Genomic DNA, 54345 nt, shown 5'->3' on the forward strand with positions numbered 1-54345 from the left:
AAGCGGATACCGGCGACGAAGCGGGCTTCGTCGTTGTCCTCACCTTCCTCGCGGGCGAAGTCGGCGGTGTTGCCGTAATTGCGGTTCCAGGTGACGCCTATGTAAGGCGCGAACTCGCGGACGATCTCGTAGCGCAGGCGCAGGCCCACCTCGGTGTTGCCCAGCCCTGAACCCACCCCGCGCTCGTGGTCGTTGCGGCCGTAGAGGTTCACTTCCGCCGTGGGCTGCAGGATCAGTCGGTTGGTCAGCAGGATGTCGTAGTCGCCTTCCAGGCGCAGGGCGCTCTGGCCGTTCTCGCCGAGAAAGGCGGTGGCCTCGGTCTCCAGGCCGTACAAGGGCATGCCCTGCACGCCAAAGGCCGCCCAGGTCTGCGGCGTGCCGGGTTTGAAGTCCTGGCGCACGCCGCCCACCACTTCCCACCAGGGGCTGATGGCGCGGCCATAGAGCGCCTGCACTTCGGCTTTCTCGGTCCTGCCGTTGGCGCGTTCGCCTTCCGAGCGGAACCAGAAACGGTTGACGTCGCCGCCGATCCAGCCCGAAGCATCCCAATTCAGCACGCTGGCGTCGTCGGCGTCCTGGTACTCCAGCTTGTCCATCAGGAACAGGCTGTTGATGCCGCCGGTGTGCATGTGGTGAGGCGGCAGCTGCGGGAAGGCGGCGGCGCGGTCGGCCTCGGTCGGCGCCGGGATGGGGGTGCGGCTGCCGTAGCCGGGTGGCTGGGCCTGTTCGTTTTCGTCATGAACCATCTGGCCATGGTTCATCTGGCTGTGATCCATGGAGCCATGATCCATGGTTTCCGCCGCCCTTGTGCCTCCTGCCGCGGCAAGGGCCACGGCCAGCGCGAGCAGGGCAGGGCGCTTGAGACTACTGGTCATCTTTGCGATCCGTCCTGGGCTTGCCGTCGTGGCCCTGTTGCATGGCGCTGTGGTCCATCTTGCTGTGGTCCATGCCCTGCATCTTGCTGTGGTCCATGTTCTGCATCTGGCTGTGATCCATCTGCCCGTCCTTCATCTGGCCATGGTTCATCGGTTGCGCGTCGGCGGCCTTGGCCTTCTGGTCGTCACCGGCCCAGGCGGCGGGCGCCAGCAGGGCAAAGGCCAGGGCGGCGGCGGTGAGGGTCTGCATGCTTTTGCTCATCGGTTTCTCCTTCATTCGTCCACACGGACTTCGCGGAACATGCCCATTTCCATGTGGAAGAGCAGGTGACAGTGGTAGGCCCAGCGGCCCAGGACATCGGCCGTGACGCGATAGCTGCGTTTCGAGCCGGGCGGTATATCGATGGTGTGCTTGCGCACCAGGAAGTTGCCCGCCTCGTCTTCCAGGTCGCTCCACATGCCGTGGAGGTGGATGGGGTGGGTCATCATGGTGTCGTTGACCAGGGTGATGCGCAGGCGCTCGCCGTACTTCAGAAGCAGCGGTTCCGCATCGGCGAAAGGGATGCCGTTGAAGGACCAGGAGAAGCGTTCCATGTGCCCCGTGAGGTGCAACTCGATGGTACGGCCCGGCTCGCGGCCGTCCGGGTCGGGGAAGGTGCTGCGCAGGTCGGAGTAGGTGAGCACGCGGCGGCCGTTGTCACGCAGGCCGATGCCCGGATCGTCCAGCTTGGGCGCCGTGGTCATGGCCTGCATGTCCACCAGCGGGTTGCCGGTTTCCGACGCGGGGTGGGCCTGCATCTGGCCACCCATGCCGGCCATCTTGGAGTGGTCCATGCTCGCCATCTGCGAGTGGTCCATGCCGGCCATGTTGGAATGGTCCATGCCGGCCATCTGCGAGTGGTCCATGCCTGCCATGCTGGAGTGGTCCATGCCGGCCATCTTCGAATGATCCATTCCCGCCATGCCGGAGTGATCCATTCCCGCCATGTCGCCATGCCCCATGGAACCGTGGTCCATGCCCATGTCGGCCATGTTGATCAGCGGGCGCGGGTCGGGCTCCGGCACCGGCGCGCTGAGCCCCTCGCGCAGGGCCAAGGTGCCGCGGGCGAAGCCGGAGCGGTCCATGGACTGGGCGAACAGGGTGTAGGCCTCGGCGCCTGCCGGCTCCACCAGCACGTCATAGGTTTCGGCCACGGCGATGCGGAACTCGTCCACGCTCACCGGCTCCACCGGCTGGCCGTCGGCGGCGATCACGGTCATCTTCAGGCCGGGGATGCGCACGTCGAAATAGGTCATGGCCGAGCCGTTGATGAAGCGCAGGCGGATCTTCTCGCCCGGCTGGAACAGCCCGGTCCAGTTGCCATCCGGCGCCTGGCCGTTGAGCAGGTAGGTGTAGGTGGCGCCGCTGACGTCCGCGAGGTCCGTCGGGCTCATCTTCATTTCCGCCCACATCTTGCGGTCGGCCATGGCGGCGCCCCAGCCCTGCTCGCCGACGTCGTTGATGAAGTCGCCGACGGTGCGCCTGTGCTGGTTGTAGTAGTCAGATTGCTTCTTCAGCTTGGCCAGTACGCGGGCGGGGTCTTCGTCAGTCCAGTCGCTCAGCATCACCACGTAGTCGCGCTGGTACTGATAAGGCTCCGGCTCCTTCGGGTCGATCACGATGGGGCCGTACACACCCACCTGCTCCTGGAAGCCGGAATGGCTGTGGTACCAGTAGGTGCCGTGCTGCTTCACCTGGAAGCGGTATTCGTACATGCCGTCCGGCGCGATGCCGGCGAAGCTGAAGCCCGGTACGCCGTCCATGTTGGCCGGCAGGATCATGCCGTGCCAGTGGATGGAGGTGTCCTCGTCCAGGCGGTTGCGCACCCGCAGGGTCACGGTGTCGCCCTCGCGCCAGCGCAGCAGCGGGCCGGGCAGGGTGCCATTGATGGTCTTGGCGATGCGCGCCTTGCCAGTGAGGTTCACCGGCGTCTTGCCGATGAACAGGTCGAATTCGGTGCCGCTGAGCACCGTTGGCTGGCCCGGGCTGGTCACCGCCCAGACGGGCGTCTTCCACAGCCCCAGGCCCCCGAGAATGCCGCCGGCGGCCAGGCCTTTGACAAAGGTCCGCCGCGAGGTTTTGCATTGCATGCCGTTTCAATCCAGTCAGTCGAATGAGGCGCCGCGCAACCTGCTGCTGCGCGGCTCAGGCGCAAAATTGCCATAACGGGAAACGGCGGGTGATTACATTTCTGTCAGTTTGGAGCGGCTCGGTCCCGCCCGCTGGTCTATCGTTTCTCAACGGCAGTGGTAGGGCGCGCGCCTTTGCCGGGTTAAGGGACAACCCAACTCCTCTGCGGGAGATGCACCATGCCAGTCCGCAACAGAATCAGCGCGGTGATGCTCGCCCTGCTGACCAGCAGCCCGCTTTTCGCCGCCACGGATGCCGGCATTTCCGCCGGCGAAGGCGACGCTGCGCCCAGTGCCGGCGTTTCCGCCGCGCCCGAGGCCGCCCCAGCAGCCGCCCCCGCAGCCGCGCCGGCGGCTCAACCCGCCGCCAGCCAGGCGGTGTTCAGGACCGAAGAGCTCGACCAGATGATGGCGCCCATCGCCCTCTACCCGGACTCGCTGCTGGCCCAGGTCCTGATGGCCGCGACCTACCCGGGCAATGTGGCCGATGCCGTCGCCTGGTCCAAGGCCCACCCGGATGTCCAGGGTGACGCCGCCGTGAAGCAGGTGGCCAACGAACCCTGGGACCCCAGCGTTCAATCCCTGGTGGCCTTCCCGCAGGTGCTCGCCACCCTCGGCCAGGACCCGGCCTGGGTGCAGCGCGTGGGGGATGCCTTCCTCGCCCAGCCCAATGACGTGATGGATTCCGTTCAGCGGCTGAGGCGCCAGGCCCAGGCCGCCGGCAACCTGCAATCCAACGAGCAGCAGAAAGTGACCGTCCAGCAGGCCGCGCCGGTTGCGCCCAGCTCCACCACCACCGTGGTGCAGCCGGCCTCCCAGACCATCGTCATCGAGCCCGCCGACCCGCAGGTGGTCTACGTGCCCAGCTACAACCCCACGGTGGTCTACGGCAGCTGGTCGTACCCGTCCTACCCGCCGCCCTATTACCCGCCGCCGCCCAGCTACGGCTACCCCGTCGCCACCGCCCTGGCGACTGGCCTGGCCTTCGGCGTTGGCGTGGGCATCGTCAACTCCCTCTGGGGCGACTGCGACTGGGGCGGCGGCGACGTCGATATCGACGTCAACAAGTACAACAACATCAACACCAACCGGCAGATCGACCGCAGCCAGAACAAATTCGTCCACAACCCGGTCAATCGCGACGGCGTGCCCTACCGTGACAACCGCAACCGCCAGCAGAACGGCCTGCGCATGTCCGGCGGCGAACAGCGCCAGGCCCTGCGTGGCTATGATTCCCAGCGTACCGCCGAGCGCCAGCGTGCCAGTCAGAGCCTGCAGCAGCGCGGTATCCAGGCGCCCGCCACCAGCAACCAGCAAGCCCGCGAAAGGGCCCAGACCGCCTCACGCGATCTGCGCAATGACCCGCAGCGCCAGCGGGCCGAAAGTGCCGTGCAGCAGCGCCAGCGCACCGATGCGAGCCGCCAGCAACAACGCCCGCGCGCGCAGAACAACCAGCAAGTAAGGCAACAGGCCCGCCAGCAGCAATCCGCCAGCCGGCAGGGCCCGCGGAACAATGCATTCGACGGTGCGCGCCAGCCGTCCCAGGCGCGCGCGGCCACGAATCGGGGTACGGCCAGCCGGGCCTCTGCCTCGCGGCCGCAAAAGGCTTCTGCCGGTCGGCAGGTGCAACGCCCAGCCCAATCACCGTCCCGTGGCGGTGGTGGCCGTCGGCGCTGAAAGGAGACAGCACATGAACCGCGCAATCCGCATCTTCGCCCTGCTGTCGCTGGCCACCTGCGCCCTGGGCGCCGGTGCGCAGGACCACTTCAAGAACCCGCAAGCCGCCGCGGATGCCTTCGTCGCCGCGCTCGGCACCGAAAAGGCCGATGCCGCACGCCTGGCCGCGTTGCTGGGGCCCAAATGGCAGGACTACATCCCTACCAAGGGCATCGCACGCAAGGATGTCGACGCCTTCCTCGCCTACTACAAGGAAAAACACGAAATCCAGAGCGCCGTTCAGGGCCGCGCCCACATCGTGGTCGGCAATGACCCCTGGACGCTGCCCATCCCCCTGGTGCAGAGCAAGGAAGGCTGGCATTTCGATGCCCGGGCCGGCGGCGAGGAAATCCGCCTGCGGCGCATCGGCCGCAACGAACTGGCCGCCATCCAGGCCACCGAGGCTTACCACGACGCGCAGATGGACTACGCCGAAGTCGACCGCAATGGCGACGGCGTGCTCGAGTACGCGCAGAAATTCATCAGCACCGATGGCCAGCATGATGGCCTCTACTGGGCCGACGAAGACGGCACGCAAGAGAGCCCTCTCGGCCCGCTGTTCGGTGGCCAGACCAAGGGTGACGACTGGCACGGCTATCACTTCCGCATCCTCACCGCCCAGGGCCCTTCGGCGCCCGGTGGCGCCTACAACTACATGCTCGGCAAGGCCATGAGCCGTGGCTTCGCCCTCGTCGCCTGGCCGGCACAATACGGCGACAGCGGTGTGATGAGCTTCATGATCAGCCACGAAGGGCAGATCTTTCAGAAAGACCTCGGCCCCAACGGCGAAAAGCTCGCCAAGACCATGACCCGCTTCGACCCCGACAGCAGTTGGGATGAAATCCAGACCGACGATTCGCCGGGCTCGTAGGCACCCATCCCATCAACGGGCAATCGACAGGGCTTCAACGAAAAAGCCGCAGGGTGCCATTAGGCACCCTGCGGCTCTTGGATAAGGTCGGGCTTCCGTGCCCGCCCACGCTTACCAGGAGGCGAGCGCAGGATTCATGCGGGCGGGAGCCTTGGCTTCAGCCCGGTTGGCGGCCCACTTGACCAGCAGGCTCATCGCGGCGAAGCCGACGACGATCAGCACCGGGTAGGCGACCATGATTTCGCCCAGGGAGTACTTCCAGCTCAGCGGACGGGCGATACCCAGCATCGCGCCGTAGAACCAGGACACTCCGGAAACGACGCCCGAGAACAGCGCGATGGAGCGGGCATTGATATCAAGCTTGAGCAGGCTGCCGGCCTTGTCCATCGCCGGCATCACCACGCTGTGCAGCACCCAGCCGTTGAGGGTCAGGAGCGCCACGACCAGAATCTTGGCCTGCAGCTTGGGGTTGAGGAAGTACATCGCGCCCTTGACCGAGTAGTCCAGCGCCAGGATGCCGATACCGGTCACCCAGAGTGCAGCCAGCGCCATCAGCACGGTCTTCTTCAGCATATGCAGATGTTCCTTGTCGGCAGCGGTCGAATCGGTGCCTTGGAACAGTTGCTTGATCATGGCGATATCGCTGGTCAGGACCAGGCCGATGGCCACGCAGCAAGCGATAAGGTGAGCGTACACAACACCCATGCGGGTCAGTTCCATCGTTGCCGGCTGCTGAAGCAGGGACGCAACAAGGTGAAAAAGCTCCATGGTTTACCTCTTTTCTAACGATTTAAGCGGCTGTACTGATGCAACAGCGGCATTGGACAAATGGTTTCGGACGTTCGCCATCTGCTGCGAACGCAAAGGCCGGTCGGGAGATGCGGCACGTGTGTCACGGGCCTGCATTCGCCAGTTGCCTTTTTTCGAAACGAGCAATCCCCTGCACATGAACTTGTGCATGCGGAGTCGTTCCGAGGGGGGAGACAGATGCGGGTCGCGTCGACGATGCAAATGCCAGGGCGCTTCCTGATCGCCGGGGCATAGTAATCGCAACTTGCGGATTTTGATCAAAAAATGATCAAAAGTCCGACGAGCGGCAGTGCATCCGGTGGCCAGGATAGCCCTGCGCAAAGTACGGGATCCCCTTTAAATCGGTGGTTTGCGGAATGCCTGGCGGCCTTTCCGGCACCCCAAAAAACTCGACAATCGAGAGCAGGTAAAACCGCCATTCAATGGCTGGTTTGCCATCATGCCTGGCGCCATTGCATCCGCAGGCGCGCCCGCATCCGAGTTTCCGATGTCCATGCAGCTCGCCTTCCGATGGCTTTCGGTTGGTCAGCAGCCCCATTGACTGCCGATTGGTAATCCCTGCCTGACAAGAGGTCCAGCCCTGACTGGGGACACCGATCGGCGGCATCTAAAGTGATGGGTAATCGCGTTGTGCCAGTAGGGTTGTGGCGGCGCGTGCACCTGAGCGGGCAGTCAGCCGAGGAAGGGAAACAGCCATGATGAAGGCGCTCCTCCATGCGTTCTGTTCCTGGGCTGTCGGCGCATTGCTGGCGGGGTCCGCACACGCGACGCCTTGGCCGTTCCTGGTGTTCGATGAAAACTTCCATGTACAGGAGGGCAGCGAGATACAGATTGAAAACATGCCCAGGACCACGAACCAGCAAGGCTTCGGCAATTGCTTCGCCCATTCTGCGGCCATGATCTTCAATTTTTACGCCTGCCGGTCCCTGGGCATCGATTGCCCAAGTGCGCCAATGGACCAGCTGGCATCGTCCCTGGATATGACCCGTTTCGGTTCCATGCCCGAGGGTGAGCCGAACTATCTGTCGTCATACAGCAGAATCGATGAGGGCGGCTCAGGAGCGCTGGCCTTGCATATTTCGACTGTCCTCGTCGGCACGGTTGCCAGCGAAGCCTGCTTCCCCTCGCAGACCCTGTACAAGGACATGGTGGCTACCGACCAGACGCTTACCCGGGATCAACTGCTCGTGCAGCGGAACAATCTCGAACGCCTGAAAGCGTTCTACGAGGTCTATCAGGGTATCGTTCCGCCTTGTGCCGACTGCGCCCTGGAAGGTGCCGATCCGGTTCTGGAATTCAGCCAGTTGAGCAACGCGCGGCCCAGCGCGGAGCAACTGTACCGAGCACTTGGCGAGGCTTCGTTCGGAGCCTTCCTGGAGCGAGCCATTGCTCCCGAGGCCTGCAATGAAACCGAAGGCAGGGCCCATTTCGAGTTCAAGGACTCCATGGTTTTCAAGTTCTACCCGAGGGTAGAGAAGCAGCAGAACTATGCGTCGGTCATGGCTGCCATAAAGATGTCCATCCGGGCGAACAATCCGGTGCTGCTTCAGAATGTCTGTGTCAAGGAAGAGGGTGAGACTTGCTGGAAGGGCGATGAGAATGGCCACTCCGTGGTCATCTACGGTTATCGCCGCATGTGTGCCGACGATGAAATCGAGTGTTACGACGCCGTGCGGATAAAGAACAGCTGGGGTGAGCAGTGGCAGCGGGAACACGATGACGGCTGGGTCGCTGCCGGGGAGTTGCTGGATTCGACGGGGTACCGCAAAGGAATCCTGAGTTGGCTCGAGTTCGCAGCGAAGGGGCAACGAGCATCTCGATAATCCATTGCTCACCCGCCGGCACATTCTCTGTGGGGGCGAATTCATTCGCGAAGGGCTGCCTGGCAGCCCCGTAGGGTGCGCCGTGCGCACCGGCAATCCCGCGCGGACGTTTCGGTGCGCACAGCGCACCCTACCTGGTTCCCTTCAGGCCAGGCCGCCCGGACCTTGCGATTCCATCGCCCGCTCATGGGCCGCCTCGTAGAGCGTGCGGGCGTCGGCCAGCAACAGGCCAATCGCGAATGCGAGCCGCGCCGCCTCCCGCCGTACCAGGTCCGAACTCTCGTTCTGCTCGATCATCTGCACCAGGTCCAGCACGGCATGCATGCGCTGCTGCGCGGTTTCGAAGAGATGATCCGCGCAGGCACGGGGGTTGAAGAACATCACGTCGTCGTAGGGTTGGGAGGGCAGGGGCTTGAACTCAAACATGGCGCACCTCCGGCGTGGAGACGATGGGGATGGCGCGGCGGTGCGCGTGGGTAAAAGGCGGTAAGGGCATGTTCCGTTGCTCCCGTCGTATCCAGAAGAGCCGCCACCGGCCGTTTCGACTCGGCAGAAGGTGGCGGGCCGCACGGGGGTCGAAATACCGGTTACGAAGGAACCCGGCCAGGCCAAGGCCTGCCCCGCACGGCCCGCCATAGACGGACAAAAGCGACAGGCTGAATACAGCGCCTGTGCGTGGTGTCTATGGGGTTACCGCGCCTTCGTAGAGATCACTCCGGGTTTCGACTCCCGGTCACGGGATTGACCGTGACGGGCCGGACTCTAGCCAGGGCGCTTGTAGGCGCTCAAGGCTAAAGATTCGTAGGAAATTTCTCTGTAGGCGTACGGGATTGGAGTGCAGAAACATCTGTAGGAAATAGACCTCACCGTACGTCGCCACAGCCCCGAATGCCGACATAAGGCTGCGCCAGGACCGGGGTGAAACGGGTCAAAAACTATACTGAGACTGCGGGGGTGAAACCTGGGGGGACCATGCAGGAGGGCTCGCCATGCGTATCCTCAAGCTGTTCATACTCCTCCTGGCCTGCGCTACCAGCGGGCAGGTCCTCGCCCAGCAACCCTGGTCCAGCACCGGGAGCTCCAGCCAGGCCCTGCTCGCCTGGAACGGCGGTGGTCACGGCGGCTGGCACCACCACAACCACTTCTCCGGTCACCGTCACGGCTTCTACAGGCCCTATTACCGTCCCTACAGCTACTACCCCATTCACCCGCGCGTGATCATCGCGCCCAGTTACTACGGCGGCTACGTCGTCGGTCCGCAACCCTACTACTACCCGCGCTATGGCAGCCCGCGGGTGGTGATTCAGTACTACGACCCGCGGCTGGGGATTTTCGTGGGAACGGATCTCGGCGGGTATTGAGTCGCTTGCAGGGGGGGATCCGGAACGTAGGCGCTGACGTCGATCAGCCCTTCAATCCGCAACGCGAGAGCAAGCGGGAAGGAAGCAGGCGCCGCCGGACGGCGGCGCCGTGGGGGATTGTCATTCCTGGCGGCTGGTGACTTCCAGCAGGTGGTAGCCGAACTGGGTTTTCACCGGGCCCTGCACGACGTTCAGCGGGGCGCTGAAGACGACGGTGTCGAATTCCTTGACCATCTGGCCGCGGCCGAAGGAGCCGAGGTTGCCGCCGTCGCGGCTGGAGGGGCAGGTGGAATGCTGCTTGGCGATTTCGGCGAAGTCGGCACCGGCTTCGATGGCGGCTTTCAGTTCATTGCACTTGGCTTCGGTGGCAACCAGGATGTGGCGGGCAGTGGCACGGGCCATGGTGGGGTACTCCTTTCAATTGAGGTTGCAGAGCCTAGCGGAATCGGTGGGCGATTCAAGGTGGTTTGTCGGGGGAGCCGTGTTGGTGGACGTGTTGGCCGGTCCTGCGGACCGGTTGGCGAATGAATTCGCCCCTACAGCAGCCGCGGCCTGGATCGTTTAGCCCACGCTGACCTCCGATGGTGGGCTGAAGCCCACCCTACGGGCCTCTGCGCCACATCCCAACACTTAACGCAGACATAGCCTATGAATTCGCCCCTACAGCAGCTGCGGCCTGGATCGTAGGGTGCGCTGTGCGCACCCGCTTCTCAGGTTGGGTGGGCCTGGGCCATCAGCCAGTCCACCAGCTCGCGCAGTTGCGGGCTGGGCACGGGGCGCTCCGGGTAGACCAGGAAATAGGCGCCGCCGGTGGGCACCTTGAGGTCGAAGGGGGCCACCAGGCGGCCGGTGGCGAGGTCTTCGCCGATCAGTGCCCAGTCGCCCAGTGCCACGCCATTGCCCTGGGCGGCGACGGAAAGGGCGAGGTCGAGGGTGTCGAAGTGGTGCCCGCTGCCAAGCTTGCCGAGGGTGACGCCGGCGGCCAGGAGCCAGGTTTTCCAGTCCTGTTCGTCGCGGGTGGGGTGCAGCAGGGTGTGCCGGGCCAGGTCGGCGGCGCCGGTCAGCGGCACGGGTCCGGCCATCAGTTGCTGGGAGCAGACGGGGGTGAGCTGTTCGTCGAACAGGTGGTGGGCGACCTGGGCGCTGCCGGGCTGGGTACCGTAGATCACCGCGGCGTCGAATTCTTCGCGGCGAAAATCCACGCCGTATTGCACGGTGGTGGTGAGTTCCACCGGCACGTCCGGGCGTTCGGCCTGCCACTGCATCAGCCGCGGCAGGAGCCAGCGCATCACGCAGGTGGGGGCCTTGAGTTGCAGCGCTTCGCGCTTGGCGCCGACCTGCTCGACGGCTTCATCGATCAGGGTGAAGACGTGCTGGATGCGCGGCAGCAGCTCGCGGCCCTGGGCGGTGAGGCTGAGGCCCCGCGCCTGGCGCTGGAACAACGGGTAACCCAGGTGGCTTTCCAGCCCGGCGATCTGCCGGCTCACGGCGCCCTGGGTGAGGTGCAGCAACTCGGCGGCGCGGGTGAAGTTGCAGCATTGGGCGGTGACCAGGAAGGTGTGCAGCGCGGGCAGGGGCGGGAGGCGTTTCATCAAGGCAGCCATGACGTGAGGACATGGCAAGTATGACGAATTTTGCCTTGTCATGGCCGCCACCCGGCGGGTCCAATTGCGCAACTTACCTGCCCCGGCTCTTGCTGCAGCACGCATCCAGCGGCAAGGCGCCCACTGTCATCCGCGCCGATTGCAGGTTCGGCAGCCCAGAATCGACGGAATCACGCAATGCAGAACACGCTCCCGACCTACACCGAAACCCTCGCAGGCGTTTACATCGGCGGCCAGTGGCTGGCCGGCGGCGCCCCCCTGGCGGTGATCAACCCGGCCACCGAGGCCCAACTGGCGACTGTCGGCAGCGGCGATGCCGCCAGTGTCGACCAGGCCGTGCAGGCCGCCAGCGTTGCCTTCCCGGCCTGGGCGGGCAGCAGCGGTGCCGAACGTGGCGCCTGCCTGCGGCGTATTGCCGAGGGTGTGCGCCAGCGCCGCGAGACGCTGATCCAGCTGCAGTCGGCCAACAACGGCAAGCCGCTGTTCGAGGCGGCCATCGATGTCGACGACGTGATCGGCACCTTCGAGTACTACGCGGGTCTGGCCGAGGGCCTGGATGCCCAGCAGGACCGCCCGGTGGAGCTGCCCAGCGAGGACTTCGCCGCGCGCCTGCGCCGCGAGCCCTGCGGCGTGGTGGGGCTGATCGTGCCCTGGAACTTCCCCATGGTGACCACCGCCTGGAAACTCGCTCCGGCCCTGGCCGCCGGCTGCGCCGTGGTGCTCAAACCTTCCGAGGTGACGCCGCTGCCGGAGCTGGAACTGGCCCGCATCATCCACGACAGCGGCCTGCCTGCCGGCGTGTTCAACCTGGTGTGCGGCACCGGTCTGGCGGTAGGCGCGCCGCTGTCGTCCCACCCGAAGGTGGCCAAGGTGTCCTTTACCGGCAGCAACGCCGTGGGCGTGCAGGTGATGCAGCGCGCGGCGGAAACCGTGAAGGGCGTCAGCCTGGAGCTGGGCGGCAAATCGTCGCTGCTGGTGCTGGAGGATGCCGACCTGGAACTGGCCGTGGAGCTGGCCTGCGGCGGTGCCTTCTTCAACGCCGGGCAGATGTGCTCCGCCACCAGCCGCGTGCTGGTGGCAGCGCCGCTGGCGGCGGATTTCCTGGCGCGGGTGCAGGCCCGTGCCGAGGCCATCCGCGTGGGTGACCCCTTCGCCGAAGGCGTGGAAATGGGCGCCCTGGTGAACCAGGCGCAGTACCAGCGGGTGCGCGCCCATATCGACCGTGGCCTGGCCCAGGGCGCGCGCCTGGTGTGCGGTGGCGAGCGTCCGGCGGATCTGGAGCGGGGCTATTTCCTCCAGCCGACGGTGTTCACCGACGTACCGAAGGACAGCGCCCTGTGGAACGAGGAAATCTTCGGACCGGTGCTCTGTGTGCGCAGCTTCGCCAGCGAGGCAGAGGCCATCGAACTGGCCAACGACTGCGAGTTCGGCCTGGTGGCCAGCGTGGTCAGCCGCAATGCCGAAGCTGCCGAGCGCGTTGCCAATGCCCTGCAGGCCGGCATGGTGTGGATCAACTCACCGCAGGTGATCTTCCCGCAGACTTCCTGGGGTGGTTACAAGCAGAGCAGCATCGGCCGCGAACTCGGCCCCTGGGGGCTCTCCGCCTTCCAGGAGATCAAGCATGTGGTAAGGGCGGTCTGACGGCGCCGGCTTCCATTGTGGGGGGGAATCCACTGTAGGGGCGATTTCAATCGCCAAGCAGGCCGCAGGCCTGCCCGACGGAGTATCGGGGGCCGCTGCGCATCCCTTCGCGAATGAATTCGCCCCTACAAAGAACAGCATCACACCCCACAAAGCCGCCTTCGGGCGGCTTTGTCATGCCTGGGTTCAAGCCATGCGCTGAAGACATGGCTCCAATGACGAATTTTCGATTGTTGCTCGCCCCGGTGCGCCGCAGGATGACCGCGCCGGGCACTTCGCTGCCGCAGCTCCATACAAGAACAAGAGGAGTCCTCAATGGGCGATCATGATCTGAGCAGAAGAAACTTCATCAAGACGGTAGGCGTCGCTTCGGTGGCGGCCGCCACCCTGTCGATGCCCTTCATCCGGGCCAGCGCCAGCGATACTCGCTTCCAGGGCAAGACCCTGCGCCTGCTGACCTGGTCGGATGACACCGGGCTGGCGGCGCTGCGCAATATCGCGGCCACCTTCGAGGCCAAGACCGGCGCCAAGGTGATCGCCGACCGCACTGGCAGCACCTCGGAAATGGTCGCCAAGCTGAAAGCCGGCGGCGACCGCCCGCAGTACGACATCATCACCCTCGCCGGGGTGGGCGCCGAAGGCCTGGCCAGCGCCGGCCTGCTGGAAAAGCCCGACCTCAACCGCATTCCCAACCTCAAGGACGTGCCCGCCCAGTACCAGACCGGCGCCAACGGCCACGGCATCGGCTACCTCTTGTGGTGCAACAGCCTGGTCTACAACACGCGCACCGTGAAGGATGTGCCGGACAGCTACGCCGCGCTCTGGGATCCGGCCTACGAAGGCCGCCTGTTCCTGCCGCCGCCCAACTGGACCGAGGCCATGGACCTGATCATCATCGCCGCCAAGCTGGCCGGTGGTGACATTCACAACATCGAGCCGGGCTTCAAGAAGCTGGAAGAGCTGAAGGACCGCGTGATGACCCTGGGGGAAAACCCCAACCAGATCGCCGAGCTGTTCCGCACCAATTCCCTGGACATGGGCGGTCTCTACGCCCCGGCCTTCTTCCCCAAGCAGATCCGCGACCCCGCCTACAGCCTGGGCGCCACCTTCGGCATGAAGGAAGGCTTCTACACCGACCTGATGCTCTCGGTGATGCCCAAGCACCGCCCGGGCGACACCGACCTGGCCTACGCTTTCCTCGACCATTCGCTGGACCCGCTGGTGCAGGGCAAGATGGCCGAGGACATCTTCAACGGTCCGGTCAACGCCAAGGCGATCATCTCCGCCGAGGCGCGCAAGAGCCCCTTCATCCTCACGCCGGAGCAGATCGCGGAGAAGGCGATCATGCACGACAACGCCTTCCTCGCCACGGTCCACGACCAGTGGATTCGCCGCTACACGGAAATCTTCTCTTCCTGATGCAGCCACGGCGCCTGCCGTGATTCGCGCCGGGCGGCTGGCCGCCCGGCGCGTGGTTTCCCTGTTCTGACGAGACGAGCGATATGGAACACATTGATCTGACCCAAGCGGTCGGCGCGGCGCCCCCACGCCCGGCGAAAGCGGTTTCGCCCACAGCGCGGGCCTGGCTCTTCCTCACCCCGTCGATGCTTTTCCTCGCCGTGCTGGTGGCCGCCAGCCTGCTGGTGCTGCGCATGAGCATCGGCGAGAAGGGCGCCGAGTGGAGCGGCTTCAGCCTGGCCAGCTACGCCCAGCTGGCCGAGCCGTACTACCTGAAATCCCTGCTGCTGACCTTGCGCCTGGCCTTCTTCAGCGCGCTGATCGCGGTGGCCCTGGCGATTCCGGTGGGCTACTGCATGTCTCGCCTGCAGTCGCCCTTCCTGCGCCGGGTATTCCTGGCGGCCGTGCTGCTGCCGCTGCTGGTCAACCTGCTGCTGCAGAGCTACGGCTGGCTGGTGATCCTCGGGCCGGCCGGCATGCTCAACCAGGCCCTGATGGGGCTGGGGCTGATCGACCGGCCGATGATGCTGCTCTACAACCAGACCGGCGTGCTGATGGGGCTGGTGCAGACGGCCTTCCCCCTGGCCGTGCTGCCGATCGCCAGCGCCATGCGCGGCGTGGCCCGTACCTATGAAGAGGCGGCCGCCACCCTGGGCGCCAGCCGCTTGCAGGTGTTCCGCCAGGTGGTGCTGCCGATGAGCCTGCCGGGTATCTTCACCGGCGCCACCCTGGTGTTCGCCTACAACGCCAGCAGTTTTGTGGTTCCGCTGCTGCTCGGGGGACGGCGCGTGCCGATGCTGGCGGTGATGGTGCACGACCAGATCGCCCCGCTGATGAACTGGCCCGCGGCCTCCGCCGCCGGCGTGGTGCTGATCGTCACCACGCTGGCGATCATGGCCTTCTCCGAATACGTCACCGGCCGCCGTCGCCGCATGCTGGAGGCTTCGCAATGAGCAATCCCTTCCGTTCCCACGCGGCGCTGCCGGGGGAGACCGGCCGCTTCGCGATGATCCTCTCGGGGGTGATCCTGCTGCTGGCGGTGCTGCCGATCCTGACGATGATCGTGATGTCCTTCAGCGGTGCGTCGAACCTCGATTTCCCGCCGTCGAGCTTCAGCCTGCAGTGGTACGAGGCGGCCTGGCGCACCTTCGTCTCGCCGGACGCCAGCGATGTGCTGAGCCTGGGCCAGGCGCTGACCACCAGCCTGCTGGTGTCCTGCCTGACCATGGTGCTGGCCACTCTGGTGGCAGTGCCGGCCTCCTACGCGCTGACCCGGTGCGAGTTCCGCGGCAAGGCGGTGGCGCTGCAACTGATGTCGCTGCCGCTGGTGTTCCCCATGGTGGTGCTGGGCCTGGCGCTGCTGCTGGTGTTCGACAGCCTGCCGTTCCACATGGATACCTCGCGGCTGGTGATCGCCCATGTGATCCTCGCGCTGCCCTTCGTGGTGAAGAACTGCACGGCGGCCATGGTGTCCATCGGCACCGAGGTGGAGGAGGCCGCGCAGATGCTCGGTGCAGCGCCGACGAGAGCGATCCTGGATGTGGTGGTGCCGCTGATGCGCTCGGGCATCCTGGCCGGAATGCTGCTGGCCTTCATCGTCTCGTTCAACGAGTTCACCGTGACCTACTTCCTCTACAACATCGATGTGATGACCGTGCCGATCTGGATGTACAGCCGCACCGTGTCGTCCCTCGACCCCACCGTATTTTCCTTTGCCGTGCTGATCGTGCTGATCGACTTCGCCCTGATCTGGGCGCTGGAGAAGCTGGTGGGCGATGGCGGCGTGTCCTTCTGATTCGAGGTGAAGCATGTCTGGACTGATTCTGCAAAAAGTCGAAAAACGCTACGGCTCCATCTGCGCCGTGACCGACGTCAACCTGCACCTGCCCGAGGGCAAACTGGTCTGCTTCCTTGGCCCGTCGGGCTGCGGCAAGACCACCCTGCTGCGGATGATCGCCGGCCTGGAGAGCCTGAGCTCCGGGCAGATCCTCCTGGATGGCAAGAACATCAGCTACACCCCGGCGCACCAGCGCAACTTCGGCATGGTGTTCCAGTCGCTGGCGCTGTTCCCGCACATGACGGTGGGCGAGAACATCGCCTACCCGTTGCGCCTGCGTAACGTGGGCAAGGCCGAGCAGCAGGCGCGGGTGGCTGAGTTGCTGCAGATGATTCAGCTGCAGGAGATGGTCGATCGGCCGGTGTCGCGGCTTTCCGGCGGGCAGCGCCAGCGCGTGGCCATCGCCCGCGCCATCGCCTCGCACCCCAAGCTGCTGTTGCTGGACGAGCCGCTGTCGGCGCTGGACGCCAAGCTGCGCGAATCGATGCAGATCGAGATTCGCCAGCTGCAGCAACGCCTGAACATCACCACCATCATGGTCACCCATGACCAGCGCGAGGCCATGACCATGGCCGACATAGTGGTAGTGCTGGGCGAGCACCGCGTGCAGCAGGTGGGCACGCCGATCGAGATCTACCGCAATCCGGCCAACGAGTTCGTCGCCGATTTCATCGGCACCGGCAATATCTTCCCGGCCACCGCCCTGGGCAGCGGCCGTGTCGGCCTGCCTGGCGGCGCGTCATTCCAGGCGCCGATCTGTTCCAGCATCCAGGCCGGCGCGCCGATCAAGCTGCTGGTGCGCCCGGAGGACCTGCAGCTGTCCGCGCCCCAGGCCGGCGGCGCCAACAGCGTGCCGGGCACGGTGACCTTCGTGCGGGATATCGGCGCCACCATCGAGACCACGGTGGAGTGCTCCGGCGTTTCCCTCACCGCGCTGACAACGCCTTGCCAGGACATCGGCCTGGCCATCGGCAACCCGGTGTCGGTGACTATTCCGGAGCATGCCTGCCGGGTGCTCTCGGCGTGATGGGGGAGGGGCGATTGCGCATTGGCCTTCGCCCCCGCCGGGTGCACACTGGCGGGTGAACCGGGAAATGGAGTACTGATCATGGACCTTCAACTTGAAAACCGCAGCGCCCTGGTGTGCGGCGGCAGCTCGGGGTTGGGCTTCGGCGTGGCCGAGGCGCTGGCCAGGGAGGGCGTGCGGGTCTGCCTGCTGGCGCGCAACCTGTCGAAGCTGGACCTGGCGGTGGAGCGCATTCGCCGCGAGGGCGGCGAGGCCCAGGCGGTGGCGGTGGACCTGAGCGACCTGGGCGCGGTGGACATGGCCATCGAGCAGGTGGTCGCGGCCATCGGTGCGCCGGACATTCTGGTCGCGAACAACGGTGGACCGCCGCCGATCAACGCCGTGGACTTCGACCCGCAGCTCTGGCACCGCCAGCTGGATGCCATGCTGCTGAGCAGCATGGCGCTGGTGAACGCCTTCCTGCCCGGCATGCGCCAGCGACGCTTCGGCCGCATCCTGATGATTTCCTCCACCAGCGTGGTGGAACCGATTCCCGGCCTGGTGCTGTCCAGTGCACTGCGGGCCGCGCTGGCCAACTGGGCCAAGACCCTCTCGGCCGAAGTGGCGGCCGATGGGGTGACGGTGAATACCCTGATGCCTGGCTCGTTCTGGACCGAGCGCACCGAGACCCTGACGCTGCGCGCCGCCGAACGCAGCGGCATGCCGGTGGCGAGCCTGATGGCCAAGGAACAGGCGGCGATTCCGGTGGGCCGCTACGGCGCGACGGAGGAGTTCGGCGCGGTGGCGGCTTTCCTGGCGAGCCCCTTGGCCAGCTATGTCACCGGGGCGCTGATTCCGGTGGATGGTGGGGTGCTAAAGGGGTGAGCTTTTTTCGCGATTGGGCCGCGAAGCGGCCCCAAAGGGTTCACCACGCACACGAAGGCTCGAAACTGTCCGCCCGCGCCATCGCCCACATGCGTTCGTAGAAGTCCGCCTCGATCTTTTCCTTGAGCAGGTCCCCCGGTTTGAGGAAGACATGAATCTGGGAAAAGAGGCGGATTTCCTTGTCCGAAACACGTCGCACCACATGGCGCGGTTCAAGCTGGTTGGGGTGCTCGAGGCCGGCGGCGGCGAGCATTTCCGCAAGCGCCTTGAGGGTATTGCGGTGGAACATCTGCACCCGCTGGGCCTTGTCCGGCACCACCAGGGCGCGCTGGCGCAGCTTGTCCTGGGTGGCGACACCGGTTGGGCAGCGGTTGGTGTGGCAGGACTGGGACTGGATGCAGCCGATGGCGAACATGAAACCGCGCGCCGAGTTGGCCCAGTCGGCGCCGATGGCCAGCACGCTGGCGATGTCGAAGGCGCTGATGATCTTGCCGCTGGCGCCGAGCTTGATCTTGTCCCGCAGGTTCAGGCCCACCAGCGTGTTGTGCACGAACAGCAGGCCCTCGCGCAGGGGCACGCCGATATGGTCGGTGAACTCCAGGGGCGCCGCGCCGGTGCCGCCTTCCTTGCCGTCGACCACGATGAAATCGGGGAGGATGCCGGTTTCCAGCATGGCCTTGGCGATGCCCATGAACTCCCAAGGGTGGCCCAGGCAGAATTTGAAACCCACCGGCTTGCCGCCGGACAGCTCCCGCAGCCTGGCGATGAACTGCATCATCTCGATGGGGGTGGAGAAGGCGCTGTGGCGGGAAGGGGAGATGCAGTCCTCGCCCATTGGCACGCCACGGGTCAGGGAGATTTCCTCGGTGACCTTGTGCTTGGGCAGGATGCCGCCGTGACCCGGCTTGGCACCCTGGCTCAGCTTGATCTCGATCATCCGCACCTGGGGATGCTGCGCTTGCGCGGCGAAGCGCTCCGGGTCGAACTGGCCGTCGCTGGTGCGGCAGCCGAAGTAGCCGCTGCCCAGTTCCCAGACCAGGTCGCCACCATTTTCGCGGTGGTAGGGGCTGATGCTGCCTTCGCCGGTGTCGTGATAGAAGTTGCCGAGCTTGGCGCCCCGGTTCAGCGCGCGGATGGCGTTGGCGCTGAGGGAGCCGAAGCTCATGGCCGAGATGTTGAACACCGAGGCCGAGTAGGGCTGGGTGCACTGCGGGCCACCCACCACCACACGGAAGCTGGACGGATCGCTGAGCGGTGCCGGGCGCATGGAGTGGCCGATGAATTCGTAGCCGGAGCGGTAGACGTCGATCAGGGTACCGAAGGGCTTGTCGCCGCCTTCATTCTTGGCCCGCGCGTAGACCAGCGAGCGCTGGGCCCTTGAGAAAGGCAGCCGGTCGTCGTCGGCTTCCAGCAGGTACTGGCGGATTTCCGGGCGGATGCCTTCCACCAGGTAGCGGATGTTGCCAAGGATCGGGTAGTTGCGCCGCACTGCGTGGGGCTCCTGCAGCAGGTCGAAGAGACCGAGCAGGCTCAGCGCTCCGGTGAGCAGGGTGAAGGGCCAGACCCAGTCGTGGTCGGTGAAGGGCAGGCTGAAGAGGGTGAACAGCACACAGAAGGCGAAGAAGGCGTAGCGGCTCAGCAGTGAAAGGCTCATGCGGACTCCTTGTTTGCAGGTACCGGCATAGGGTAGTGCGAATGAGCGGGAATTGCCTTGCGAAGGCTCAAGATAGGGCTGTAGGAGCTGGCCCAGTTCGAGCGACGGTTACGTAGGATGGCGTGGAGCGAAGCGATACCCATCAGCGGATGGTCGATGGGTATCGCAAGCTCCACCCATCCTACGAAAGCCAAGAAAACGGCCCGCGAGGGGCCGTTTTCGGTGGAGCGGGGCACTTAGCCGCCGAGGTAGGCGTCGCGCACCTTGGGGTCGTTGAGCAGGTCGTCGCCGCTGCCCTGCATGACGATGTGCCCGTTCTCCAGCACATAGCCACGGTCGGCCAGCTTGAGCGCCTGGTTGGCGTTCTGTTCCACCAGGAAGATGGTCACGCCGTCACGGCGCAGCTGTTCGATGATGTCGAAGATCTGCTGGATGATGATGGGCGCGAGACCGAGGGACGGTTCGTCGAGCAGCAGCAGCTTGGGCTTGCTCATCAGCGCGCGGCCGATGGCAAGCATCTGCTGTTCGCCGCCGGACATGGTGCCGGCGCGCTGCTCGAAGCGCTCCTTCAGGCGCGGGAACAGGTGCAGCACCTTGTCCATCTGCTCCTGGTAGTCGCCCTTGTCGGTGAAGAAGCCGCCCATGGCCAGGTTCTCTTCGACGGTCAGGCGGGCGAACACGCGGCGGCCTTCCGGCACGACGGCGATGCTCTTGCGCATGATGTCGTAGGACTCCTTGCCCACCAGTTCCTCGCCCTCATAGCGGATGCTGCCGCTGTGCGCCCGCGGCGAGCCGCAGAGGGTCATCAGCAGGGTGGACTTGCCGGCGCCGTTGGCGCCGATGAGGGTGACGATTTCGCCTTTCTTCACATCCATGCTGACGCCGTGCAGCGCCTGGATCTTGCCGTAGAAGGTGGAAACCTTGTCGAACGTAAGCATGGCTCAGGCCTCCCCCAGATAGGCTTTGATCACGTCGGGGTTGCTGCGGATCTGCTCCGGCGTGCCGTCGGCCAGGGGGGTGCCCTGGTTGATCACATAGATGTGGTCGGAAATGCTCATCACCAGCTTCATGTCGTGCTCGATCAGCAGCACAGTCACGTTGTGCTCATTGCGCAGCATGGCGATCAGTGCCTTGAGGTCCTCGGTCTCGCGCGGGTTGAGGCCCGCGGCCGGCTCGTCGAGCATGAGAATGCGCGGGCGTGTCATCATGCAGCGGGCGATTTCCAGGCGGCGCTGCTGGCCGTAGGCGAGGGTGCCGGCCGGCCGGTTGGCGACGTCGGTGAGGTTCACCTTCTCCAGCCACTGGGCGGCGTAGTCCATGGCCTCGCGCTCGCTCTTGCGAAAGCCCGGGGTCTTCAGGAGGCCGGCGAGGAAGTTGGTGTTGAGGTGGCGGTGCTGGGCGACCAGCAAGTTCTCCACCGCCGTCATTTCCTTGAACAGGCGGACGTTCTGGAAGGTCCGCACCACGCCCTTGCGGGCGATCTTGTGGCCCGGCAGGGCCTCGATCTGCTCGCCATCCAGGCGGATGCTGCCGGAGGTCGGCTGGTAGAAGCCGGTCAGGCAGTTGAACACGGTGGTCTTGCCGGCGCCGTTCGGGCCGATCATGGACACCACTTGCTTTTCCTGAACGGTCAGGCCCACCCCGTTGACGGCCAGCAGGCCGCCGAAGCGCATGGTGAGACCGCTTACTTCGAGAATCGGGCGGCTCATTGTTTCAGCTCCAGGTGGGGACGTTGCATCGGCATCAGGCCCTGCGGACGCCAGATCATCATCAGCACCATCAGGGCGCCGAACATCAGCATGCGGTACTCGCTGAACTCACGCATGAGTTCGGGGAGCAGGATCATCACCACGGCTGCGAGGATCACACCCAACTGGGAACCCAGGCCGCCCAGCACGACGATGGCGAGGATGGTCGCCGACTCGATGAAGGTGAAGGACTCGGGGGTCACCAGGCCCTGGCGCGCGGCGAAGAAGCTGCCGGCAAAACCCGCGAAGCAGGCGCCCAGGGTGAAGGCGGAGAGTTTGATGAGGGTTGGGTTCAGGCCCAGGGCGCGGCAGGCGATCTCGTCTTCGCGCAGGGCTTCCCAGGCGCGGCCGAGCGGCATGCGCAGCAGGCGGTTGATCACGAACAGCGCGAACAGGGCCAGCAGCAGGGCGACCAGGTAGAGGAAGACCACCTTGTTCACCGAGTTGTAGGCGAAGCCGAAATACTCGTGGAAGGTCTGCATGCCCTCTTCGGCGCGGCGCTCGAAGGTCAGGCCGAACAGGGTCGGCTTGTCGATGTTGCTGATGCCGTTGGGGCCACCGGTGAGCCAGGTCAGGTTACGCAGCAGGATGCGGATGATCTCGCCGAAGCCCAGGGTCACGATGGCCAGGTAGTCACCGCGCAGGCGCAGCACCGGGAAGCCGAGGATGAAGCCGAAGAAGGCCGCCATCATGCCGGCGATCGGCAGGCACACCCAGAAGCCCAGGCCGTAGTAGTGCGAGAGCAGGGCATAGCTGTAGGCGCCGACGGCGTAGAAGCCGACGTAACCCAGGTCCAGCAGGCCCGCCAGGCCGACCACGATGTTCAGGCCCAGGCCCAGCAGCACGTAGATCAGGATCAGCGTGGCGATGTCCACCGCGCCGCGCGAACCGAAGAAGGGCCAGACCAGGCCGATCACGATCAGGCCGAGCACCGCCCAGCGCTGGGTGGAGGGCAGGGTGAGGAAGTGGCTGGTCTTCTTCGACAGGTGCGGCACCTTGGGCGCGCCGGCCCAGATGCCGCTGACCTGGTCACGGAACAGCTGCCAGACGAACATCAGCAGGGCGCCGCCGGCGATGGCGAGCAGGGTGGGGGTTTCGGCGCCGTAGACCACCAGGCCGACGCCGACCACGCTGAGTTTCAGGCCGAGCACCGGATAGGCGACGGCCAGCACCAGAAGGGCGCTGAAGAACGCCGTTTTGAGTCGAGTATTCATACCTTCTCCACCTCCGGACGGCCAAGGATGCCGGTCGGCCGGAACAACAGGACCAGAACCAGCAGGCTGAAGGCCACGACGTCCTTGTACTGGTCGCCGAAGATATCGGCACCAAAGGCTTCGGCCACGCCCAGCACCAGGCCACCGAGCATGGCGCCCGGAATGCTGCCGATGCCGCCGAGTACCGCTGCGGTGAAGGCCTTGATACCGGCGAGGAAGCCGATATGCGGGTTGATCACGCCGTATTGCATGCCCAGCAGCACCGCGGCCACGGCGGCCAGGGTGGCGCCGATGACGAAGGTCAGGGCGATGATGTTGTTGGTGTTGATGCCCAGCAGGTTGGCCATCCTGATGTCTTCGGCGCAGGCGCGGCAGGCACGGCCCAGGCGCGAGCGGGAGATGAACAGGGTGAGGCCGTACATGACCAGGAAGGTGACGACGAAGATCAGGATCTGCATATAGGAGATCACGACGCCGTTGTCACCGATGATGAAGTTGCCAGGGATCAGGTTGGGGATGGCCTTGTCCTTGGAATCCTGGGTCAGCAGTACTTCGTTCTGGAGGAAGATCGACATGCCGATCGCGGAGATCAGCGGGATCAGGCGGTTGCTGCCGCGAAGGGGGCGGTAGGCGACCCGTTCGATGCTGTAACCGTAAGCGCTTGCAACGATGATGCTCGCGGCGAAGGCCGCGACGATGACGATCGGAAGGCTGTCCAGACCGAGCATGGTAAGCCCGGCAATCACGAGAAAGGCTACGTACGAGCCGATCATGTAAACCTCGCCGTGGGCGAAGTTGATCATGCCGATGATGCCGTAGACCATGGTGTAGCCGATGGCGATCAGGGCATAAGTGCTGCCAACGGTGAGCCCGTTAACCAGCTGTTGCAGATAGTGGTAGAGATCAGGCATTCCCTAACTCCTCGGGCATCACGTAAAGCGGCGCTTGTGGCGCGGCGGAGCCCGTAAAACACGGATAAACAAAGCCCACTGCCATAGCAGTGGGCTTTGCGTTCAGGCGGGAAGCTTACTTAGCTTCGGTCTTGGTGCCGTCCTTGTGCCACTCGTACACCACGAAGCTGAAGTCCTTCAGATCGCCCTTCTGATCGAAGGCCAGGGTACCGGTCGGGGTTTCGAACGAGTTGGCGCGCAGGGCAGCCGCGACCTTGGAGGTGTCGTCGTCGCCGGCTTTCTTGATGCCTTCGGCGATGACCTGCACAGCGGCGTAGGCCGGGAACACGAACGGACCGCTCGGGTCTTCGTTCTTGGCCTTGAAGGCGTCTACCAGGGCCTGGTTCTTCGGATCCTGGTCGAAGGACTTCGGCAGGGTTACCAGCAGGCCTTCGGAGGCCGGGCCGGCGATGGCGGAGAGTTCCTTGTTGCCCACGCCTTCCGGACCCATGAAGCGGACTTTCAGGCCTTTCTCAGCCGACTGGCGCAGCAGCAGGCCGAGTTCCGGGTGGTAGCCGCCGTAGTAGACGAAGTCCACGCCCGCCTGCTTGATCTTGGCGACGATGGTGGAGAAGTCCTTGTCGCCGGCGTTGATGCCTTCGAACAGCGGCACCTTGACGCCCTTGGCTTCCAGGGTCTGCTTCACGGCGGTGGCGATGCCTTCGCCGTACTGCTGCTTGTCGTGGATGACGGCAACGGCCTTGGGCTTGATGTGGTCAGCGATGAAGTTGCCGGCGGTCGGGCCTTGCAGGCTGTCCAGGCCGATGGTGCGGAACACCAGCTGGTAGCCGCGGGAGGTGATGTCCGGGCTGGTGGAAGCCGCGGTGATCATCAGGATGCCTTCGTCTTCATAGATGTCGGACGCGGGCTGGGTGGAGCTGGAGCAGAGGTGGCCAACCACGTAGTGAATACCGTCGTTGACGATCTTGTTGGCTACGGCAACGGCCTGTTTCGGGTCGCATGCGTCGTCGTAGACCACGCCTTCGAGCTGAGAGCCGTTCACCCCGCCGGCCTTGTTGATCTGCTCGATTGCCATCTTGGCGCCAATGAATTGCATCTCGCCGTACTGGGCAACCGCACCGGTCACCGGGCCGGCCAGGGCGATCTTGATGGTATCGGCTGCTACGGAGTAGCTAGCGACACCGGCCAGAGCCATGGCGGCGAACAGTTTGGAAATCTGCTTGGTAGCCTTGTTCATAGTGCTCCACTCTTGTGTTTTTCATTGTTGTTGTCCTGTTTGCCGAAGCTACGGGACAGGGAATTGCACCCCGCCAAAACCCCCCGGCAACTGTACCGGAACAGTGTAGATTGCCGGTTTACGGCTTGAAAAGTCGGGTTTTGATATCGGAATGATCTTGTGTCGCTAAATCGAAACAAACGTACAGAAATACGGCGTGTCTCGAGCGAGGTCGGAATCGTCAGGCTGGACTTGTCTGAATGTTGACCGGCGCTATCATTGCGCCCCCCAATCCATCTGTAACCAACCAACTCAAAGCAAGCCATGAACGATAACGCTAGCACCCTTTATGCCAAGCTGCTCGGCGAAACCGCCGCCATTTCCTGGGAAGAGCTGCAGCCCTTCTTCGCCCGTGGCGCGCTGCTCTGGGTGGACGGGGCGGAAGACCTGGTAGGCGTGGCCCTGGCGGTCGCGGAGGACGACAAGGCGCAGATCGCGGCCCTGCTCTCGGCCGGCAAGTTGCGCAAGGTCGAGGAGAGCCTCGCCCAGGACCTGCTGGCCCGCGATCCGAAGCTCTGGGCGGTGGTGGTAGCGCCCTGGGTGCTGATCCAGGAGCGCGAAGAGGCACCGGCGCGACATTGACGAGGCACGTTCCAGAGCGTCCGGGAACTGATCGAGGAACGTGCCGCCGGCCCCACATCGCACTGATCTGGGACAGGGGCAAAGCTGGTGGAGCGAGCTAGACTGAATCCACCTTCCCCACTTTGATCATCAGCAGGGAGCATCATCATGTTCGAACCAGGCCATGTACACCGGGCCAGCGTGCCCGGTTTCCCGGGACAGCAGTTTTCCATCGACCTCTATTACGAAGCGCGTCCGAATGCCAAGGAGGGCACCATGCTGCACTTCCGCATGGTGGGCGACATCGAGGGCAAGCATTTCGAGGAAGAGTTCGAGCTGCACCGCGACACGGCGTACAACTTCGCCGCCGTGGTTTCCAAGGTTGCCGTGAAGAACGGGCTCAATCCCAATCAGACCCTGATCATGCGCAATCACAAGGAATACGATCTGATCTTCGAGGACATCCGCAAGGTGCTCGGTGCCAAGCCGGGTGAAGCAGTGAACCTCGACCATCTGGAGAAGGACGGTCTCTGATCCTCGTCTTTCGGTGGAAATCGCTTCGCGGTTTCCACCCTACGCCAGGCCTGCGGCCTGTATTCGCGAATGAATTCGCTAGCGGTTGGGCAAGGCGCTGAATGTAGGGTGTGCCGCGCGCACCAGCCGTTTCGACTGGATGAAATCCGGCCCGGGCCCCAGCTTCTCGGTGCGCATGGCGCACCCTACCGTTGAGTTCGCTCTACGCGCTGACCCAGCGCTGGCGCATCCAGCCGCTCAGGGCGTCCACGCCCAATACCAGGATCAGCATGGCGAGGATCACGCTGGCCGCCTGGGCTTCCTGGAACAGCGACAGGCTCATGTAGAGCATCTGCCCGAGGCCGCCGGCACCGACGAAGCCGAGCACGCTGGCCATGCGGATGTTGTTCTCCCAGCGGTAGAGCATGTAGGCCACCAGCTGCGGCCAGACGCTGGGCAATGTGCCGTAGCAGAAGGCGGCAACGCGTCCGCCGCCGTTCAGGCGGATGGACTCGGCCGGTTCCGGCGGGGTGTTTTCCAGGGCTTCGGCGAACAGGCGGCCCAGCACGCCAGCGGTGTGCAGCGCCAGGGCCAGGGTGCCGGCGTTCGGGCCGAGGCCGGCGGCCAGCACCATCAGGGCGGCCCAGACCAGTTCCGGCACCGCGCGCAGGGCGTTCAGCAGCAGCCGCGCGCCACCTTGGGCGAGGCGGCCGAAGCGGCCGGCGGCGGGCAGGGCGAAGAGCAGGCCGAGCAGGGCCGCCAGCAGGGTGCCGAGGGCCGACATGGCGAGGGTTTCCACGGCACCCCGGCCGATGGCCGCCAGATGCGGGGTGGACAGATCAGGTTGGAGGAAACGCGCCGCGTACTTGCCCATCTGCTGCAGCGCGTCGCCGCCGAACAGGGCGCCCAGGTCGATGCCCAGCCAGATGAAGGACGCGCCAACCGCCGCCAGCAGGGTGAGGATCACGAGGAGGTTGCCCGGCCTCATGCAAACCTCCCGCGCAGGAAGCGGCTGAGCTGGTCGGCCAGCAGTACCAGGGCGAGGAAGGTCAGCAGCATGCTGGCCACTTCGCCGCCGGCGAACATGCGCATGGACAGGTCCATCTGCTGGCCCAGGCCACCGGCGCCGACGAAGCCCATCACCACCGAGGCGCGCACCGCGCATTCCCAGCGGTAGACGCTGTAGGAGATCACTTCCGCCGCAGCAACGGGCAGCACGCCATAGGCGAAGGCCGCCAGGCGCGGGCTGCCGGAGGCGAGCAGGGCGCGGGCAGGGCGCGGGTCGACCGATTCGAAGACTTCCGCATAGACCTTGCCGAGCATTCCGCTGTAGGTGATGGCGATGGCCAGTACCCCGGCGGTGGGGCCCAGGCCCACGGCACGGACGAAGAGCAGGGCCCAGACGATTTCCGGCACGCTGCGCAGGAAGATCAGCAATCCGCGCACCGGCCAGCGCAAGGCCAGGGCCCACCATGCCGGGCGGCCGCCACGGGGCAGGGCGGAAAGCGACAGCGCACGACTGGCCCAGAGCGAGGCGGGCAGGGCGATCAGCAGCGCCAGGCTCATGCCGGCGGTGGCGATGGCCAGGGTCTCGAGGGTGGCGCGGCCTAATAGAAGAAGGAATTCCTCACCATGCTCGGGCGGCCAGAAGGCTTCGAGGAACTGGCCCATGGTGCGGGCATTGCCCTCATCCAGCAGCACCGCCGGGTTCAGCTCGCTCAACTTGAGGCCCGGCCAGAGTACAGCCAGGGCCAGGACAGTGAGGAGCAGGCGGGGCAGGGCCGCGGGATCGCGGGGGGCGGTTTTCAGCATCGCGGGATATGCAGCGCGGGCGCCGCTACGGGCGGCGAGTAGGGCAGACTGCCGTGCAGTTGTTCGTTGGCGTAGAGGGCGTCGAGATCGGCCTGGCTCACCGCTTCGCGGGGCCGGTCGAAGGCGATGCGGCCGTCGCGCACGCCGACGATGCGCGGGAAGTGCGCCAGGGCCAGCTCCACCGCGTGCAGGCTGGCCAGCAGCGTGACGCCGCGACGGCTGGCCTCGGCGCAGAGCACGCCGAGGGTATGGTCGGCCAGCACCGGGTCCATGGCGGAGACGGGCTCGTCGGCGAGGATCAGTTCGGGCGCCTGGTAGAGCACGCGGGCGATGCCGACGCGCTGCAGCTGGCCGCCGGACAGCTGGTCGCAGCGCTCGAAGAGCTTGTCGGCGAGGTCCAGCCGGGCCAGGGCCGCGGCCGCGCCGGCGCTGTCCAGCGGGTGCAGCAGGTTGAGCAGCCCCTTGGCCAGTGGCCACTGGCCCAGCTTGCCGGCCAGCACGGCTGTGACCACCCGCTGGCGCGGCGGCAACGGCGGGGCCTGGTGGATAAGGCCGATACGTGCGCGCAAGCGCTGGCGGGCGCCGCTGGACAGCGACCAGGGAGCCGCGCCGAGCAGTTCGAGCTGCCCGGCGGCGGGTTTCAGGCTGGTGGCCAAGAGGCGCAGCAGGCTGGTCTTGCCGGCGCCGGAGGGGCCGATGATGGCCACCCGCTCGCCATTGCCGACCTTGAGCTCGATGCCGTTGAGCGCGCTCTGGCCATTGGCGTGGATCAGGTCCACGCCATGCAGCGACAGGCTCACTTCAACAGGCCGGCCGAGCGTGCGGCTTCCTCGATGCCGGCGTAGTTCTCCGGCTTGGTCGGGATGAAGCGGCTGGCGGCCTGCAGGTCGAGGATCGCCTTGTGCTCCGGGTTGGCCGGGTCAAGGGCGAGGAAGGCCCGCTTGATCTTCTCCGCCAGGGCCGGGTCCAGGGTCCCGCGCACGGTCCAGTTGTAGTCGTAGTAGGTCGGGGTGGTGGCGAAGACCTTGACCTTGCTGGTGTCGACCTTGCCGGCGTCCACCAGCTTCTGCCAGACGCTGGCGTTGAGCACGCCGCCGTCGACCTTGCCGGCCTGCACCCAGGCCACGGTGGCGTCGTGGGCGCCGGAGTAGGCGACGCGGGAGAAGAACTGCTCGGGCACGATGCCGTCCTTCTGCATGAAGTAGCGCGGCATCAGGCTGCCGGAGGTGGACGACACCGAACCGAAGGCGAAGGTCTTGCCCTTGAGGTCCTGCAGGGACTTCACCGCAGGGTCGGCGCTGATGAACTTGCTGGTGAACTTCTCGTCCTGTTCACGCTGCACCAGGGGAATCGCGTTGCCGGTCTTCAGGCGGGTCTGGACGAAGGTGAAGCCGCCGAGCCAGGCCATGTCCAGGCGGTCGGCCGCCAGGGATTCGACCACCGCGGCGTAATCGGCCACGGGCACGAACTCGACTTTCATGCCCAGCTCTTTTTCGAGGTAGGCGCCGAGGGGCTTGAACTTGCGCAGCAGTTCGGTGGGGGCTTCGTCGGGAATGGCCGAGACCTTGAGGACTTCGGCGGCCTGGGAAACAACGGCGGAAACGGACAGCGCGAGGCCGGCCACGAGGGCGAGAGAGCGTTTGAACATGGGATTCTCCGGTTCAATAGCGGAAAAGGCAGGCGGATTATAGTGATCGGGCCGTTACTTGGTAGCTTCACGTGGCGGATCAGGCAGTTAAGATGTGCGTTTCGCCAATTGCCCGGAGTTCTGGCATGACCGATTCCCTGCCCTCTATAGCCTTCGCCGGCATCGGCCTGATGGGCCTGCCCATGACCCGCCGCCTGCTGGCCGCCGGCTTTCCGCTGACCGTGTGGAACCGCTCCCCGGAGAAGTGCGCGCCCCTGCTGGAGCAGGGCGCACGCCGGGTGAAGACGCCGGCCGAACTGTGCGCCGAGGCGGACATCGTCATGCTCTGCCTGGCCGATACCCGCGTGGTGCGCAAGGTGGTGTTCGGCGAGGGCGGCATAGTCGAGGGTGCGAAGCCCGGCCAGTTGCTGGTGGACTTCTCCAGCCTGGAACCGGCCGCCACCCGCGAGATGGCCGCGGAGCTGGAAGCACGCACCGGCATGCGCTGGATGGACGCGCCGGTGTCCGGCGGCACCCTCGGCGCCGAAGCGGGCACCCTGGCGATCATGGCCGGCGGTCATGAGGACGACGTGGAGCGGGCCCGGCCGATTCTCGCCCATCTGGGCCAACGCCTGACCCGCATGGGCGGGGTGGGCGCCGGCCAGGTGACCAAGGTGTGCAACCAGATGATCGTCGCCTGCAATGCCCTGGTGATCGCCGAAGTGGTGGCCCTGGCGGAGAAGGCCGGGGTGGACGCCAGCCTGATCGCTCCGGCCCTGGCCGGCGGCTTCGCCGACTCCAAGCCGCTGCAGATCCTCGGCCCACAGATGGCCGAGAGCCGTTTCGAACCCATCAAATGGCATGTGCGCACCCTGCTCAAGGACCTGGACACCGCTGTGCGCCTGTCCCGCGAGCATGATTCCGCCACACCGCTCAGCGCCCTGGCGGCGCAACTGATGCGTTTGCACGGTAGCCAGGGCAACCTGGAGCGTGATCCGGCTACGCTGGTGGAAATGTACCGGGAGAATCACTGATGAAGATCGCCGCCAACCTGTCTCTGCTGTTCACCGACCGCCCGCTGATCGAGCGGGTCATCGCCGCCCGTGTCGCCGGCTTCGACGGTGTGGAAGTGCAGTTTCCCTATGAGTTGCCGGCGATCCGCATGAAGGAAGTGCTGGAGGCCGCCGGCCTGCCGCTGATCCTGTTCAACCTTCCGGCTGGCGACCTGATGGAAGGCGGCCCGGGGCTTGCCGCGGTGCCGGAGCGCCAGGAGCAGTTCGACGATGCCCTGGAGCAGGCGCTCGCCTATGCCGCCATGACCCGGCCGCGCTTCGTCAACGTACTGGCCGGACGCAAGGCCGAAGGCGTCAGCCGCGAGCGTGCCCTGGCCTGTCTGGCGGCCAACCTGCGCAAGACTGCCGAGGCCTTCGCCGTGCTGCGCATCGGCGTGGTCTGCGAGGCGATCAACCCGCTGGACATGCCGGGCTTCCTGATCAACACCCCGGAGCAGCTGGACGAACTGTTGCGCGATGTCGACCATCCCAACCTCAGCGCCCAGTACGACCTTTATCATATGGCCCGCCAGGGCGTGGACGCGGCGGCGGGCATTCGCCTGCTGGCGGGACGCATCGGCCATGTGCAGTTTGCCGATTGCCCCGGGCGCGGCGAACCGGGCACCGGCAGCACCGACTTCGGTCCGGCCCTGCACGCCCTCCAGGAGGACGACTATCCCGGCTGGCTGGGCGCCGAGTACAAGCCCAGTGGTGTGACCGCCGATACCCTCGGCTGGCTGCCGGAGTGGAAGGCCAGGCTGGCCTGAGCCGACGAATATGAACCTTGTAGGGGCGAATTCATTCGCCAAGGGTCGCGTAGCGGCCCCGATGGATTCCCGGGGCAGGCCGCTGGCCTGCTTGGCGAATGAATTCGCCCCTACAGGAAAGCAAATCGCTTCTTTGTAGAGAGAACCCCATGACCGACCCCATCCGCCTCACCCAGTACAGCCACGGCGCTGGCTGTGGCTGCAAGATCTCCCCCAAGGTGCTGGAGGTGATTCTCGCCGGCAGCGGCGCGCAGAACCTCGACCCGAAACTCTGGGTGGGCAACGCCTCCAAGGATGACGCGGCGGTCTACGCCCTGGACGAAGAGCGTGGCGTGGTGTCCACCACCGATTTCTTCATGCCGATCGTCGACGATCCCTATGACTTCGGCCGCATCGCCGCCACCAACGCCATCAGCGACATCTACGCCATGGGGGGCGACCCGCTGATGGCCATCGCCATCCTCGGCTGGCCGGTGAACCTGCTGCCGCCGGAGGTGGCCCGCGAAGTGGTGCGTGGCGGCCGCTCCGTGTGCGACGAGGCGGGCATTCCCCTGGCCGGCGGGCACTCCATCGACGCGCCCGAGCCGATCTTCGGCCTGGCGGTCACCGGCGTGGTCGACAAGCGCAACATGAAGCGCAACGACACCGCCACCGCCGGCTGCAAGCTTTACCTGACCAAGCCGCTGGGCATCGGCATCCTCACCACCGCCGAGAAGAAGGGCATATTGCGTGAGGCCGATGTGGGCCTGGCGCGGGACTGGATGTGCACCCTGAACAAACCCGGCAGCCGCTTTGGCAAGCTGGCGGGGGTCAAGGCCATGACCGACGTAACCGGCTTCGGCCTGCTTGGCCACCTGGTGGAAATGGCCGACGGCAGCGGCCTGACCGCGCATATCGACTACGCCAAGGTGCCCAGCCTGCCGGGTGTGGAGTACTACCTGGAGCAGGGCTGCGTGCCCGGGGGCACCCTGCGCAACTTTGACAGCTACGGCGATCGCCTGGCGCCGCTGGCGGAGGTGCAGCGGCTGCTGCTCTGCGACCCGCAGACCAGCGGTGGCCTGTTGGTGGCGGTGACCCCGGAAGGGGAGGCGGAATTCCTCGCGGTGGCCGAGGAGTTCGACCTGCAACTCGCCCCCATCGGCCAGCTGCACGAGCGACAGAGCCTCGCGGTCGAGGTGTTCTGATGCGCCCGGATACCTCGAATTACCGCGAAATCTTCCTCAACGACCTGCCGATGATGGATGCCCGTGCCCCGGTGGAGTTCGACAAGGGCGCCTTTCCCCATACCGTCAACCTGCCGCTGATGAGCGATATCGAGCGGCAGAAGGTCGGTACCTGCTACAAGCAGCAGGGCCAGCATGCCGCCATCGACCTCGGTCACCAGTTGGTCAGTGGCGCCATCAAGGCGGAACGGATCGAGGCCTGGGCGGCTTTCGCCCGCGCCAACCCCGATGGCTACCTCTACTGCTTCCGTGGCGGCCTGCGTTCGCAACTGGTCCAGCAGTGGCTGAAGCACGAGGCCGGCATCGATTACCCTCGGGTGACAGGCGGCTACAAGGCGATGCGGACCTTCCTCCTGGAAACCACCCAGGACGCCGTGGCCCGGTGTGACTTCGTGCTGGTGGGCGGTCTTACCGGCACCGGCAAGACCGAGGTGATCGCGCAACTGGCCAACAGCCTGGACCTGGAAGGCCATGCCAACCATCGTGGCTCCAGCTTCGGCAAGCGCGCCACGCCGCAGCCGGCGCAGATCGACTTCGAGAACGCGCTTGCCATCGACATCCTGAAAAAGCGCGCCGCCGGCCATCACCAGTTCGTGCTGGAGGACGAGGGCCGTATCGTCGGCAGCTGCTCGGTGCCGCTCGAGCTTTACCACGGCATGCAGGAGTACCCGCTGGTCTGGCTCGATGACAGTTTCGAGGACCGCGTGGAGCGCATCCTGCGCGACTACGTGACCAACCTCTGTGCCGAGTTCATCGCCACCCACGGCGACGAGCATGGCTTCCCGCGCTTCGCCGAGCGCCTGCGCCAGAGCCTGGACAACATCGTCCGGCGCCTGGGCGGCGAGCGCCACCAGCGCATGGCGGAACTGATGGACCAGGCCCTGGCCGAGCAGGAGGCCACCGGCAAGGTGGACCTGCACCGGGGCTGGATCGAAGGGCTGCTGCGCGAGTACTACGACCCGATGTATGCCTACCAGCGGGAGAGCAAGGCATCGCGTATCGAGTTCGCCGGGGAGCAGGCGGCGGTGCTGGAGTATCTGCGGCAGCGGTAGCGGGCGGGGGCAGCTCCCATGCCGCGCTCAACCGCGGAATCAGCCCCTGCTCCTCGCTCAAGCCAGACATCCTGCCCAAGTTCGAATGAATTCATCCCTCAAGCCGGATTCGAGTCCACCGGCCGAAACGGCAGCACATTGCTGCCGCACATCCCATGGGGATGGCGCATGAACTCGGCGATTGCCGCCAGCGGCTGGGGCTTGCTGAGCAGGTAGCCCTGGATGTAGTCGCAATTGTGGCTGCGCAGGAAGTCCAGCTGCTCGCGGGTCTCCACCCCTTCGGCCACGACCTGCAGGTGCAGGGTGTGGGCCATGCCGACGATGGCCTGGACGATTTCCATGTCGGCGTGGCTGCCGGGAATGTCCATGACGAAGGAACGGTCGATCTTCAGGGTGTCCAGGGGCAGGCGCTTCAAGTAGGTCAGGGATGAATAGCCGGTGCCGAAGTCGTCGATGGACACGCTCACCCCCAGGCTGCGGATGCGTTCCAGCAGGCGCAGGGCCTGGTTGACGTTGCTCATCAGGGCATTCTCGGTGACTTCCAGCTCCAGGTATTGCGGGCGCAGGCCGGTCTCGCGCAGCGTGCGCTGCACCTCGTCCGCCAGCTCCTCGCGGCTGAGGTTGAGCGCCGAGCAGTTCACTGCCACGCGCAGGTCGTGGAAGCCCTGGGCGGCAAGAATCACCAGGTCGCGGCAGGCGCGGCGCAGTACCCAGGCATCCAGTTCGGCGATGAAGCCATTGGCCTCGGCGACGCCGATGAAGCCGTCCGGCATCAGCAGGCCCAGTTGCGGGTGCTGCCAGCGCACCAGGGCTTCCAGCTTGGTGACCTGGCCGCGGTGCAGGTCGAGGATGGGCTGGTAGCAGAGGAACAGGCCTTCGTCCCGGATCAGCGCCAGGCGCAATTCTTCCTCCAGTTGCAGCTCGAAGGTGGCCTTGTTCCTCAGGTGGCTGCTGAAGAAATGCAGGTTGTTGCGTCCGCTGCTCTTGGCCTGGTAGAGCGCCAGGTCCGCATGCTTGAGCAGTTCCTCGCAGGTGTCGCCGTCGTCCGGGTAGAGGCTGATGCCGATGCTGGTGGTCATGGTGACGCGGCGACCGGCCAGGGTGATCGGCTCCTTCATGCGCTGCATGATTCGCTGCGAAAGCGTCTTGGCCTCCGTCGGATCACCCAGGCTGGCGAGTACGCAGAACTCATCGCCCCCCAGGCGCGCGATCACATCCTCGCGGCGCAGCACGCTGCGCACCCGTTCGGCGACGACCTTGAGCAGCTCGTCGCCGGCATCGTGGCCGAGGCTGTCGTTGACGCGCTTGAAATGGTCGATGTCGAGGAACATTACCGCCAGTGACTGCTTCAGATGCCGGTGACCCTGCAGCTTCTCGGCGAAGCTTTCGTTGAAGGCGCGGCGGTTGGGCAGGTTGGTGAGGGCATCGTAGTGGGCGACGTTCTGCAGCTTCACCTTCACCTGTTCCAGTTCCCGCAGCAGGTTGTTCACGTGGAGCAGGTCGAGCTCCTTGCGCTGCAGCTTCTTGTCGGCCCAGGCGACGCCCAGGGCGCAGAGCAGCACCATGCCGGCGATCAGCCCGAGGCTGAGGCCAAGCTGCAGGGCGTTGTCAGCGTGATGCAGATGCAGCTCGGTACCGGCGGGTACCGTCAGCTGGAGCGCCAGCATGCCGGTGAAGTGCATGCTGCAGATGGCCCCGCCCATGGCCAGGCTGGCGGGAATCTTCAGCAGATGGTGGCCGTCGCTGCGTTCGCGGAAGAAGGTCGACAGGAGCATGGCCGCCAGGCTGGCGGCAATGGCGACGCCGACCGAAATGGCCACCATGCCCGGATGGTAGTACTGGGTCGCCACGGAACGGATGGCGGCCATGCCGCAGTAGTGCATGAGGGCGATGCCCAGGCCCACGGCCAGGGCCGCCGCCATGTAGTGGCGCGGCTCGAAGCTCTGCCGGCCCAGGGTGTACATCCCCACCAGCGAGGCAGAGACCACGATCAGCAGGGACAGGGCGGTGGTGGGGATGTCGTACTCGATGGAGATTGGCACTTCGAAGGCCAGCATGGCGATGAAATGCATCGCCCAGATGCCGCCGCCCAGACAGCAGGCGCCCAACCAGCACCAGCGTCGTCGGGTTTCCGCCTGCTGGGCATGGGTCACCCGTTCGGCCATGGCGAAGGCGCAGTAGCCGGCTCCCGAGGCGACCAGGAAGGCCAGAAGCACCAGCCAGCTGTTATGGGTACAGGCCAAAAGCACCTGGCCATCTTCGGGAAGCTCAGTACCGAAACGCAGGCCCAGCCAGTCCATAGGGGAGTTCCCATGCAAGGGGTTCGACTTCGGGAAGGAGGTTGCTGGCACAATGCGATCAGTATAGCCGGCCCAGGCTGTACTTCTAGGACGATCGTGCCTGGATGCTGGGCGGTCCGCCGGGAAGGACAGCCGGCATGGGCGGGGGCGGGGCGGTGCAGCATCGGGTTACATAAATGCCACGAATTGTCGCAGACAGTTTCCGGCCGAACGCTCTAGATTGCAGCATCGAGCCCGGCTTGCGGTTACCCGGGCGCCTGACAACAACAACGAGACCGACTCATGCAGCAATCTCCTCAAGCGGCCAATGCCTGGCGCGTGCTCTTCCTGCTGTTCCTGGCCAACCTGTTCAACTTCTTCGACCGGACCATCCCGGCCATCATTATCGAGCCGGTGCGCCACGAATGGAGCCTGAGCGACTTCCAGCTCGGCCTGATCGGTACGGCCTTCACCCTGGTCTATGCCATCGCCGGTGTGCCGCTGGGGCGCATGGCCGACACCGGGGCGCGCAGGAAGATCATGGGCTGGGGCCTGGCGGTGTGGAGCGGACTGACCGCGGTGAACGGCCTGGCCTGGAACTTCTGGAGCTTCCTGCTGGTGCGCATGGGCGTCGGAATCGGCGAAGCCAGCTATGCGCCGGCCGCCAACTCGCTGATCGGTGATCTCTTCCCCGCCCACAAGCGCGCCCGCGCCATGGGCATCTTCATGCTCGGCCTGCCGCTGGGCCTGGTGCTGGCCTTCTTCACCATCGGCGCCATGGTCAAGGCCTTCGACAGCTGGCGCGCGCCCTTCTTCATCGCTGCCGTGCCGGGGGTGATCCTGGCGATCTTCATGTTCTTCATCAAGGAACCGGCCCGCGGCGCCGCCGAATCCGTGCAGGTGGTCGCCAGGCCGCTGGACAAGCCGCTGCGCCGGGTGCTGGCGATCCGCACCTTCTGGTGGCTGACCCTGGCGGGCCTGACCTACAACTTCGCCACCTATGCCACCAACTCCTTCATGGTGCCGATGCTGCAGCGCTACTTCCTGATGCCCCTGGAACAGGCGGCCATCGCCACCGGCATTATCACCGGCCTCACCGGGCTGGTGGGCCTGACCCTGGGCGGCTGGGTGGCCGACAAGGTGCACCAGAGATCCGAGCGCGGCCGGCTGATGCTGGCCGCGTTCAGCATGGCGGTGGCAGCGGCCTGCACCGGCTACGCGTTGCTGGCCGGGCGGATCGAGATCGGTCTGTTCGTCGGCGTGTTCAGCCTGGGCTGGCTGTTCGCCTACAACTTCTACACCTGCGTCTATACCGCCATCCAGGATGTGGTGGAGCCACGCTTGCGGGCCACCGCCATGGCGCTGTTCTTCGCCGGCCTCTACCTGCTGGGCGGCGGCCTCGGCCCGGTGGTGGTGGGGCTGCTGTCGGACCATTTCTCCCAGGCGGCGATGGTCGCGGCAGGCGCCAGCGAAATGAACGAGACCTTCAAGGCAGTGGGGCTGCACAACGCGCTTTACCTGGTGCCGGCGGCGCTGACCCTGACCATGCTGGCGCTGTTCCAGGCTGCGCGCTGCTTCGTGCGCGACGCCAGCAACATGCGCCAGGGGATGGTGGCAGCCGCTGCCTGACCATTCGCCGAATGCAAGAAGGCCGGCAAATGCGGGCCTTGTTGTTTGCGGTGGATGGGGAACCTACCCTCACTTCCAGGCCGTAGGTTGGTGCCGAGCGAAGCGAGGCCCAACGTTCTGGTGGGGACCGCTGCGTTGGGCTTCGCGGGCTCAGCCCAACCTACTTGGCTATGTACCGAATTGCCTTACCCCGCGACCAGCACCCGGATCGATTCCAGCCGCAGCGCCGCCTTGTCCAGCAGTTGCAGGCCTTCGTCACGCTGGTGACGCACGGCTTCCAGCTCGCTGTCGCGCACGTTGGGGTTGGCTGCCTGGAGCGCGGTGAGGCGCGCCAGTTCCTCGTCCAGTTCGGCCTTCAGGCGGCGCTGGGCCTCGGCCACGCGCTCGGCATGGCGCGGGGCGACTTTGGCTTCGGCGGCGTTGATCTGCGCGGCGAGCACGTCGCGTTGGGCCTGGACGAACTTGTTGGCACTGCCGCGGGGCACGCTTTCCAGCTGGTCGTTGAGGGTGTCGAAGGCCACCTTGGGCGCCAGGTCGTTGCCGTTGGCGTCCAGCAGGCTGCGCAGGGCTTTGGGCGGCAGGAAGCGGCTGAGCTGCAGGGCGCGCGGCGCCACCACTTCGCTGACATAGAGCAGCTCGAGCAGGACGGTGCCGGGCTTGAGCGCCTTGTTCTTGATCAGCGCCACGGCGGTATTGCCCATGGAACCGGAGAGCACCAGGTCCATGCCGCCCTGCACCATGGGGTGTTCCCAGGTGAGGAATTGCATGTCCTCGCGGGACAGGGCCTGGTTGCGGTCGTAGGTGACGGTCACACCCTCGTCGTCGCCCAGCGGGAAGCCGGCGTCGAGCATCTTCTCGCCGGGCTTGAGCACCAGGGCGTTCTCGGAGTGGTCCTCACTGTCGATGCCGAAGGCTTCGAACAGCGACTCCATATAAATAGGCAGGGCGAACTGATCGTCCTGCTCGAAGATCTCTTCCACCAGTCGCTCGCCTTCGCCGGCACCGCCGGAGTTGAGTTCAAGCAGGCGGTCGCGGCCATTGTGCATCTCACCTTCCAGGCGCTTGCGTTCGGCCTCGGCTTCGTTCACCAGGGCCTCCCAGGCCTTGTCGTCGCCGTCCTCGAGCATGGGTAGCAGGCGCGGGCCGAACTGGTACTGGAGGGCGTTGCCGGTGGGGCAGGTGGCGAGGAAGGCGTTCAGTGCCTGGTGGTACCACTGGAACAGGCGCTCCTGCGGGCTGGTTTCCAGGTAGGGCACATGCAGCTGGATGGTGTGCTTCTGGCCGATCCGGTCGAGGCGGCCGATGCGCTGCTCCAGCAGGTCCGGGTGGGACGGCAGGTCGAACAGCACCAGGTGGTGGGCGAACTGGAAGTTGCGGCCTTCCGAGCCGATTTCCGAGCAGATCAGCACCTGGGCACCGAACTCCTCATCCGCGAAGTAGGCGGCGGCGCGGTCGCGCTCGAGGATGCTCATGCCTTCGTGGAACACGGTGGCGGGGATGCCGGAGCGCACGCGCAGGGCGTCTTCCAGGTCGAGGGCGGTCTCGGCGTGGGCGCAGATCACCAGCACCTTGAACTTCTTGAGCATCTTCAGGGTGTCGATCAGCCACTCGACGCGCGGGTCGAAGCGCCACCAGCGCTCGGCTTCGTCGCTGCCGTCCTGCTGGTGCTGGAAGCTGACTTCCGGATAGAGGTCCGGATGCTCGCCGATGGGCAGCTCCATGTACTCCACCGGGTTGGGCAGCGGATAGGGGTGCAGCTGGCGCTCAGGGAAACCCTGCACGGCGGCGCGGGTGTTGCGGAACAGCACGCGGCCGGTGCCATGACGGTCCAGCAGTTCGCGCACCAGGCGCGGCGAGGCCTCTTCGTCGCCGGCGGCCAGGGCCTGGAGCAGGCCTTCGCCTTCCTCGCCGAGGAAGCCCTTGATGGTGGCTTCGGCCTTGGCGCTCAGGCGGCCATGTTCGAGCAGTTCCTGCACGGCTTCGGCCACCGGGCGGTAGTTGGCGCTTTCGGCGCGGAAGGCATCCAGGTCGTGGAAACGGCTCGGGTCCAGCAGGCGCAGGCGCGCGAAGTGGCTTTCCTGGCCGAGCTGTTCCGGGGTCGCGGTGAGCAGCAGCACGCCGGGGATGACCTCGGCCAACTGCTCCACCAGGCGGTATTCGGCACTGGGCTGCTCCGGGTGCCAGACCAGGTGGTGGGCTTCGTCCACCACCAAGAGGTCCCAGCCGGCGGCGAAGGCGGCGTCCTGGGCGCGCTCGCTCTCTTTCAGCCATTCCAGGGATACCAGGGCCAACTGGCTGTCCTCGAATGGGTTGCTGGCGTCGCTCTCGGCGAAACGCTCGGCATCGAACAGGGTCACCTGCAGGTTGAAGCGGCGGCGCATTTCCACCAGCCACTGGTGCTGGAGGTTTTCCGGCACCAGGATCAGCACCCGGTTGGCGCGGCCGGATATCAGCTGGCGGTGGATCACCAGACCCGCTTCGATGGTCTTGCCCAGGCCCACTTCGTCGGCCAGCAGGACGCGCGGCGCAACGCGGTCGGCCACTTCACGGGCGATGTGCAGCTGGTGGGCGATGGGCTGGGCGCGGGCGCCGGACAGGCCCCAGAGCGATGATTGCAGCTGGCGCGAGCGGTGCTCCAGGCTGTGGTAGCGCAAGGCGAACCACTTGTGCGGGTCGATCTGCCCGGCGAACAGGCGATCGTTGGCCAGGCGGAATTGGATGAAGTTGTTCAGCTGGGTTTCCGGCAGGATGCGGGGTTCGTTCTGCGCGGTGATGCCGTGGTAGACCAGCAGGCCGTCGATGTCCTCCACTTCCTGGACATTGAGCTTCCAGCCGTCGAAGTGGGTGATCTCATCGCCCGGGGCGAAGCGAACGCGGGTGAGCGGCGCATTGCGCAGCGCGTACTGGCGGGTCTCGCCAGTGGCCGGGTAGAGCACGGTGAGCAGGCGGCCATCCGATGTCAGGATGGTTCCGAGCCCCAGCTCCGCTTCGCTGTCACTGATCCAGCGTTGCCCCGGTTGATACTGCTGCGCCATGCGTGTCTCCCTGTGGTGAAAAAAGCCGGCTATGTTAACGGAACCCAGGGCGCAGGGCGACGCCGACAGCCGGCCATATGTCCGCAAAAGTGTAGCGAGCACCTATAAAGAAGCGCCCGCGACGGCCGACAGACTGACCAAAGGAGGGCCCTCCCATGCTGCCGCCCATTCCCCAGAGCCTGGTCCCGGTCGCCGCCCAGCAGGACGCGGTCAAGCCGCGCCCGGATATCCCGCCGGTCACGCCCCTGCAGGACAGCGCGCGGGAGGGCGCCGTCGACCTGGACAGGCGTCACCCGCAGGAGACCGAGGAGCTGCTCCGTGAAGAGCAGCGGCGGCGCCAGCGGCGAGGCTATACGCCGCAGGAACTGGCGACCGGGGAAGTGGCCGCGGAGGACCAGGCCGAACTCAGCGAGCTGCCGCGGCAGGGGCTGTGGGTGGATGTGGAAGTCTGAGGCGCGCAGAATGGGCCATCTCCTTCCCTGAAGCCGACGCTGGTGGACCTGTTCGACGATATCCCCTTGCAGCTGCCGGACGCCGAATTGCGCTACGAGCCGCACTTCCTTGCCCCCGTGGAGGCCAGCGACTGGCTGGCGCGCCTGGTGGCCGAAACGCCCTGGGAGCAGCCAGAGGTCTATCTGCACGGCCGGTATTATCCGGTGCCGCGGCTGGTGGCCTGGTATGGCGACCCGGAGGCGAGCTACCGCTATTCCGGGCTGACCCATGAACCCTTGCCCTGGACGCCGCTGCTGGCGGAGATTCGCGCGCGAGTGGAAGGTGCGGTGGGGCAGACGCTCAATGGCGTGCTGCTCAACTATTACCGCGACGGCCAGGACTCCATGGGCTGGCACAGCGACGACGAGCCCGAACTGGGCCGTAATCCGCTGGTGGCGTCCCTCAATCTGGGCGGCACCCGCCGCTTCGACCTGCGCCGCAAGGGCGGCAATCGCATCGAGCATTCACTGGAACTGGGCCATGGCGCGCTACTGGTCATGAGCGGGCCGACGCAGCATCATTGGCAGCACCAGGTGGCGAAGACGCGAACCCCTTGCGCCCCCCGGCTCAATCTCACCTTCCGCTGGATCCGCTGATGAGCAATGACGAAAACCTGATCGACTTCGGCGCCGAGCGCGAAAAACGCATCCACGACGTCCACGAAAAACGCCTGAACGACATGCGCAAGGCTTTCGAACAGGCCATGCCCCTGCCCAAGGGCAAGAAGGGCGGCAAGAAACCGAAGAAACGCTGAGCCCTCACTCGGCCTTTCCCGTAGGGTGGACCACGCTTCATCGGTCCACCGTCGGAGTTCATTCAGGCACCGTTGGTGAATCGCAAAGCGCTATCCCCCGACGCCTGCCTGTAGGAGCGAATTCATTCGCGAATGAATTCGCTCCTACAAAGTACCTCTTCCCTGTGCCCCGACCCTCCGAAAATTGACCTGGATCAGTATCCCGCGAGCCTTGCCTCGGGCCGTCTGCAGCTGTTGATCCAGATCAATTTTCCATCCCCGCCTCGGAGGTACCTTGAACCCATCGAAGCAACAACGCCAAACGCAGGAGGCAGATCATGTTCGTCGATACAGTGGTTCTCGCCGGTATAGGCACCGTCGGACTCATGGTCGCCTTCTTCGCAGGCGTCGGTTACTTCATCTGGAAGGACTCGCACAAACGCAAGCCGCGTTGAGTCATCCGGGTTTACAGGCACGCAAGGCACCTCGGGCGACTTCGGTCGCCCATTTTTTTGTTCCCGCTTTTCTTCCATCGCGGCCCGCGCCAGACTGGCGCAATGCCGATCCAGACCCTCTCCCGCCTCAATGAAATCGACCCGCAGCAATGGGATGCCCTGCTGCCGGACGACCAACCCTTCCTGCGCCATGCCTTTCTCGCCACCCTGGAAGACAGCGGCAGCGTGGGTGGTCGCAGTGGCTGGCAGCCGGCGCACCACCTCCTGCGCGGGGAGGGGGGCGAGCTGCGCGCTGCGCTGCCCGCCTACCTGAAGAGTCATTCCTACGGCGAGTACGTGTTCGATTGGGCCTGGGCCGATGCCTGTCAGCGCGCCGGCATCCGCTACTATCCCAAGCTGCTGGCGGCGGTGCCTTTCACCCCGGTGGGCGGCGCGCGGTTGCTGGCGGTGGATGACGCGGCGGCCGGCGAACTGCTCGACGCCGTGGTGGCCGATGTGGCCACCGATGACCTGTCCGGGCTGCATATCAATTTCACCGATGCCTTCGCTGACCATCACCTGCGCGGCCGCGCGGGTTGGCTCGAGCGCCTGGGTTGCCAGTTTCACTGGCGCAATCACGGCTATCGGGACTTCCAGGATTTCCTCGATGCGCTGAGTTCGCGCAAGCGCAAGCAGATCCGCAAGGAGCGCGAGCAGGTGCTGGGGCAGGGGATCGATTTCCAGTGGCGCCGGGGCCATGAACTGGACGAGGCGGACTGGGATTTCGTCTACGCCTGCTATGCCAATACGTACCGGGTGCGGGGACAGGCGCCTTATCTGACGCGGACCTTTTTCAGCCTGCTGGCGCAACGGATGCCGAACGCCATTCGCGTGGTGCTGGCGCTGCAAGCGGGCCGGCCGGTGGCCATGGCCTACTCGCTGGAGGGGGGCGATACGCTATACGGCCGCTATTGGGGCTGCCTGGCGGAGTTCGACCGCCTGCATTTCGAAACCTGCTTCTACCAGGGCATCGACCAGGCCATTGCCGCCGGGCTTCAGCGTTTCGACGCGGGCGCCCAGGGCGAGCACAAGTTGATTCGTGGATTCGAGCCGGTGATCACCCGCTCCTGGCACTGGCTCGTCCACCCCGGCTTGCGTGAAGCCGTGGACGATTTCCTGGTGCAGGAGCGGGGAGGGGTGCTGGCCTACGCCGAAGAGGCGCGAGGCCTGCTGCCGTATCGGCGCGATTGATCAGCCGATCTGGCTTTCAGCGGTGACGTCGGTCTCGCTGTCGGCGGCGACGTCGATCTGGCTGACGAGGGTGCCGTCAGCGGTGGTGCCGCCCCACTCGAGGAAGCGCAGCTTGTGCACTTCGCCCTCGCTGTCTTCATAGACCAGGGTGACCGGCACTACGCCTGTCTTCTGGGAGGTGTCGGTGCGGTGCAGCACCTTCTGGATGTCGACTTCCATTCCGTAGTGATAGTCCACGGGCTGCAGGGCGGCACCGTGGTTCTGATTCTGAATGCCGTCCTGGGCGAATACGCTGGGCGCGAGGCTGGAGAGCAGGGCGCTGACAACCGAGGCCATTTTCATAAGGCTTGTATTCCTCTGTTGGGTTTCGCTTACGAGGGACTCCATCTGACCCGTTGAACGTTTTTAGTTCAACCACCCGCTTCGGTGATCCTCGTTTTGAACGTTTTTTAACCACTCGCAATCGCCCGTGCTTGAGGTGTTGCGACCGTTTGTCGCAGCGTGTGACTTTTTTTCGTTTCTGGGCTGTCTGGGCGTTAATTCCACCCCGACTTAACCGTTTATCTGGTGATTTCACCTGGGTAAGGTGCACCGCGCATTCGAGGTCACGAGGGCGTGGTGCGCAGGGCGCACCCTACCGTCTGTCAGGTGCCGTACAGGTCAGCTGTTGCTGGTGTGGTTGCCCCACTCGAGGAAACGGACTTTGTGCAGCTCGCCCTTGCTGTCCTCATAGACCATGGTGACCGGCACCACGCCGGTGCGTTGGGAGGCGTCGGTGCGGTACAGGACGCGCTGAACGTCCAGTTCCATGCCGTAGTGGTAATCGACTGTGGGGATGCCCGCGCCCGGTTCCCGCTGGAAGTCCTGGGCGAACACGCTGGGGGCGAGGCTGGCAAGTACGGCGCTGACGGCGGATGCGATCTTCATGGGCTGATCCTCTCTTGGGTCCGTTGTCGGTTCCGGGCGGAACCGGATAGGGGTTCCATATGACCAGCCGCGGGCGTCCCGCAGAAATCATTGCGCCTTGTAGTGGAGATCAGCCGTGTCGATAGCGGGGCGCCAGCACGCCTTATTCCACGCCGACGAAACCACCGGTCTGGTGCTGCCAGAGGCGTGCATAGAGGCCGCCGTGTTCCAGCAGTTCGGCATGGCTGCCGCTCTCCACGACCCGGCCCCTGTCCAGCACTACCAGGCGGTCCATGCGGGCGATGGTGGACAGGCGGTGGGCGATGGCGATCACCGTCTTGCCGTGCATCAGGGTTTCCAGGCTTTCCTGGATGGCCGCTTCCACTTCCGAGTCCAACGCCGAGGTGGCTTCGTCCAGGATCAGGATGGGCGCGTCCTTGAGCAGCACGCGGGCGATGGCGATGCGTTGGCGCTGGCCGCCGGAGAGTTTCACCCCGCGTTCGCCGACGTGGGCGTCGAATCCGCGGCGCCCGGCCGCGTCGGAAAGCAGCGGCACGAATTCGTCGGCACGGGCCTTGCGCACCGCCTCGCGCAATTCGGCGTCGTTGGCACCGGGGCGGCCGTAGAGCAGGTTGTCGCGGATGGAGCGGTGCAGCAGCGAGGTGTCCTGGGTGACCATGCCGATCTGCGCGCGCAGGCTTTCCTGGGTCACCTGGGCGATGTCCTGGCCGTCGATTAGGATGCGGCCGCCTTCGAGGTCGTAGAGCCGCAACAGCAGGTTGACCAGGGTCGACTTGCCGGCGCCCGAGGGCCCCACCAGGCCGATCTTCTCGCCGGGTCGCACGCGCAGGTCGAGGTCCTGGATCACGCTGCTGCCCTTGCCGTAGTGGAAGGCGACGTGCTCGAAGCGCACCTCGCCCTGGCGGACCGCCAGCGGCGTGGCATCCGGGCGATCGATCACCAGGCGCGGCACCGAGATGGTCTGCATGCCGTCCTGCACCTGGCCGATGTTGTCGAAGATGCCGGTGACCACCCACATGATCCAGCCGGACATATTGATGATGCGGATCACCAGCCCGGTGGCCAGGGCAATGGCGCCGACGCTGATCAACCCCTGGTTCCACAGCCACAGGGCCAGGCCGCAGGTGGTGACGATCAGCAGGCCGCTCATGCCGGTGATGACGGTGTCCATGCTGGTGATCACCCGCGCCATCGCCTGAGTCTTGCGGGTCTGCTCGTCGATAGCTTCGCGGGCGTAGTCCTCTTCCTTGCGGGTGTGGGCGAAGAGCTTGAGGGTGGCGATGTTGGTGTAGCCGTCGACGATGCGCCCCATCAGTCGCGAACGCGCGTCCGAGGATTCCACCGAGCGCTGCTTGACCCGGGGGACGAAGTAGAAGATCGCGCCAATGTAGCCGGCGATCCAGATCGCCAGGGGCAGCATCAGGCGCCAGTCGGCCTCGGCGAACAGCACCAGGGAACTGACGGCGTAGACGAGCACGTGCCAGAGGGCGTCCACCGCCTGCACCGCGGAGTCGCGCAGGGAGTTGCCGGTCTGCATGATGCGCTGGGCGATACGCCCGGCGAAGTCGTTCTGGAAGAAGCCCAGGCTCTGCTTGAGCACGTAGCGGTGGTTCTGCCAGCGGATCAGGTTGGTCAGGCTGGGATTGATGGCTTGGTGCACCAGTAGGTCGTGCAGCCAGTTGAACAGCGGCCGCAGGATCAGGGCGACCACCGCCATCCACAGCAGCTCGGGACCGTGCCGGGCGAAGAGTTCTCCGCCGGGGGTGGCCTGGACCAGGTCGACGATGCGGCCGAGGAAGCTGAACAGCGCCACTTCGATCAGGGCCACGATCAGGCCCACCAGCAGCAGGGCGCCGAAGACCGGCCAGACCTGGCGCAGGTAGTAGACGTAGAAGCGCAGCACGCTGCGCGGGGGCATTTCGTCTGGCGCCTGGCGGAACACATCGATCAGGCGCTCGAAGCGTTGGAAGAGCATGGCGAGTCCATCCGAAGAGGAGCGTCGGCCCGGGCATCCTGCCCGGGCCGAGGGGGTTATAGCCGCTTGGCGGAAAGAATCACCACCGGCTGCAGCGGAACATTCTGGTACATGCCGCGATTGCCGGTGGGCACGCTGGCGATCTGGTCGACCACGTCCATGCCGCGCACCACCTTGCCGAACACCGCGTAGCCGAAGTCGCGGCTGCCGTGGTCGAGGAAGTCGTTGTCCTTGTGGTTGATGAAGAACTGGCTGGTGGCCGAATTGACTGCCTGGGTGCGGGCCATGGCCAGGGTGCCGCGGACATTGCGCAGACCGTTGTCGGCTTCGTTCTTGATCGGCTCGTGGGTGTCCTTCTGGTTGAGCTCGGCATCGAAACCGCCGCCCTGGATCATGAACCCGGGGATGACGCGGTGGAACACGGTGCCGTTGTAGAAGCCGGCATCCACGTAGTCCAGGAAGTTCTTCACGCTCACCGGAGCCTTGTCCGCGTCCAGTTCCACCTCGATTTCCCCGGCGCTGGTGGTCAGCAGCACATGGGGCTTGTCGGCGGCCAGCAGATTGACGGAGACCAGCAGGGCGCAGGCGCCCAGGATGAGTTTCTTCAGCATGGGGATTGGTCCTTGTTACGTTCCACTTCGTTGATGAAGTCGAGCAGGGTGGTGTTGAAGCGTTCGGGTTGGTCCAGCGGGGTGGCGTGGCGGGAATTCTCGATGACGACCAGGCGGGCGTTCGGCATCTCCCGCACGTAGGCCTCTTTTTGGGCGACGGGGGTGTAGTCGCGGTCGGCGGTGATCACCAGGGTCGGGCAGCGGATGCGTTCCAGGCGCTCCCGTACGCCCCAGCCGATGATGGCGTCGAGGGACGACAGGTAGGCGCGCTTGTCGTTCTGCGGCCAGCGTTCCTCGATCTTGCGCCGCAGCTCGGCCTGTTCGGGGAGCGGGAACAGCAGCTGGCCGAGACCCTTGGCGATGGTCTCGAGGCTCAGCAGGCGCGACAGGCTCCAGCGCTTGGCGATCTCGAGGAATTCACGCGGGGCCCTGGGGATCACCTCCGGCCCGCTGTTGACGATGGTCAGGCTGCGCAGCAGGTCGGGGTGGTCGACCCCGAGCTGGAAGCCGATCATGCCGCCCATGCTGATGCCCACCAGGTGCACATCGATCAGCCCCAGGTGCTCGATCAGCGCGGCCACGTCGTCGGCGAAGGTGGCGATGCTGTACGACTCGAGGGGCTTGTCGGAGCGGCCGTGACCGCGCACGTCCAGGGCGATGACCCGGTAATGCGCGGCGAGGGCTGGAATCTGGTATTCCCAGTCACGGGTGCTGGAGCCCAGTCCGTGTACCAGCAGCACCGGCATGCCACGGCCGTAATCCTCGTAGTGCAACTGGCAGCCGTCGTTGTCGAAGTAGGACATGCGCGACCTCCTGTCAGACGCTGGAAACCGGGGCCGCGAAGGGGGCGTCGAGCGGCGCCGAGTCGAAACTCTTGATCAGCTCGACCAGGATCTGCGACGCCGGACCGAGGGCCTTTTCCTTGTTGGCGTAGAGATAGAACGAAGGATGACGGCTGCCGCCCTGTTCCAGGGGCAGTGGCTTGAGCTGGCCTTCCTTCAGCTCCCGCTCGATCAGGTGGCGCGGCAGCCAGGCGAAGCCCAGGCCGCTGCTGACGAAATTGGTGGCGGTGGACAGGCTGCCCACCGTCCAGCGCTGCTCGGCGCCCAGCCAGCCGACGTTGCGCGGTTGCGTGCGGCCCGTGTCGCGGATCACCACCTGCAGCTGGCTTTCCAGGTCCTGGAAACTGATCTGCCGCTGCAGCCGGTGCAGGGGGTGGTCGGGATGCGCGACGGCGATGAATTCCACCGAGCATAGCCCGGCGCCCAGGTAGCCCTGGATGTCCAGGGTGGTGATGGCCAGGTCCGCCGAGCCTTCCAGCAGCACTTCCTCGACGCCGGAGAGCACCTCTTCGCGCAGGCGCACGCGGCAGCCGCGGCTCTGCGGCATGAAGGCGGAGAGGGCGCGCACCAGGCGGGCGTTGGGGTAGGCCGCGTCCACCACCAGGCGCACCTCGGCTTCCCAGCCCTGTTCCATGTGGTGGGCCAGCTCTTCCAGTTGGCTGGCCTGCTTGACCAGTTGCCGCGAGCGGCGCAGCAGCACTTCTCCGGCCTCGGTCAGCACCGCCTTGCGGCCTTCGATGCGCAGTAGCGGTACGCCCAACTGTTCCTGCATGCGCGCAACCGTGTAGCTGACCGAGGATTGCGAGCGGTGGGTGGCTTCTGCGGCCTGGGCGAAGCCGCCGTGATCCACCACCGCTTGCAGGGTTCGCCACTGGTCCAGGGTTACGCGCGGGGCTTTCATGCTGTGCTGCTCCTATTGCTGCTTATGCCGGCAGATTGCGCGCGCCCATGGCGCTGATTCCGCTTGCGGCCCTCTGTTAAGCTGGCGCCCTCTGCACTGGAGATCGCCCATGAAAAAACTGTGCTGTGCCTTGTTCGTCCTGCTGCCGACCCTGGTCTTCGCCTACCCCATCGAGGTGGAGAAGCAGTACAACGGCGCCGAGATCGTCTACGACACCACCGACATCGACCACAACCTGGCGGCCATCAATATCCAGAACGTCGGTGGAACCACGGCCGAGTGCAAGGCGGTGTTCGTCAATGGCCCGGAAACCCCCAAGGTACGCAAGACGATCATCGAAAGCGGCAAGAGCGCCTATGTGACCGCCAATTTCACGCGATCGGTGATCAAGCTGCGGATCAAGCTCACCTGCAATCCCAAATAAGCGAGGCACGATTCAGGCACAGGAACCAGCCTAGTGCCCCTCCTGCTACAAATCAACTTTCTTGATGTTTTTAGGCGGATATTTACGCTTTTATATCGATTCGTGACGACCTAATCTGCACTCCATCGACGCAATCAACCCCCGATGGAGGTAGTCCACATGTCCCGCGTACTCGTCATCGAAAGCAGCGCCCGCCAGCAAGGTTCAGTTTCCCGCCAGCTCACCCAGGACTTCATCGCCCAGTGGCAGGCCGCCCATCCGGCCGACGAGATCAAGGTTCGTGACCTCGCCGTCGAGCAGGTGCCGCACCTCGATGCCGACCTGCTCGGTGGCTGGATGAAGCCCGCCGACCAGCAGAGTGAAAGCGAGAAGGCCGCCCTGCAGCGCTCCAACCTGTTGACCGAGGAACTGCTGGCCGCCGATGTACTGGTCATGGCCGCTCCCATGTACAACTTCGCCATCCCCAGCACCCTGAAGTCCTGGCTCGACCATGTGCTGCGCGCCGGCGTCACCTTCAAGTACACCGAGACCGGCCCGAAAGGCCTGCTCACCGGCAAGCGCGCAATCGTCCTCACGGCACGCGGCGGCATCTACTCCGGCAGCCCGATGGACCACCAGGAACCCTACCTGCGCCAGGCCATGAGCTTCATCGGCATCCACGACGTGACCTTCGTCCACGCCGAGGGCCTGAACCTGGGCAACGAATTCCAGGAAAAAGGCCTGGCCGCAGCCAAGGCGCAACTGGCCCAGGTGGCCTGATTCAACCTGCCTCTCCCAGCTCCTCCTGGTGCGCTACCGCTCCGTCAGCGCACCCTGTCTGCCCGACCTGATTCAGGTCGGGCTTTTTTATGGAGGAAGAGGGGTGGCCTGCGGCCTTCTTGGCATCAGTTCGTAGGGTGAACAGAAAAGCGCTGTCCTCCCTGCGGAGCACGCCCCTCAACCCTGCTGTAGTCCGTAGGGTGCGCTGCGCGCACCGATGCTGCGAATACGCTGGCGCCATCGCCGGTGCGCATGGCGCACCCTACAGGCCTATCCCGGCTGTGGAGGTGGTCTTTCGTAGGGTGGATAACGCTCTTTTATCCACCATCGAGGCGAGGGCGAAGTCCGTTTGGTGGACGGAAAAGTGCTGTCCACCCTCCGAGGTCGCTTACCGGCCATGACGTTTTCGGCAATGCCAATGACGGGTCTGCCCGAATGGTCAGTTTTCCCGATTGATAAGCTTTCCCTCGCGGCAAGGAAGGCGTATGTTCGCCGGCTGCTTTGCGAGGCCCGAAATGATTTCGCTCCACTCTCTTTCCCGCGTACCGAGGCGACCATGAAGTTGTCCGGTCGTGGTGTCGCGCTGTCCCTGACAGCGTCCGTGCTATTCGCCCTGATGCCTGGATACGTGCGTGAGCTGGCGCCGCTGGACGGCGTGCAAGTGTTCGCCCAGCGGGTGCTCTGGTCGATTCCCGCGGTGTTTCTCCTGTTGGCGCTCACCCGTCAGTGGGCGGCCTTCGTGGCGGTGCTCGGGCGCCTGCGGCGCGAGCCCCTGCTGCTGGCCGCGCTGCCGCTGTCGGCCCTGCTGATCGGCCTGCAATGGGGCTTGTTCCTCTGGGCGCCGCTGCAGGGGCGGATGTTGGAGGTGTCCCTGGGCTACTTCCTGCTGCCCCTGGCCATGGTCGTGGTCGGCCGGGTGTTCTATGCCGAGCGCCTGCGTCCCTTGCAGCTGCTGGCGGTGGGTTGCGCGGTGCTGGGCGTGCTCCATGAACTCTGGCTGACCCGCGCCTTCTCCTGGCTGACCCTGGTCACCGCCCTGGGTTACCCACCTTATTTCATGCTGCGTCGCTGGATGCGGCTGGATGCCCTGTCCGGTTTCATCCTGGAAATGGCGGTGCTGGCGCCCCTGGCAATCTGGCTGATCATGAGCTTTTCGCCACCGGGCGCCTTCAGCCAGGCGCCTCAGCTCTGGTGGCTGATTCCCGGCCTGGGGCTGCTGGGCACCTTGGCCTTCGCCGCCATGATGGCCTCCAGCCGCCTGTTGCCCCTGGGGCTGTTCGGCATCCTCAGCTACGTGGAGCCAGTACTGCTGTTCGCGGTGGCGGTGGCGTTCCTCGGCGAGACCTTCAACCCGGCCCAGCTCTGGACCTACCTGCCGATCTGGCTGGCGGTGCTGCTGATCGGCTGGGACAGCGCCGTGCTGTTGCGCAGGCAGGCCCGGAAAGGTTTCTGAGCAGGGCCGTTCAACAGTCCGCCAGGGCCACCAGTACATGGTCCCGCAGCAGCGGGGCCAGATTCTCCGGATGCGGCTCGCCGGGCTCCAGCCAGGCCAGCTCTTCCAGTTCGGCGGCCGCTTCCACCGCATGGGGCAGGCGGGCGACGAATATCTCGGCATCGACCCAGGTGTTCGCTTCATTGGCGGCCGGCGCATGGAAGCGGCCCAAGGGTGTCAGTGCCGAGGCCTCCAGGCGCAGTTGAAGTTCCTCCCAGAGTTCACGTTGCAGGGCTTCGACCGGGCTTTCGCCGGACTCGCGCTTGCCGCCGGGCAGCATCAGCGCGCGGGTGCCGCGCTTGCGCACCAGCAGCAGGCGGCCGTGTGGATCCAGCAGGCAGGCGGCGGCTATGTTCAGGGTGGTCATGGGGCCTCGATTTCGGGCAGGAGTCGGTCGTGCAGCTGCACCACGCCGGTGGGGAAGCTGTGCTGCTTGCGGAACAGGAGCCGGCGCTCGAGGCTGGCGACGCAGTAGATCAGGGCTGCGCTCATGCTCCGGCTCCCGGTTCAGGTGCGCAGAGCATATTGCGCGATGGGTTTTCTGTCGCCCATTCGCTCGGAAATCGGGCGTTCCGGCGCGACTCCGGGTAACCTATGCAGCTATTTACGCTTTCGACCGAGGTAACCCAGTGTTCTCCCAATTCGCCCTGCACGAACGTCTGCTCAAGGCCGTTGCCGAACTCAAATTCGTCGAGCCGACCCCGGTGCAGGTGGCGGCCATCCCGCCGGCCCTGGAAGGACGCGACCTGCGGGTGACTGCCCAGACCGGCAGTGGCAAGACCGCCGCTTTCGTCCTGCCGCTGCTCAACCGCCTGATCGGCGAAGCCAAGCCCCGCGAGCGCATCCGGTCGCTGATCCTGCTGCCGACCCGCGAACTGGCGCAGCAGACCCTGAAAGAGGTCGAGCGTTTTTCCCAGTTCACCTTCATCAAGTCCGGCATCGTCACCGGCGGCGAAGACTTCAAGGTGCAGGCAGCGATGTTGCGCAAGCTGCCCGACGTGCTGGTCGCCACTCCAGGTCGCCTGATCGAGCACCTGAACGCCGGCACCGTAGATTTGCGCGAGGTGGAAGTGCTGGTACTGGACGAGGCCGACCGCATGCTCGACATGGGTTTCGCCGAGGACATGCAGCGCATCACCGAGCTCTGCGCCAACCGTGAGCAGACCCTGCTGTTCTCCGCTACTACGGGTGGCGCCGCGCTGCGCGAGGTTTCCGCCAACGTGCTGCGCGACCCGCTGCACCTGCGCCTGAACAGCGTCGACCAGCTCAACGAGAGCACCCGCCAGCAGATCATCACGGCCGACCATCCCGAGCACAAGGAAGAGCTGGCGCGCTGGCTGCTGGCTAACGAGACCTACCAGAAGGCGATCATCTTCACCAACACCCGCGCCCAGGCCGACCGCCTCTACGGCCACCTGGTGGCCGGCGGCTACAAGGCCTTCGTGCTCCACGGCGACAAGGACCAGAAGGACCGCAAGCTGGCCATCGAGCGGGTGAAGCAGGGCGGCACCAAGGTGCTGGTGGCCACCGATGTCGCTGCACGCGGCCTGGACATCGAAGGCCTCGACCTGGTGATCAACTTCGATATGCCGCGTTCCGGCGACGAGTATGTGCACCGCGTCGGCCGTACCGGCCGTGCCGGCGGCGAGGGCCTGGCGATCTCGCTGATCTGCCATAACGACTGGAACCTGATGTCGAGCATCGAGCGCTACTTGAAGCAGAGTTTCGAGCGCCGCGTCATCAAGGAGCTCAAGGGCACCTACAGCGGTCCGAAGAAGGTCAAGGCGTCCGGCAAGGCCGCCGGCGCCAAGAAGAAAAAGACCGAGAAGAAGGGCGACAAGAAGGCGCCCGCCAAGGCCGCCGCGCCCAAGCGCAAGCCGAGCAAGCCGCGCGAGGAATCCCGTGTGGTCAGCAATGACGGCATGGCGCCGCTCAAGCGCAAGAAGCCGGCGGCGGAGTAAGCCTTGTCACTGGAGTTCGCCTGGCCCGTCCAGGCGCTGCTGCTGATCTACCTGCTGATGAGCCTGCTGTGCTTCGTCGCCTATTGGCGTGACAAGCGCTTCGCGGTGGCCGGTGCGCAACGCATCCCGGAATCACGCCTGCATCTCTACGAGCTGCTGGGCGGCTGGCCGGGTGGCCTGCTGGCGCAAAGGCTGATCCGTCACAAGAACCGCAAGGTGGCCTACCAGGTGAGGTTCTGGCTGATCGTGGCGATGCACCTGGGGGCGTTGGGGTATTGGCTGCTGGGCTAAGCCTTGGCAGGTCTGCGACCTGCTTGGCGAATGAATTCGCCCCTACAGGACAGGCGCCAGATTCAGCGGCGGCCCGGACCGATGGTGGAAATCCCCAAAGGGATTTCCACCCTACGCCAGGCCCCAGCTTGGCACGGATGGCTCCCTCTCCCTTCAGGGAGAGGGTTGGGGAGAGGGCCCTTGCGGTCAGGCGCCCACCTCAAGGCACCAGCACGATCTTCCCGTCCCGTTCGCCAGCGGCCGCGGCGGCCACGGCTTCCTTGATCCGGCCGATGTCGTAGCTGGCGGCGATGCGCGCCTTGAGCTTGCCGCTGGCGATCAGCTGGATCAGCTCGCCGAACAGCTGCATCTGCTGTTGCGGGGTGGCCTGGCGGAACCAGCGGGCCAGCCAGAATCCCTTCAGGGTCACGTCGCGGAACACGAAGGAGCCGGGGTTGACCTGGCAGGGCTCGCCGCTCATGCGTCCGTAGTTCACCAGTACGCCGCCTTCGGCCAGGCTGGCGGCCAGGTGGTCGGTGGAGACACCGCCCACGGCGTCGATGCCCAGTTTCACCGGGGCGCCACCGGTGGCTTCGCGTACACGCTGGGGCAGGTCGGGGCCATCCACCAGCACCTCGTCGCCGCCTTCGGCCTGCACGGCCGCCACAGCCGAATCGCGGCGCACCACGTTGATCGTCTTCAGGCCACGGATCTTCGCCAGCTGGATCAGGTAGCTGCCCACCCCCGAGTTGGCGGCGTTCTGGATCACCCAATCGCCCACTTGCAGGTCGACGAAGTCGCGCAGCATCAGGTAGGCGGTGGGCGGATTCACGGTCAGCATCGCCAACTGCTGCGGATCGGCGC

The 54345-nt window shown here is 65.4% G+C and carries 55 protein-coding genes (2 of these 55 cut by a window edge); 27 read left to right on the forward strand and 28 right to left on the reverse strand.

Going from position 1 to position 54345, the window contains the following annotated elements; genetic code table 11:
- The 3 genes in view from ACFW0H_RS05525 to ACFW0H_RS05535 are tightly spaced (at most 11 nt apart) and all read right to left on the reverse strand, a layout consistent with a single transcriptional unit that may run on beyond the window.
- Positions 1-875: the 5' portion of a copper resistance protein B gene (locus ACFW0H_RS05525; protein ID WP_422912893.1), read on the reverse strand. The gene continues 10 nt to the left of window position 1, outside the view; 875 of the gene's 885 nt are visible here — the first part of the coding sequence; it begins with the start codon at positions 873-875; the stop codon falls past the left edge of the window.
- Positions 865-1137: a hypothetical protein gene (locus ACFW0H_RS05530; RefSeq protein WP_422912894.1), complete on the reverse strand. Its 273-nt coding sequence runs from the start codon at positions 1135-1137 to the stop codon at positions 865-867. The genes ACFW0H_RS05525 and ACFW0H_RS05530 overlap by 11 nt, the downstream gene beginning before the upstream one ends.
- An 11-nt stretch (positions 1138-1148) precedes the next feature.
- Positions 1149-3005: a copper resistance system multicopper oxidase gene (locus ACFW0H_RS05535; RefSeq protein ID WP_422912895.1), complete on the reverse strand. Its 1857-nt coding sequence runs from the start codon at positions 3003-3005 to the stop codon at positions 1149-1151.
- Between the two features lie 219 nt (positions 3006-3224).
- Between ACFW0H_RS05535 and ACFW0H_RS05540 the strand changes: the two genes are divergently transcribed.
- Both ACFW0H_RS05540 and ACFW0H_RS05545 read left to right on the forward strand, forming a co-directional pair.
- Complete coding sequence (locus ACFW0H_RS05540) at positions 3225-4721, forward strand: DUF3300 domain-containing protein (protein ID WP_422912896.1); 1497 nt, start codon at positions 3225-3227, stop codon at positions 4719-4721.
- Between the two features lie 13 nt (positions 4722-4734).
- Entirely contained in the window at positions 4735-5631 is an 897-nt protein-coding gene (locus ACFW0H_RS05545) for a DUF2950 domain-containing protein (protein WP_422912897.1), read from the forward strand.
- Between the two features lie 111 nt (positions 5632-5742).
- On the opposite strand, the gene ACFW0H_RS05550 is transcribed toward ACFW0H_RS05545, so the two are convergent.
- Positions 5743-6399 (reverse strand): hypothetical protein, encoded by a 657-nt coding sequence (locus tag ACFW0H_RS05550; protein WP_422912898.1) that lies wholly within the window; start codon positions 6397-6399, stop codon positions 5743-5745.
- Between the two features lie 737 nt (positions 6400-7136).
- Between ACFW0H_RS05550 and ACFW0H_RS05555 the strand changes: the two genes are divergently transcribed.
- Positions 7137-8264, forward strand: a complete 1128-nt coding sequence (locus ACFW0H_RS05555; protein ID WP_422912899.1) for a hypothetical protein — start codon at positions 7137-7139, stop codon at positions 8262-8264.
- A 144-nt stretch (positions 8265-8408) separates the two neighbouring features.
- On the opposite strand, the gene ACFW0H_RS05560 is transcribed toward ACFW0H_RS05555, so the two are convergent.
- Entirely contained in the window at positions 8409-8690 is a 282-nt protein-coding gene (locus ACFW0H_RS05560) for a hypothetical protein (protein ID WP_422912900.1), read from the reverse strand.
- 563 nt (positions 8691-9253) lie between these two features.
- Between ACFW0H_RS05560 and ACFW0H_RS05565 the strand changes: the two genes are divergently transcribed.
- A complete protein-coding gene (locus tag ACFW0H_RS05565) occupies positions 9254-9625 on the forward strand; it encodes a hypothetical protein (RefSeq protein ID WP_422912901.1) in 372 nt (123 codons plus the stop codon).
- 120 nt (positions 9626-9745) lie between these two features.
- Here ACFW0H_RS05565 and ACFW0H_RS05570 read toward each other — a convergent pair whose 3' ends face one another.
- Both ACFW0H_RS05570 and ACFW0H_RS05575 read right to left on the reverse strand, forming a co-directional pair.
- A complete protein-coding gene (locus ACFW0H_RS05570; protein WP_422912902.1) occupies positions 9746-10027 on the reverse strand; it encodes a peptidylprolyl isomerase in 282 nt (93 codons plus the stop codon).
- A gap of 308 nt (positions 10028-10335) precedes the next feature.
- Positions 10336-11217, reverse strand: a complete 882-nt coding sequence (locus ACFW0H_RS05575; RefSeq protein WP_422912903.1) for a LysR substrate-binding domain-containing protein — start codon at positions 11215-11217, stop codon at positions 10336-10338.
- Between the two features lie 189 nt (positions 11218-11406).
- Between ACFW0H_RS05575 and ACFW0H_RS05580 the strand changes: the two genes are divergently transcribed.
- The 6 genes from ACFW0H_RS05580 to ACFW0H_RS05605 all read left to right on the forward strand — a co-directional run bounded on the left by ACFW0H_RS05580 (position 11407) and on the right by ACFW0H_RS05605 (position 18056).
- Positions 11407-12870 carry an aldehyde dehydrogenase family protein gene (locus ACFW0H_RS05580; RefSeq protein WP_422912904.1) on the forward strand — a complete coding sequence of 488 codons (1464 nt, stop codon included), beginning with the start codon at positions 11407-11409 and terminating at the stop codon, positions 12868-12870.
- 315 nt (positions 12871-13185) lie between these two features.
- A complete protein-coding gene (locus ACFW0H_RS05585) occupies positions 13186-14289 on the forward strand; it encodes an ABC transporter substrate-binding protein (RefSeq protein WP_422912905.1) in 1104 nt (367 codons plus the stop codon).
- Between the two features lie 83 nt (positions 14290-14372).
- Positions 14373-15281 carry an ABC transporter permease gene (locus ACFW0H_RS05590; RefSeq protein WP_422912906.1) on the forward strand — a complete coding sequence of 303 codons (909 nt, stop codon included), beginning with the start codon at positions 14373-14375 and terminating at the stop codon, positions 15279-15281.
- Entirely contained in the window at positions 15278-16123 is an 846-nt protein-coding gene (locus ACFW0H_RS05595; protein ID WP_422912907.1) for an ABC transporter permease, read from the forward strand. Before ACFW0H_RS05590 ends, ACFW0H_RS05595 begins: the two co-directional genes overlap by 4 nt.
- Positions 16124-16136: 13 nt before the next feature.
- Complete coding sequence (locus ACFW0H_RS05600) at positions 16137-17192, forward strand: ABC transporter ATP-binding protein (protein WP_422912908.1); 1056 nt, start codon at positions 16137-16139, stop codon at positions 17190-17192.
- 81 nt (positions 17193-17273) lie between these two features.
- Positions 17274-18056: an SDR family oxidoreductase gene (locus ACFW0H_RS05605; protein ID WP_422912909.1), complete on the forward strand. Its 783-nt coding sequence runs from the start codon at positions 17274-17276 to the stop codon at positions 18054-18056.
- Positions 18057-18096: 40 nt separating this feature from the next.
- On the opposite strand, the gene ACFW0H_RS05610 is transcribed toward ACFW0H_RS05605, so the two are convergent.
- From ACFW0H_RS05610 to ACFW0H_RS05635, 6 genes are all read right to left on the reverse strand, one after another.
- Positions 18097-19710, reverse strand: a complete 1614-nt coding sequence (locus tag ACFW0H_RS05610; RefSeq protein WP_422912910.1) for an FMN-binding glutamate synthase family protein — start codon at positions 19708-19710, stop codon at positions 18097-18099.
- Positions 19711-19946: 236 nt separating this feature from the next.
- The gene (locus tag ACFW0H_RS05615; RefSeq protein ID WP_422912911.1) at positions 19947-20648 is read right to left on the reverse strand and encodes an ABC transporter ATP-binding protein; all 702 of its coding nucleotides are present in this window, start codon (positions 20646-20648) and stop codon (positions 19947-19949) included.
- 3 nt (positions 20649-20651) lie between these two features.
- A complete protein-coding gene (gene livG, locus ACFW0H_RS05620; RefSeq protein ID WP_422912912.1) occupies positions 20652-21419 on the reverse strand; it encodes a high-affinity branched-chain amino acid ABC transporter ATP-binding protein LivG in 768 nt (255 codons plus the stop codon).
- The gene (locus tag ACFW0H_RS05625; RefSeq protein WP_422912913.1) at positions 21416-22672 is read right to left on the reverse strand and encodes a high-affinity branched-chain amino acid ABC transporter permease LivM; all 1257 of its coding nucleotides are present in this window, start codon (positions 22670-22672) and stop codon (positions 21416-21418) included. Before ACFW0H_RS05625 ends, livG begins: the two co-directional genes overlap by 4 nt.
- Positions 22669-23583, reverse strand: a complete 915-nt coding sequence (gene livH, locus ACFW0H_RS05630) for a high-affinity branched-chain amino acid ABC transporter permease LivH (protein ID WP_422912914.1) — start codon at positions 23581-23583, stop codon at positions 22669-22671. The genes ACFW0H_RS05625 and livH overlap by 4 nt, the downstream gene beginning before the upstream one ends.
- A 115-nt stretch (positions 23584-23698) precedes the next feature.
- A complete protein-coding gene (locus ACFW0H_RS05635; protein WP_422912915.1) occupies positions 23699-24820 on the reverse strand; it encodes a branched-chain amino acid ABC transporter substrate-binding protein in 1122 nt (373 codons plus the stop codon).
- Between the two features lie 303 nt (positions 24821-25123).
- Here ACFW0H_RS05635 and ACFW0H_RS05640 point away from each other — a divergent pair, with 303 nt between their 5' ends.
- Positions 25124-25441, forward strand: a complete 318-nt coding sequence (locus ACFW0H_RS05640) for a DUF2288 domain-containing protein (protein ID WP_422912916.1) — start codon at positions 25124-25126, stop codon at positions 25439-25441.
- 147 nt (positions 25442-25588) lie between these two features.
- Positions 25589-25954, forward strand: coding sequence for a DUF5064 family protein (locus ACFW0H_RS05645; protein ID WP_422912917.1), 366 nt, complete (start codon positions 25589-25591; stop codon positions 25952-25954).
- A gap of 202 nt (positions 25955-26156) precedes the next feature.
- On the opposite strand, the gene phnE is transcribed toward ACFW0H_RS05645, so the two are convergent.
- The 4 genes from phnE to ACFW0H_RS05665 are packed head-to-tail and all read right to left on the reverse strand — an operon-like array spanning position 26157 to position 29393.
- Complete coding sequence (gene phnE / locus ACFW0H_RS05650) at positions 26157-26921, reverse strand: phosphonate ABC transporter, permease protein PhnE (RefSeq protein WP_422912918.1); 765 nt, start codon at positions 26919-26921, stop codon at positions 26157-26159.
- Entirely contained in the window at positions 26918-27745 is an 828-nt protein-coding gene (locus ACFW0H_RS05655; protein WP_422912919.1) for a PhnE/PtxC family ABC transporter permease, read from the reverse strand. Before ACFW0H_RS05655 ends, phnE begins: the two co-directional genes overlap by 4 nt.
- Positions 27739-28545, reverse strand: a complete 807-nt coding sequence (locus ACFW0H_RS05660) for a phosphonate ABC transporter ATP-binding protein (RefSeq protein WP_422912920.1) — start codon at positions 28543-28545, stop codon at positions 27739-27741. Before ACFW0H_RS05660 ends, ACFW0H_RS05655 begins: the two co-directional genes overlap by 7 nt.
- Positions 28542-29393: a putative selenate ABC transporter substrate-binding protein gene (locus ACFW0H_RS05665; protein ID WP_422912921.1), complete on the reverse strand. Its 852-nt coding sequence runs from the start codon at positions 29391-29393 to the stop codon at positions 28542-28544. Before ACFW0H_RS05665 ends, ACFW0H_RS05660 begins: the two co-directional genes overlap by 4 nt.
- A 125-nt stretch (positions 29394-29518) precedes the next feature.
- Here ACFW0H_RS05665 and ACFW0H_RS05670 point away from each other — a divergent pair, with 125 nt between their 5' ends.
- The 4 genes from ACFW0H_RS05670 to mnmH all read left to right on the forward strand — a co-directional run bounded on the left by ACFW0H_RS05670 (position 29519) and on the right by mnmH (position 33466).
- Positions 29519-30406: an NAD(P)-dependent oxidoreductase gene (locus ACFW0H_RS05670; RefSeq protein ID WP_422912922.1), complete on the forward strand. Its 888-nt coding sequence runs from the start codon at positions 29519-29521 to the stop codon at positions 30404-30406.
- The gene (locus ACFW0H_RS05675) at positions 30406-31191 is read left to right on the forward strand and encodes a hydroxypyruvate isomerase family protein (RefSeq protein WP_422912923.1); all 786 of its coding nucleotides are present in this window, start codon (positions 30406-30408) and stop codon (positions 31189-31191) included. Before ACFW0H_RS05670 ends, ACFW0H_RS05675 begins: the two co-directional genes overlap by 1 nt.
- A gap of 149 nt (positions 31192-31340) precedes the next feature.
- Positions 31341-32375, forward strand: coding sequence for a selenide, water dikinase SelD (gene selD / locus ACFW0H_RS05680; protein WP_422912924.1), 1035 nt, complete (start codon positions 31341-31343; stop codon positions 32373-32375).
- The gene (gene mnmH, locus ACFW0H_RS05685; RefSeq protein WP_422912925.1) at positions 32375-33466 is read left to right on the forward strand and encodes a tRNA 2-selenouridine(34) synthase MnmH; all 1092 of its coding nucleotides are present in this window, start codon (positions 32375-32377) and stop codon (positions 33464-33466) included. Before selD ends, mnmH begins: the two co-directional genes overlap by 1 nt.
- 98 nt (positions 33467-33564) lie before the next feature.
- On the opposite strand, the gene ACFW0H_RS05690 is transcribed toward mnmH, so the two are convergent.
- Positions 33565-35766 carry a putative bifunctional diguanylate cyclase/phosphodiesterase gene (locus tag ACFW0H_RS05690; RefSeq protein WP_422912926.1) on the reverse strand — a complete coding sequence of 734 codons (2202 nt, stop codon included), beginning with the start codon at positions 35764-35766 and terminating at the stop codon, positions 33565-33567.
- A 282-nt stretch (positions 35767-36048) separates the two neighbouring features.
- On the opposite strand from ACFW0H_RS05690, the gene ACFW0H_RS05695 reads away from it, so the two are divergent.
- Positions 36049-37374, forward strand: a complete 1326-nt coding sequence (locus ACFW0H_RS05695; RefSeq protein ID WP_422912927.1) for a spinster family MFS transporter — start codon at positions 36049-36051, stop codon at positions 37372-37374.
- A 185-nt stretch (positions 37375-37559) separates the two neighbouring features.
- Here ACFW0H_RS05695 and rapA read toward each other — a convergent pair whose 3' ends face one another.
- Positions 37560-40409: an RNA polymerase-associated protein RapA gene (rapA, locus tag ACFW0H_RS05700; protein WP_422912928.1), complete on the reverse strand. Its 2850-nt coding sequence runs from the start codon at positions 40407-40409 to the stop codon at positions 37560-37562.
- A 155-nt stretch (positions 40410-40564) separates the two neighbouring features.
- Here rapA and ACFW0H_RS05705 point away from each other — a divergent pair, with 155 nt between their 5' ends.
- The 5 genes from ACFW0H_RS05705 (at position 40565) to ACFW0H_RS05725 (ending at position 43319) form a co-directional block, all read left to right on the forward strand.
- Entirely contained in the window at positions 40565-40861 is a 297-nt protein-coding gene (locus tag ACFW0H_RS05705) for an aspartate-semialdehyde dehydrogenase (RefSeq protein ID WP_422912929.1), read from the forward strand.
- A 42-nt stretch (positions 40862-40903) separates the two neighbouring features.
- On the forward strand, positions 40904-41497 hold the full coding sequence (locus ACFW0H_RS05710; protein WP_422912930.1) for an alpha-ketoglutarate-dependent dioxygenase AlkB family protein: 594 nt from the start codon (positions 40904-40906) through the stop codon (positions 41495-41497).
- Positions 41497-41655 carry a hypothetical protein gene (locus ACFW0H_RS05715; RefSeq protein ID WP_422912931.1) on the forward strand — a complete coding sequence of 53 codons (159 nt, stop codon included), beginning with the start codon at positions 41497-41499 and terminating at the stop codon, positions 41653-41655. Before ACFW0H_RS05710 ends, ACFW0H_RS05715 begins: the two co-directional genes overlap by 1 nt.
- 317 nt (positions 41656-41972) lie before the next feature.
- The gene (gene ccoM / locus ACFW0H_RS05720) at positions 41973-42089 is read left to right on the forward strand and encodes a cytochrome c oxidase subunit CcoM (RefSeq protein ID WP_280359762.1); all 117 of its coding nucleotides are present in this window, start codon (positions 41973-41975) and stop codon (positions 42087-42089) included.
- Between the two features lie 102 nt (positions 42090-42191).
- A complete protein-coding gene (locus ACFW0H_RS05725) occupies positions 42192-43319 on the forward strand; it encodes a GNAT family N-acetyltransferase (protein WP_422912932.1) in 1128 nt (375 codons plus the stop codon).
- On the opposite strand, the gene ACFW0H_RS05730 is transcribed toward ACFW0H_RS05725, so the two are convergent.
- The 6 genes from ACFW0H_RS05730 to ACFW0H_RS05755 form a co-directional block, all read right to left on the reverse strand.
- On the reverse strand, positions 43320-43661 hold the full coding sequence (locus ACFW0H_RS05730) for a DUF2790 domain-containing protein (RefSeq protein WP_422912933.1): 342 nt from the start codon (positions 43659-43661) through the stop codon (positions 43320-43322).
- A gap of 318 nt (positions 43662-43979) precedes the next feature.
- Positions 43980-44246: a DUF2790 domain-containing protein gene (locus ACFW0H_RS05735; RefSeq protein WP_422912934.1), complete on the reverse strand. Its 267-nt coding sequence runs from the start codon at positions 44244-44246 to the stop codon at positions 43980-43982.
- 142 nt (positions 44247-44388) lie between these two features.
- On the reverse strand, positions 44389-46221 hold the full coding sequence (locus tag ACFW0H_RS05740) for an ABC transporter ATP-binding protein (protein ID WP_422912935.1): 1833 nt from the start codon (positions 46219-46221) through the stop codon (positions 44389-44391).
- A 56-nt stretch (positions 46222-46277) separates the two neighbouring features.
- Entirely contained in the window at positions 46278-46832 is a 555-nt protein-coding gene (locus tag ACFW0H_RS05745; RefSeq protein ID WP_422912936.1) for a peptidylprolyl isomerase, read from the reverse strand.
- On the reverse strand, positions 46826-47635 hold the full coding sequence (locus tag ACFW0H_RS05750; RefSeq protein WP_422912937.1) for an alpha/beta fold hydrolase: 810 nt from the start codon (positions 47633-47635) through the stop codon (positions 46826-46828). Before ACFW0H_RS05750 ends, ACFW0H_RS05745 begins: the two co-directional genes overlap by 7 nt.
- A gap of 13 nt (positions 47636-47648) precedes the next feature.
- Positions 47649-48575: a LysR family transcriptional regulator gene (locus tag ACFW0H_RS05755; protein WP_422912938.1), complete on the reverse strand. Its 927-nt coding sequence runs from the start codon at positions 48573-48575 to the stop codon at positions 47649-47651.
- A gap of 109 nt (positions 48576-48684) precedes the next feature.
- On the opposite strand from ACFW0H_RS05755, the gene ACFW0H_RS05760 reads away from it, so the two are divergent.
- From ACFW0H_RS05760 to rarD, 3 genes are all read left to right on the forward strand, one after another.
- A complete protein-coding gene (locus ACFW0H_RS05760; protein ID WP_422912939.1) occupies positions 48685-48999 on the forward strand; it encodes a 3-phosphoglycerate kinase in 315 nt (104 codons plus the stop codon).
- Positions 49000-49158: 159 nt separating this feature from the next.
- Positions 49159-49758, forward strand: coding sequence for an FMN-dependent NADH-azoreductase (locus tag ACFW0H_RS05765; RefSeq protein ID WP_422912940.1), 600 nt, complete (start codon positions 49159-49161; stop codon positions 49756-49758).
- Positions 49759-50314: 556 nt separating this feature from the next.
- A complete protein-coding gene (gene rarD / locus ACFW0H_RS05770) occupies positions 50315-51211 on the forward strand; it encodes an EamA family transporter RarD (RefSeq protein WP_422912941.1) in 897 nt (298 codons plus the stop codon).
- A 10-nt stretch (positions 51212-51221) separates the two neighbouring features.
- Here rarD and ACFW0H_RS05775 read toward each other — a convergent pair whose 3' ends face one another.
- Together ACFW0H_RS05775 and ACFW0H_RS05780 are read right to left on the reverse strand one after the other, a co-directional pair.
- On the reverse strand, positions 51222-51617 hold the full coding sequence (locus tag ACFW0H_RS05775; RefSeq protein WP_422912942.1) for an NUDIX hydrolase: 396 nt from the start codon (positions 51615-51617) through the stop codon (positions 51222-51224).
- Complete coding sequence (locus ACFW0H_RS05780; RefSeq protein ID WP_422912943.1) at positions 51614-51742, reverse strand: hypothetical protein; 129 nt, start codon at positions 51740-51742, stop codon at positions 51614-51616. The genes ACFW0H_RS05775 and ACFW0H_RS05780 overlap by 4 nt, the downstream gene beginning before the upstream one ends.
- Before the next feature lie 137 nt (positions 51743-51879).
- On the opposite strand from ACFW0H_RS05780, the gene ACFW0H_RS05785 reads away from it, so the two are divergent.
- Both ACFW0H_RS05785 and ACFW0H_RS05790 read left to right on the forward strand, forming a co-directional pair.
- Positions 51880-53211, forward strand: a complete 1332-nt coding sequence (locus ACFW0H_RS05785; RefSeq protein ID WP_422912944.1) for a DEAD/DEAH box helicase — start codon at positions 51880-51882, stop codon at positions 53209-53211.
- Between the two features lie 3 nt (positions 53212-53214).
- Positions 53215-53502 carry a DUF1294 domain-containing protein gene (locus ACFW0H_RS05790; protein WP_422912945.1) on the forward strand — a complete coding sequence of 96 codons (288 nt, stop codon included), beginning with the start codon at positions 53215-53217 and terminating at the stop codon, positions 53500-53502.
- A 199-nt stretch (positions 53503-53701) separates the two neighbouring features.
- On the opposite strand, the gene ACFW0H_RS05795 is transcribed toward ACFW0H_RS05790, so the two are convergent.
- On the reverse strand, positions 53702-54345 hold the 3' portion of the coding sequence (locus tag ACFW0H_RS05795; protein WP_422912946.1) for a zinc-dependent alcohol dehydrogenase family protein. Its footprint extends 334 nt past the window's final position; 644 of the gene's 978 nt are visible here — the last part of the coding sequence; the start codon falls outside the window, past its right edge; the stop codon is at positions 53702-53704.

The sequence above is a fragment of the Metapseudomonas cellulosilytica genome, assembly GCF_049334135.1.
Classification (GTDB): domain Bacteria; phylum Pseudomonadota; class Gammaproteobacteria; order Pseudomonadales; family Pseudomonadaceae; genus Metapseudomonas.

Coding starts and splice junctions, on each gene's coding strand:
- ACFW0H_RS05530 (WP_422912894.1), bottom strand. CDS start 1,137: ATGAGCAAAAGCATGCAGACCCTCACCGCCGCCGCCCTGGCCTTTGCC.
- ACFW0H_RS05535 (WP_422912895.1), bottom strand. CDS start 3,005: ATGCAATGCAAAACCTCGCGGCGGACCTTTGTCAAAGGCCTGGCCGCC.
- ACFW0H_RS05540 (WP_422912896.1), top strand. CDS start 3,225: ATGCCAGTCCGCAACAGAATCAGCGCGGTGATGCTCGCCCTGCTGACC.
- ACFW0H_RS05545 (WP_422912897.1), top strand. CDS start 4,735: ATGAACCGCGCAATCCGCATCTTCGCCCTGCTGTCGCTGGCCACCTGC.
- ACFW0H_RS05550 (WP_422912898.1), bottom strand. CDS start 6,399: ATGGAGCTTTTTCACCTTGTTGCGTCCCTGCTTCAGCAGCCGGCAACG.
- ACFW0H_RS05555 (WP_422912899.1), top strand. CDS start 7,137: ATGATGAAGGCGCTCCTCCATGCGTTCTGTTCCTGGGCTGTCGGCGCA.
- ACFW0H_RS05560 (WP_422912900.1), bottom strand. CDS start 8,690: ATGTTTGAGTTCAAGCCCCTGCCCTCCCAACCCTACGACGACGTGATG.
- ACFW0H_RS05565 (WP_422912901.1), top strand. CDS start 9,254: ATGCGTATCCTCAAGCTGTTCATACTCCTCCTGGCCTGCGCTACCAGC.
- ACFW0H_RS05570 (WP_422912902.1), bottom strand. CDS start 10,027: ATGGCCCGTGCCACTGCCCGCCACATCCTGGTTGCCACCGAAGCCAAG.
- ACFW0H_RS05575 (WP_422912903.1), bottom strand. CDS start 11,217: ATGAAACGCCTCCCGCCCCTGCCCGCGCTGCACACCTTCCTGGTCACC.
- ACFW0H_RS05580 (WP_422912904.1), top strand. CDS start 11,407: ATGCAGAACACGCTCCCGACCTACACCGAAACCCTCGCAGGCGTTTAC.
- ACFW0H_RS05585 (WP_422912905.1), top strand. CDS start 13,186: ATGGGCGATCATGATCTGAGCAGAAGAAACTTCATCAAGACGGTAGGC.
- ACFW0H_RS05590 (WP_422912906.1), top strand. CDS start 14,373: ATGGAACACATTGATCTGACCCAAGCGGTCGGCGCGGCGCCCCCACGC.
- ACFW0H_RS05595 (WP_422912907.1), top strand. CDS start 15,278: ATGAGCAATCCCTTCCGTTCCCACGCGGCGCTGCCGGGGGAGACCGGC.
- ACFW0H_RS05600 (WP_422912908.1), top strand. CDS start 16,137: ATGTCTGGACTGATTCTGCAAAAAGTCGAAAAACGCTACGGCTCCATC.
- ACFW0H_RS05605 (WP_422912909.1), top strand. CDS start 17,274: ATGGACCTTCAACTTGAAAACCGCAGCGCCCTGGTGTGCGGCGGCAGC.
- ACFW0H_RS05610 (WP_422912910.1), bottom strand. CDS start 19,710: ATGAGCCTTTCACTGCTGAGCCGCTACGCCTTCTTCGCCTTCTGTGTG.
- ACFW0H_RS05615 (WP_422912911.1), bottom strand. CDS start 20,648: ATGCTTACGTTCGACAAGGTTTCCACCTTCTACGGCAAGATCCAGGCG.
- livG (WP_422912912.1), bottom strand. CDS start 21,419: ATGAGCCGCCCGATTCTCGAAGTAAGCGGTCTCACCATGCGCTTCGGC.
- ACFW0H_RS05625 (WP_422912913.1), bottom strand. CDS start 22,672: ATGAATACTCGACTCAAAACGGCGTTCTTCAGCGCCCTTCTGGTGCTG.
- livH (WP_422912914.1), bottom strand. CDS start 23,583: ATGCCTGATCTCTACCACTATCTGCAACAGCTGGTTAACGGGCTCACC.
- ACFW0H_RS05635 (WP_422912915.1), bottom strand. CDS start 24,820: ATGAACAAGGCTACCAAGCAGATTTCCAAACTGTTCGCCGCCATGGCT.
- ACFW0H_RS05640 (WP_422912916.1), top strand. CDS start 25,124: ATGAACGATAACGCTAGCACCCTTTATGCCAAGCTGCTCGGCGAAACC.
- ACFW0H_RS05645 (WP_422912917.1), top strand. CDS start 25,589: ATGTTCGAACCAGGCCATGTACACCGGGCCAGCGTGCCCGGTTTCCCG.
- phnE (WP_422912918.1), bottom strand. CDS start 26,921: ATGAGGCCGGGCAACCTCCTCGTGATCCTCACCCTGCTGGCGGCGGTT.
- ACFW0H_RS05655 (WP_422912919.1), bottom strand. CDS start 27,745: ATGCTGAAAACCGCCCCCCGCGATCCCGCGGCCCTGCCCCGCCTGCTC.
- ACFW0H_RS05665 (WP_422912921.1), bottom strand. CDS start 29,393: ATGTTCAAACGCTCTCTCGCCCTCGTGGCCGGCCTCGCGCTGTCCGTT.
- ACFW0H_RS05670 (WP_422912922.1), top strand. CDS start 29,519: ATGACCGATTCCCTGCCCTCTATAGCCTTCGCCGGCATCGGCCTGATG.
- ACFW0H_RS05675 (WP_422912923.1), top strand. CDS start 30,406: ATGAAGATCGCCGCCAACCTGTCTCTGCTGTTCACCGACCGCCCGCTG.
- selD (WP_422912924.1), top strand. CDS start 31,341: ATGACCGACCCCATCCGCCTCACCCAGTACAGCCACGGCGCTGGCTGT.
- mnmH (WP_422912925.1), top strand. CDS start 32,375: ATGCGCCCGGATACCTCGAATTACCGCGAAATCTTCCTCAACGACCTG.
- ACFW0H_RS05690 (WP_422912926.1), bottom strand. CDS start 35,766: ATGGACTGGCTGGGCCTGCGTTTCGGTACTGAGCTTCCCGAAGATGGC.
- ACFW0H_RS05695 (WP_422912927.1), top strand. CDS start 36,049: ATGCAGCAATCTCCTCAAGCGGCCAATGCCTGGCGCGTGCTCTTCCTG.
- rapA (WP_422912928.1), bottom strand. CDS start 40,409: ATGGCGCAGCAGTATCAACCGGGGCAACGCTGGATCAGTGACAGCGAA.
- ACFW0H_RS05705 (WP_422912929.1), top strand. CDS start 40,565: ATGCTGCCGCCCATTCCCCAGAGCCTGGTCCCGGTCGCCGCCCAGCAG.
- ACFW0H_RS05715 (WP_422912931.1), top strand. CDS start 41,497: ATGAGCAATGACGAAAACCTGATCGACTTCGGCGCCGAGCGCGAAAAA.
- ccoM (WP_280359762.1), top strand. CDS start 41,973: ATGTTCGTCGATACAGTGGTTCTCGCCGGTATAGGCACCGTCGGACTC.
- ACFW0H_RS05725 (WP_422912932.1), top strand. CDS start 42,192: ATGCCGATCCAGACCCTCTCCCGCCTCAATGAAATCGACCCGCAGCAA.
- ACFW0H_RS05730 (WP_422912933.1), bottom strand. CDS start 43,661: ATGAAAATGGCCTCGGTTGTCAGCGCCCTGCTCTCCAGCCTCGCGCCC.
- ACFW0H_RS05735 (WP_422912934.1), bottom strand. CDS start 44,246: ATGAAGATCGCATCCGCCGTCAGCGCCGTACTTGCCAGCCTCGCCCCC.
- ACFW0H_RS05740 (WP_422912935.1), bottom strand. CDS start 46,221: ATGCTCTTCCAACGCTTCGAGCGCCTGATCGATGTGTTCCGCCAGGCG.
- ACFW0H_RS05745 (WP_422912936.1), bottom strand. CDS start 46,832: ATGCTGAAGAAACTCATCCTGGGCGCCTGCGCCCTGCTGGTCTCCGTC.
- ACFW0H_RS05750 (WP_422912937.1), bottom strand. CDS start 47,635: ATGTCCTACTTCGACAACGACGGCTGCCAGTTGCACTACGAGGATTAC.
- ACFW0H_RS05755 (WP_422912938.1), bottom strand. CDS start 48,575: ATGAAAGCCCCGCGCGTAACCCTGGACCAGTGGCGAACCCTGCAAGCG.
- ACFW0H_RS05760 (WP_422912939.1), top strand. CDS start 48,685: ATGAAAAAACTGTGCTGTGCCTTGTTCGTCCTGCTGCCGACCCTGGTC.
- ACFW0H_RS05765 (WP_422912940.1), top strand. CDS start 49,159: ATGTCCCGCGTACTCGTCATCGAAAGCAGCGCCCGCCAGCAAGGTTCA.
- rarD (WP_422912941.1), top strand. CDS start 50,315: ATGAAGTTGTCCGGTCGTGGTGTCGCGCTGTCCCTGACAGCGTCCGTG.
- ACFW0H_RS05775 (WP_422912942.1), bottom strand. CDS start 51,617: ATGACCACCCTGAACATAGCCGCCGCCTGCCTGCTGGATCCACACGGC.
- ACFW0H_RS05780 (WP_422912943.1), bottom strand. CDS start 51,742: ATGAGCGCAGCCCTGATCTACTGCGTCGCCAGCCTCGAGCGCCGGCTC.